General features: G+C 64.0%; 52 protein-coding genes and 1 riboswitch (1 of these 53 running past the window's edge). Of the genes, 19 read left to right on the forward strand and 33 right to left on the reverse strand.

Annotation, left to right across the window (positions count from 1 at the left end):
• From G552_RS0101975 to guaB, 5 genes are all read left to right on the forward strand, one after another.
• On the forward strand, positions 1 to 645 hold a 645-nt coding region (locus G552_RS0101975), incomplete at its 5' end, for a precorrin-2 dehydrogenase/sirohydrochlorin ferrochelatase family protein (protein ID WP_245575082.1).
• Complete coding sequence (gene cobA, locus G552_RS0101980) at positions 642 to 1,397, forward strand: uroporphyrinogen-III C-methyltransferase (protein ID WP_027881489.1); 756 nt, start codon at positions 642 to 644, stop codon at positions 1,395 to 1,397. The genes G552_RS0101975 and cobA, both read left to right, overlap by 4 nt.
• A 69-nt stretch (positions 1,398 to 1,466) precedes the next feature.
• Positions 1,467 to 3,170, forward strand: coding sequence for an FAD-dependent oxidoreductase (locus G552_RS14590; protein WP_084640351.1), 1,704 nt, complete (start codon positions 1,467 to 1,469; stop codon positions 3,168 to 3,170).
• Between the two features lie 96 nt (positions 3,171 to 3,266).
• Entirely contained in the window at positions 3,267 to 4,079 is an 813-nt protein-coding gene (locus G552_RS0101990) for an ABC transporter ATP-binding protein (RefSeq protein WP_027881490.1), read from the forward strand.
• Positions 4,080 to 4,253: 174 nt separating this feature from the next.
• Positions 4,254 to 5,768 carry an IMP dehydrogenase gene (guaB, locus tag G552_RS0101995; protein ID WP_051195641.1) on the forward strand — a complete coding sequence of 505 codons (1,515 nt, stop codon included), beginning with the start codon at positions 4,254 to 4,256 and terminating at the stop codon, positions 5,766 to 5,768.
• Positions 5,769 to 5,843: 75 nt separating this feature from the next.
• Here guaB and G552_RS0102000 read toward each other — a convergent pair whose 3' ends face one another.
• From G552_RS0102000 to G552_RS14595, 8 genes are all read right to left on the reverse strand, one after another.
• Complete coding sequence (locus G552_RS0102000; protein WP_027881492.1) at positions 5,844 to 8,453, reverse strand: valine--tRNA ligase; 2,610 nt, start codon at positions 8,451 to 8,453, stop codon at positions 5,844 to 5,846.
• Between the two features lie 300 nt (positions 8,454 to 8,753).
• Positions 8,754 to 11,819, reverse strand: a complete 3,066-nt coding sequence (locus G552_RS0102005; RefSeq protein WP_027881493.1) for an ATP-binding protein — start codon at positions 11,817 to 11,819, stop codon at positions 8,754 to 8,756.
• A 60-nt stretch (positions 11,820 to 11,879) separates the two neighbouring features.
• Positions 11,880 to 12,011, reverse strand: coding sequence for a hypothetical protein (locus tag G552_RS16910; protein ID WP_281167329.1), 132 nt, complete (start codon positions 12,009 to 12,011; stop codon positions 11,880 to 11,882).
• A 14-nt stretch (positions 12,012 to 12,025) separates the two neighbouring features.
• Positions 12,026 to 12,679 (reverse strand): GGDEF domain-containing protein, encoded by a 654-nt coding sequence (locus G552_RS0102015; RefSeq protein WP_027881494.1) that lies wholly within the window; start codon positions 12,677 to 12,679, stop codon positions 12,026 to 12,028.
• Positions 12,680 to 12,757: 78 nt separating this feature from the next.
• The gene (locus tag G552_RS0102020) at positions 12,758 to 13,651 is read right to left on the reverse strand and encodes a ferritin-like domain-containing protein (protein ID WP_027881495.1); all 894 of its coding nucleotides are present in this window, start codon (positions 13,649 to 13,651) and stop codon (positions 12,758 to 12,760) included.
• Positions 13,652 to 13,663: 12 nt separating this feature from the next.
• Positions 13,664 to 14,164 carry a CHRD domain-containing protein gene (locus tag G552_RS0102025; RefSeq protein ID WP_027881496.1) on the reverse strand — a complete coding sequence of 167 codons (501 nt, stop codon included), beginning with the start codon at positions 14,162 to 14,164 and terminating at the stop codon, positions 13,664 to 13,666.
• A 75-nt stretch (positions 14,165 to 14,239) separates the two neighbouring features.
• Positions 14,240 to 14,881 (reverse strand): ferritin-like domain-containing protein, encoded by a 642-nt coding sequence (locus tag G552_RS0102030; RefSeq protein WP_245575083.1) that lies wholly within the window; start codon positions 14,879 to 14,881, stop codon positions 14,240 to 14,242.
• 27 nt (positions 14,882 to 14,908) lie between these two features.
• Positions 14,909 to 15,358, reverse strand: coding sequence for an ester cyclase (locus G552_RS14595; RefSeq protein ID WP_051195642.1), 450 nt, complete (start codon positions 15,356 to 15,358; stop codon positions 14,909 to 14,911).
• A 134-nt stretch (positions 15,359 to 15,492) separates the two neighbouring features.
• On the opposite strand from G552_RS14595, the gene G552_RS0102040 reads away from it, so the two are divergent.
• Positions 15,493 to 16,542 carry an Mrp/NBP35 family ATP-binding protein gene (locus G552_RS0102040; RefSeq protein ID WP_027881498.1) on the forward strand — a complete coding sequence of 350 codons (1,050 nt, stop codon included), beginning with the start codon at positions 15,493 to 15,495 and terminating at the stop codon, positions 16,540 to 16,542.
• A gap of 11 nt (positions 16,543 to 16,553) precedes the next feature.
• The gene (locus tag G552_RS14600) at positions 16,554 to 17,192 is read left to right on the forward strand and encodes a helix-turn-helix transcriptional regulator (RefSeq protein WP_051195643.1); all 639 of its coding nucleotides are present in this window, start codon (positions 16,554 to 16,556) and stop codon (positions 17,190 to 17,192) included.
• Positions 17,193 to 17,195: 3 nt separating this feature from the next.
• On the opposite strand, the gene G552_RS0102050 is transcribed toward G552_RS14600, so the two are convergent.
• The 4 genes from G552_RS0102050 to G552_RS0102065 form a co-directional block, all read right to left on the reverse strand.
• Positions 17,196 to 17,957, reverse strand: coding sequence for a sulfite exporter TauE/SafE family protein (locus G552_RS0102050; protein WP_027881499.1), 762 nt, complete (start codon positions 17,955 to 17,957; stop codon positions 17,196 to 17,198).
• A gap of 35 nt (positions 17,958 to 17,992) precedes the next feature.
• Positions 17,993 to 18,985, reverse strand: a complete 993-nt coding sequence (locus G552_RS0102055; RefSeq protein ID WP_027881500.1) for a dipeptidase — start codon at positions 18,983 to 18,985, stop codon at positions 17,993 to 17,995.
• 34 nt (positions 18,986 to 19,019) lie between these two features.
• The gene (locus G552_RS0102060; protein WP_027881501.1) at positions 19,020 to 20,072 is read right to left on the reverse strand and encodes an acyltransferase; all 1,053 of its coding nucleotides are present in this window, start codon (positions 20,070 to 20,072) and stop codon (positions 19,020 to 19,022) included.
• Between the two features lie 250 nt (positions 20,073 to 20,322).
• On the reverse strand, positions 20,323 to 21,312 hold the full coding sequence (locus G552_RS0102065; protein WP_027881502.1) for an alpha/beta hydrolase family protein: 990 nt from the start codon (positions 21,310 to 21,312) through the stop codon (positions 20,323 to 20,325).
• 95 nt (positions 21,313 to 21,407) lie between these two features.
• Between G552_RS0102065 and G552_RS0102070 the strand changes: the two genes are divergently transcribed.
• Positions 21,408 to 22,718, forward strand: a complete 1,311-nt coding sequence (locus tag G552_RS0102070) for a cryptochrome/photolyase family protein (protein ID WP_027881503.1) — start codon at positions 21,408 to 21,410, stop codon at positions 22,716 to 22,718.
• 31 nt (positions 22,719 to 22,749) lie between these two features.
• On the opposite strand, the gene G552_RS0102075 is transcribed toward G552_RS0102070, so the two are convergent.
• The gene (locus tag G552_RS0102075) at positions 22,750 to 23,499 is read right to left on the reverse strand and encodes a glycosyltransferase family 2 protein (protein WP_027881504.1); all 750 of its coding nucleotides are present in this window, start codon (positions 23,497 to 23,499) and stop codon (positions 22,750 to 22,752) included.
• Between the two features lie 103 nt (positions 23,500 to 23,602).
• Here G552_RS0102075 and surE point away from each other — a divergent pair, with 103 nt between their 5' ends.
• A complete protein-coding gene (gene surE / locus G552_RS0102080) occupies positions 23,603 to 24,337 on the forward strand; it encodes a 5'/3'-nucleotidase SurE (protein WP_027881505.1) in 735 nt (244 codons plus the stop codon).
• Here surE and G552_RS0102085 read toward each other — a convergent pair.
• The 8 genes from G552_RS0102085 to G552_RS0102120 all read right to left on the reverse strand — a co-directional run bounded on the left by G552_RS0102085 (position 24,313) and on the right by G552_RS0102120 (position 31,975).
• Positions 24,313 to 25,137: an NADH-quinone oxidoreductase subunit B family protein gene (locus G552_RS0102085; protein WP_027881506.1), complete on the reverse strand. Its 825-nt coding sequence runs from the start codon at positions 25,135 to 25,137 to the stop codon at positions 24,313 to 24,315. The genes surE and G552_RS0102085 overlap by 25 nt on opposite strands.
• Entirely contained in the window at positions 25,134 to 26,471 is a 1,338-nt protein-coding gene (locus G552_RS0102090) for a hydrogenase large subunit (protein WP_027881507.1), read from the reverse strand. The genes G552_RS0102085 and G552_RS0102090 overlap by 4 nt, the downstream gene beginning before the upstream one ends.
• Complete coding sequence (locus tag G552_RS0102095; RefSeq protein ID WP_027881508.1) at positions 26,459 to 27,826, reverse strand: proton-conducting transporter transmembrane domain-containing protein; 1,368 nt, start codon at positions 27,824 to 27,826, stop codon at positions 26,459 to 26,461. Before G552_RS0102095 ends, G552_RS0102090 begins: the two co-directional genes overlap by 13 nt.
• 2 nt (positions 27,827 to 27,828) lie before the next feature.
• Complete coding sequence (locus tag G552_RS0102100; RefSeq protein ID WP_027881509.1) at positions 27,829 to 28,410, reverse strand: NADH-quinone oxidoreductase subunit K; 582 nt, start codon at positions 28,408 to 28,410, stop codon at positions 27,829 to 27,831.
• A 41-nt stretch (positions 28,411 to 28,451) separates the two neighbouring features.
• A complete protein-coding gene (locus G552_RS0102105) occupies positions 28,452 to 29,309 on the reverse strand; it encodes a respiratory chain complex I subunit 1 family protein (RefSeq protein WP_027881510.1) in 858 nt (285 codons plus the stop codon).
• Entirely contained in the window at positions 29,306 to 31,081 is a 1,776-nt protein-coding gene (locus G552_RS14605) for a proton-conducting transporter transmembrane domain-containing protein (RefSeq protein ID WP_051195644.1), read from the reverse strand. The genes G552_RS0102105 and G552_RS14605 overlap by 4 nt, the downstream gene beginning before the upstream one ends.
• A complete protein-coding gene (locus G552_RS0102115) occupies positions 31,078 to 31,416 on the reverse strand; it encodes an ArsR/SmtB family transcription factor (RefSeq protein WP_027881511.1) in 339 nt (112 codons plus the stop codon). The genes G552_RS14605 and G552_RS0102115 overlap by 4 nt, the downstream gene beginning before the upstream one ends.
• 97 nt (positions 31,417 to 31,513) lie before the next feature.
• Positions 31,514 to 31,975, reverse strand: coding sequence for a hypothetical protein (locus G552_RS0102120; protein ID WP_027881512.1), 462 nt, complete (start codon positions 31,973 to 31,975; stop codon positions 31,514 to 31,516).
• A gap of 130 nt (positions 31,976 to 32,105) precedes the next feature.
• Here G552_RS0102120 and G552_RS0102125 point away from each other — a divergent pair, with 130 nt between their 5' ends.
• Genes G552_RS0102125 through G552_RS0102135 form a run of 3 tightly spaced genes read left to right on the forward strand, consistent with a single transcriptional unit; the run spans position 32,106 to position 34,448 of the window.
• Entirely contained in the window at positions 32,106 to 33,398 is a 1,293-nt protein-coding gene (locus tag G552_RS0102125; protein ID WP_027881513.1) for a sensor histidine kinase, read from the forward strand.
• The gene (locus tag G552_RS0102130) at positions 33,395 to 34,033 is read left to right on the forward strand and encodes a response regulator (RefSeq protein WP_036270148.1); all 639 of its coding nucleotides are present in this window, start codon (positions 33,395 to 33,397) and stop codon (positions 34,031 to 34,033) included. Before G552_RS0102125 ends, G552_RS0102130 begins: the two co-directional genes overlap by 4 nt.
• Before the next feature lie 13 nt (positions 34,034 to 34,046).
• Positions 34,047 to 34,448 carry a hypothetical protein gene (locus G552_RS0102135; protein WP_027881515.1) on the forward strand — a complete coding sequence of 134 codons (402 nt, stop codon included), beginning with the start codon at positions 34,047 to 34,049 and terminating at the stop codon, positions 34,446 to 34,448.
• A gap of 4 nt (positions 34,449 to 34,452) precedes the next feature.
• On the opposite strand, the gene G552_RS14610 is transcribed toward G552_RS0102135, so the two are convergent.
• Together G552_RS14610 and leuS are read right to left on the reverse strand one after the other, a co-directional pair.
• A complete protein-coding gene (locus tag G552_RS14610; RefSeq protein WP_051195645.1) occupies positions 34,453 to 34,794 on the reverse strand; it encodes a hypothetical protein in 342 nt (113 codons plus the stop codon).
• A gap of 72 nt (positions 34,795 to 34,866) precedes the next feature.
• On the reverse strand, positions 34,867 to 37,500 hold the full coding sequence (gene leuS / locus G552_RS0102145) for a leucine--tRNA ligase (RefSeq protein WP_027881516.1): 2,634 nt from the start codon (positions 37,498 to 37,500) through the stop codon (positions 34,867 to 34,869).
• A 133-nt stretch (positions 37,501 to 37,633) separates the two neighbouring features.
• On the opposite strand from leuS, the gene G552_RS0102150 reads away from it, so the two are divergent.
• Complete coding sequence (locus G552_RS0102150) at positions 37,634 to 38,473, forward strand: NAD(P)-dependent oxidoreductase (RefSeq protein WP_027881517.1); 840 nt, start codon at positions 37,634 to 37,636, stop codon at positions 38,471 to 38,473.
• Here the strand turns inward: G552_RS0102150 and G552_RS0102155 are convergent.
• From G552_RS0102155 to G552_RS0102195, 9 genes are all read right to left on the reverse strand, one after another.
• Positions 38,470 to 39,453, reverse strand: coding sequence for an ABC transporter substrate-binding protein (locus tag G552_RS0102155; protein ID WP_027881518.1), 984 nt, complete (start codon positions 39,451 to 39,453; stop codon positions 38,470 to 38,472). The two genes, G552_RS0102150 and G552_RS0102155, sit on opposite strands and share 4 nt — an antisense overlap.
• A gap of 145 nt (positions 39,454 to 39,598) precedes the next feature.
• A riboswitch (FMN riboswitch) is annotated at positions 39,599 to 39,747 on the reverse strand.
• A gap of 72 nt (positions 39,748 to 39,819) precedes the next feature.
• On the reverse strand, positions 39,820 to 41,301 hold the full coding sequence (locus G552_RS0102160) for an ABC transporter permease subunit (protein ID WP_051195646.1): 1,482 nt from the start codon (positions 41,299 to 41,301) through the stop codon (positions 39,820 to 39,822).
• A 64-nt stretch (positions 41,302 to 41,365) separates the two neighbouring features.
• A complete protein-coding gene (locus G552_RS0102165) occupies positions 41,366 to 42,259 on the reverse strand; it encodes a YhjD/YihY/BrkB family envelope integrity protein (protein ID WP_027881520.1) in 894 nt (297 codons plus the stop codon).
• Positions 42,260 to 42,268: 9 nt separating this feature from the next.
• Positions 42,269 to 42,580 (reverse strand): hypothetical protein, encoded by a 312-nt coding sequence (locus G552_RS16685; protein ID WP_245575084.1) that lies wholly within the window; start codon positions 42,578 to 42,580, stop codon positions 42,269 to 42,271.
• Between the two features lie 210 nt (positions 42,581 to 42,790).
• Complete coding sequence (locus tag G552_RS0102175; RefSeq protein WP_027881521.1) at positions 42,791 to 44,044, reverse strand: glutamate-5-semialdehyde dehydrogenase; 1,254 nt, start codon at positions 44,042 to 44,044, stop codon at positions 42,791 to 42,793.
• A gap of 12 nt (positions 44,045 to 44,056) precedes the next feature.
• Positions 44,057 to 45,196 carry a glutamate 5-kinase gene (gene proB, locus G552_RS0102180; RefSeq protein WP_027881522.1) on the reverse strand — a complete coding sequence of 380 codons (1,140 nt, stop codon included), beginning with the start codon at positions 45,194 to 45,196 and terminating at the stop codon, positions 44,057 to 44,059.
• A gap of 46 nt (positions 45,197 to 45,242) precedes the next feature.
• Entirely contained in the window at positions 45,243 to 47,063 is a 1,821-nt protein-coding gene (gene pepF, locus G552_RS0102185; RefSeq protein WP_027881523.1) for an oligoendopeptidase F, read from the reverse strand.
• A 33-nt stretch (positions 47,064 to 47,096) separates the two neighbouring features.
• Positions 47,097 to 48,464: a GH1 family beta-glucosidase gene (locus G552_RS0102190; RefSeq protein WP_027881524.1), complete on the reverse strand. Its 1,368-nt coding sequence runs from the start codon at positions 48,462 to 48,464 to the stop codon at positions 47,097 to 47,099.
• Between the two features lie 12 nt (positions 48,465 to 48,476).
• Entirely contained in the window at positions 48,477 to 49,256 is a 780-nt protein-coding gene (locus tag G552_RS0102195; RefSeq protein WP_027881525.1) for a VOC family protein, read from the reverse strand.
• A 115-nt stretch (positions 49,257 to 49,371) separates the two neighbouring features.
• On the opposite strand from G552_RS0102195, the gene G552_RS0102200 reads away from it, so the two are divergent.
• The 3 genes from G552_RS0102200 to G552_RS0102210 are packed head-to-tail and all read left to right on the forward strand — an operon-like array spanning position 49,372 to position 51,465.
• Entirely contained in the window at positions 49,372 to 50,211 is an 840-nt protein-coding gene (locus G552_RS0102200) for an SDR family oxidoreductase (protein ID WP_027881526.1), read from the forward strand.
• 23 nt (positions 50,212 to 50,234) lie between these two features.
• The gene (locus tag G552_RS0102205; protein WP_027881527.1) at positions 50,235 to 51,050 is read left to right on the forward strand and encodes an acetate and sugar kinases/Hsc70/actin family protein; all 816 of its coding nucleotides are present in this window, start codon (positions 50,235 to 50,237) and stop codon (positions 51,048 to 51,050) included.
• Between the two features lie 37 nt (positions 51,051 to 51,087).
• Positions 51,088 to 51,465, forward strand: a complete 378-nt coding sequence (locus tag G552_RS0102210) for a hypothetical protein (RefSeq protein WP_027881528.1) — start codon at positions 51,088 to 51,090, stop codon at positions 51,463 to 51,465.
• 42 nt (positions 51,466 to 51,507) lie between these two features.
• Here G552_RS0102210 and G552_RS0102215 read toward each other — a convergent pair whose 3' ends face one another.
• Positions 51,508 to 52,341, reverse strand: coding sequence for a S1 family peptidase (locus G552_RS0102215; RefSeq protein ID WP_211224800.1), 834 nt, complete (start codon positions 52,339 to 52,341; stop codon positions 51,508 to 51,510).
• A gap of 120 nt (positions 52,342 to 52,461) precedes the next feature.
• Here G552_RS0102215 and G552_RS0102220 point away from each other — a divergent pair, with 120 nt between their 5' ends.
• From G552_RS0102220 to groL, 3 genes are all read left to right on the forward strand, one after another.
• On the forward strand, positions 52,462 to 53,271 hold the full coding sequence (locus G552_RS0102220) for a TrmH family RNA methyltransferase (RefSeq protein WP_027881530.1): 810 nt from the start codon (positions 52,462 to 52,464) through the stop codon (positions 53,269 to 53,271).
• Positions 53,272 to 53,406: 135 nt separating this feature from the next.
• Positions 53,407 to 53,703: a co-chaperone GroES gene (gene groES, locus G552_RS0102225; protein WP_027881531.1), complete on the forward strand. Its 297-nt coding sequence runs from the start codon at positions 53,407 to 53,409 to the stop codon at positions 53,701 to 53,703.
• 30 nt (positions 53,704 to 53,733) lie between these two features.
• Positions 53,734 to 54,932, forward strand: the 5' portion of a protein-coding gene (gene groL, locus G552_RS0102230) for a chaperonin GroEL (protein ID WP_027881532.1). It continues 436 nt past the right edge of the window; 1,199 of the gene's 1,635 nt are visible here — the first part of the coding sequence; the start codon lies at positions 53,734 to 53,736; the stop codon falls past the right edge of the window.

Genomic DNA, 54,932 nt, shown 5'->3' on the forward strand with positions numbered 1-54,932 from the left:
CCCATAATGCTCGACCTGCACGACAAGAAGGTGCTCTTCATAGGCGGGGGCTTTGAAACGGAGAGCAAGGTACTTCGGCTGCTGGAAGCGGGGGCCCTAGTGACGTTGCTCTCCCCTCTGGCCCACCCTGCCCTAGAAGCCCCCCCCGCCCCGGAGCGGCTGACCTGGCTGCGGCGAGGCTACCAGCAAGGCGACCTGGCGGGCTTCCAGCTCTGCTTCGCCCACCCCCCCGACCGTTCGCTCAACACGCTCATCGCCCAGGAGGCTCGTGAACGGGAGGTGTGGCTCAACGCGGTGGATGACCCAGCCCACTGCGACTTCATCCTGCCCGCCGTGCATCAGCAAGGCGATCTGCTTATCGCCATCTCCACCAGCGGGGTAGCCCCGGCCCTAGGGGTGCGCATCCGGCAAAGGCTGGCCCAGGAGTATGGCCCGGCCTACGCCGAGTACCTCCGGCTCCTGCGAACCTTCCGCCCCCTGGTGCAGCAAACCTACCCCCACGACTTCGAGGCCCGCAAGGCCGCCTGGTACCGCCTGGTGGACAGCCCAGCCCTGGAGCACCTAGCCCAGGGGGAGGTGGAAACTGCCCGACAGCGGCTGCTCGAGGCCCTCCATAACCAGGCTACGCCGGAGGTGGCCTTGTGAAACGGGGCAGGGTGTACCTGGTAGGGGCCGGCCCAGGTGACCCTGAGCTGCTAACCCTCCGGGCCCTACAGGTGTTGCAGGAAGCCGAGGTGGTGCTCTACGACCGCCTGGTCAGCCCCGCAGTGCTGGAGCTAATCCACCCCCTGGCCGAACGGGTCTACGTGGGCAAGGAACCCGGTGAGCAAAGCGGAGTGCAGCAGCGCATCTTCCAGCTACTGCTCCACTACGCCCACTCCGGGCACAGGGTGGTTCGGCTCAAAGGGGGCGATCCCATGGTCTACGGCCGTGGGGGGGAGGAGTGGCTGTTTCTGGCCCAGCAAGGCATCGAGGTTGAGTTAGTGCCTGGCCTCAGCGCTGCCCTGGCCCTACCCGGCCTAGCCGGCATCCCCCTCACCTTGCGCGGGGTAGCCAGAGGGTTTGCGGTGATCTCGGGGCATACCCAAGACGGGGTTCTGCCCGATCTCACCGCATACGCCCGGGTGGACACCCTGGTGGTGCTGATGGGGGTGGCGGGGCGGGCCCAGATCGCCCAAAATCTCATCAAGGTCGGGCGAAACCCCGAAGAACCGAGCGCCTTCATCGAAAAGGGGGCCACCCCTGAAGAACGGGTGGTGCTGTCCTCCCTAGATGCGGTGGCCAGAGGGCAAGTCAGAGTGCAGGCCCCCGCCGTCTGGGTTATTGGCGAGGTGGTGCGGCAGCGGGCAGGTTTGCTTGGTGTCCGGCAGGCCAGGATTCCCCGGGAGGTAGCGTGAACCTCCGTTTTCCGAACAGCAGGGTTCCGCTTCGTTCCCAAAGCGGCTGGTTTGGTTGAGGGGGTGAGTATGACAGAGCGAATCGTAGTAGTGGGCAATGGCATGGTAGGGCACAAGTTCCTCGAGGTTCTAAGGTCGAGAACCCAAGACTTTGCCCTTACGGTGGTTACTGAGGAGCCCTGCCTGGCTTACGACCGGGTTCGCCTGAGCGAGTTTTTCAACGAGCCACGCCCCAACCTCTCGTTGGGAAGTTACGAGCAGTACGCCGGGTGGGGCGTGCGCATCATCAACGCCAGGGCCATCGCGATCGACCGCGAGCGAAAGCGGGTGATCAGCGCCCAGCAGGAAGTTCCCTACGACATCTTGGTGCTGGCTACAGGTTCTTATCCCTTCGTGCCGACCGTCGAGGGGCACGACCTCGAGGGTTGCTTCACCTACCGCACCCTCGAGGATCTCACCCGTATTGAGGCCTGGGCCAAGCACAGCCGGAAGGGCGTGGTGATTGGGGGCGGCCTGCTGGGGCTGGAGGCCGCCGGGGCGCTCTTGAAGCTGGGCTTGCAGGCCCACGTGGTGGAGCTGGCTCCCTGCCTGATGCCCCTGCAACTCGATGAGCTGGGCGGCCAGATGCTGAAGAGGAAGCTCGAGGCCTTGGGGATCGGGGTGCACCTCTCCAAGGCCACGCAACGGATCGAGGCCAGGGGCAGCTGCGTGGCTGCGCTGCACTTCGCGGATGGGAGCAGCCTCGAGACCGATTTGGTGATCTTCTCGGCGGGGATTCGCCCCCGCGACGAGCTGGCGCGGCAAAGCGGCTTGGAAGTGGGCGAGCGTGGTGGCATCGTCATCGACGAGCACTGCCGCACCTCCGACCCCCACATCTACGCCATCGGGGAGTGCGCGCTCTACCAGGGCCGCGTCTACGGACTGGTGGCCCCCGGCTACGAGATGGCCCGTGTCCTGGCTGAGCGCCTCACCGGCGGCGAGCGGAGCTTCAGCGGTGCGGACTTGTCCACCAAGCTCAAGCTGCTGGGCGTGGAGGTAGGCAGCTTTGGCGACGCCTTCGCCCGGACGCTCGGTGCGCAGGAAATCCACTACACCAACTTTGGTAAGGGTATCTACAAAAAATTGGTGCTCAGTGAGGATGGCAAACGGCTTCTGGGCGGCATCCTGGTGGGCGATACCTCCGATTATGCCAACCTGCATAGCTTGGTCGCCAACGCCGTCGAGCTCGACAACCCCGAGCACCTGCTCGTCCCCCCCGCCGCAGGGAGCCCCACCTCCAAAACCAGCCTGCCCATGACGGCGCGGGTGTGCTCGTGCGAGAACGTGACTAAAGGGGCCATCTGCGAGGCGATTGGCTCGGGTTGCCGCGACATCGCCTCGCTGAAGAAGGCCACGATTTTCGTCATTGCTATTTGCTCGTTGTGGCCCACTCTTATCAACACTTCACTGGGGGTGAGTTCGATTCCGCAGGATTACCGCAACGTAGCCCGGGTCTACGCCTTTTCTCCCTGGATTTACCTCACCCGTGTAGTGCTGCCCCACAGCCTGCTCTACGTCTTAACCGGATTCCGGCTGGGTATGGGTATTGCTTGGATGGTGATTGTGGTTGCCGAAATGCTCGCTGGCGGTTCAGGTGTGGGCTTCTTTGTATGGGACAGCTACAACTCGGGGCAGCTCGAGTACGTCATGGCTGCCATCCTCTTTATTGGATTGGTAGGCTGGCTTCTCGATGCTGTACTAGAACAGCTAATCAGGCGCTTCCGCTATAGCTGATACCACCCCGGGTGGGGGCCCCGGCAATGCCCCTGGTAAAGAGCAGAGGGTTCAACGGGAAAAGGACTCAAGCCGACCTAAGGAGGGAGCAACGCTATGGCCTTTTTGACCATCTCGGGTGTCCACAAGTGTTTTGGCAGTTATACCGCCCTAGAGAACGTCAACCTGAATGTCCAGCAGGGAGAGGTCGTCGCGCTTATCGGCCATTCGGGCTGCGGTAAATCTACTCTGCTGTCTATGATTGCCGGGTTGAGCCGGCCTACCCAGGGAGAAATCCTGCTCGAGGGGCGTCCTCTAAAGGGTCCCGGCCCTGACCGGGGGGTGGTGTTCCAGAACTACTCACTCCTGCCATGGCTTTCGGTTTACCAGAACGTTAAAGTCGCGGTGGACTCGGTGCACCGTGAGCTTCCTGAGGGTGACAGAACCCGCCTCATTGAGAAGTTCCTCCAGATCGTGGGGCTGTGGGAGCACCGGTACAAGAGACCGGGCGAGATTTCCGGGGGGATGAAGCAACGCACGGCTCTGGCCCGCGCGCTGGCCACCAACCCTAAAGTTTTGCTGCTGGACGAGCCCTTCGGCGCACTCGACGCTCTGACACGGGCTACCTTGCAGGATGAACTTTTGAAGCTGTGGGACTCCACCCTGGGCGATAGTTACCTTAGGGCCATCTGGGGAGAAGAGCGCAAGACTATTCTCTTGGTTACCCACGATATCGAAGAGGCCATTTATCTCTGCGACCGTATAGCGGTAATGAGCAACGGTCCCGCCGCCACCATCGGCAAGGTGGTAGAAGTAACCCTACCCCGCCCCCGCGACCGGCGGCAAATGTTGGAAAAGCGTGCCTACGTGGAAATCAAGGAGGAACTCCTCCACCTACTGACTGTGGTCTACGCCAAGAGAGCTGCCTGAGCAAGTCGGAAATAAAGGTAAAGGCTGGGACACTTTACCTCTTGGTGGGGTGATGCTCCCTGGGGCTTGCTGCGAAGTATCCGTTAGGGGCAGATACCCTGAGCTTGGAAGCAGCCTCACTTTGCTTCGGAGTGTCGTCACCTTCGGGGGGCAGGCTGCTATACTACTTGGAATATGCTCGAGGCCCCTAGCAAACCCTGCCCTAGAACAGAAAAAATCCAACAGGAAGGCCTGACCTTCGACGATGTCCTCCTGATACCGGCCTACTCCGAGGTTCTGCCCCGCGAGGTGGACACCCGCACCCGTCTGACCCGGAAGCTTTGGCTTAACATCCCGATTCTCTCGGCGGCTATGGATACCGTGACTGAGGCTGAGATGGCCATTGCCGTAGCCCGCGAGGGGGGCCTGGGGGTGATTCACAAGAACCTGAGCCCCGAGGAACAGGCGGCCATGGTGCGCAAGGTCAAGCGCAGCGAGGCCGGGATGATCCAAGACCCGGTGACCCTGGCCCCCAACGCCACCCTCGAGGACGCCGAGCGCCTGATGCGCGAGTTCAAGATCGGGGGCTTGCCGGTGGTGGACCTCTACGGCAAGTTGTTGGGTCTGGTCACCAACCGCGACCTGCGCTTCGAGCGGGATATGCGCCGTCTGGTCTCCGAGGTGATGACCCCGGTCGAGCGCCTCGTCACCGCGCCACCGGGCACCATCCTGGAGGAGGCCGAGGAGATTCTACGTCAACACAAGATCGAAAAACTACCTCTGGTGGATCACGAGGGGCGCCTGCGCGGCCTCTTGACCCTCAAAGACCTCACCAAGCGGCAGAAGTTTCCCTTCGCCGCCAAGGACGCCCAGGGCCGGTTGCTGGTGGGGGCTGCGGTAGGCGTCGCCAAGGATTTGCTGGACAGGGCTGCGGCACTGGTGGAAGCCGGGGTGGATGTGCTGGTGTTGGACAGTGCCCACGGCCACAGCCGGGGTATTCTGCAAGCCTTGCGTACCCTCAAGCAATCCTTTGGCGATGCCGTGCAGATTATTGCGGGCAATGTGGCCACCGCTGAGGGAGCCCGGGCGCTGGCCGAGGCCGGGGCCGATGCCGTCAAGGTAGGCATTGGGCCGGGTTCCATTTGTACGACCAGGGTAGTGACCGGCGTGGGGGTGCCGCAGATTACCGCCATCATGGAGGCGGTGGCCGGGCTCGAGGGGTTCGACGTACCGGTGATTGCCGATGGCGGCATCAAGTACTCCGGCGATGTGGCCAAGGCTCTGGCCGCGGGGGCCCACAGCGTAATGTTGGGATCTATGCTGGCCGGTACGCAGGAGTCGCCCGGTGAGGAGGTGCTCAAGGATGGGCGCCGCTACAAGCTCTACCGCGGCATGGGCAGCCTGGGGGCCATGCGCCAGGGCTCAGCCGACCGCTACTTCCAGGACTCTGGCAAAGCCACCGGATCGGTCGAGGCCAAAAAACTGGTGCCCGAGGGCATCGAGGGCATGGTGCCCTTTAAGGGGCCGGTGGGCGATGTGCTTTACCAGGTGGTGGGGGGGCTGCGGGCGGCCATGGGCTACTGCGGTGCTCCCGACATCGAAACCTTCCGCACCCAGACCCGCTTTACCCGCATATCCCACGCCGCTTTGATCGAGAGCCACCCCCACGGGATCATCATCACCAAGGAAGCCCCCAACTACAGCCGCTAGAGGGCCGTCCCGGCCCGAATCCTGTCTGGGCCGGGGCTACCCTCGACGCTGAGCGTCATGGGGGAGGTTTGGCCTTCAGTGGCTTTCCAGGCGGGCCAGGTTTTGCTGGATGCGCTCGAGCTGGGCCTGGTTTTCCGCCAACCGCTCCCGCTCGGCCTGTACGATGGCCGGGTCGGCCCGCTCCACAAAGCCGGGATTGGCCAGCTTTTTCTGGCTCTGCTCCACCAGCCGGCGAAGCTCCGCCAGGCGCTTGCGTTGCCGCTCGAGGAAGGCTTGCAGGTCGCCCTCGGGCTGGAGGTAGACAGTGGTGCTAGGGGTGACCTGGGCCAAAGCCCGCTCCAGCCGGCCTAGGCGGGCCTCGGCCCGGCTAAGGAAGCGGAAAAGGGCTAGGTTTTCCATAACCAGCCCCGCCCCAGGCCCCTCCAGGGCTACCTGGATGGTGGTTTGGGGAGAAAGACCCAGCTCGGCCCGTAGGTTGCGGGTGGCACTGATGGTGGCCTGTAAGGTTTCGAAAGCTTTTTCCGCCTCGAGGTCGCGCGCGCCAGCCTGGGGCCAGTCCTGCAGGGCGAGCTGTAGCGGGTCGCCAGAGAGGGCCTGGTAGAGTTCCGAGGTGAGGAAGGGCATGATGGGGTGCAGCAGCTTAAGCAAAGTGGCCAGGCTGGCCTCGAGGGTGCGCAGGGTGGCCTGGTTGCCCTCCCGCAGGGCGGGCTTGGCCGCTTCCAGGTACCAGTCGCAGAACTCGCTCCAGACCAGCTCGTAGACCAGCCGGGCCGCCCGTCCGAAATCGAAGGCCTCGTAGGCCTCGCTGATCTCGCCGATGCCCCGCTGCAGCCTCGAGGTAATCCAGCGGTCGGCCAGGGTGGGGGTGTCCTGCTTCGGTTGGAAGTCCTGCCGGCTTAGCAGCACGAAGCGGGCCGCGTTGTACAGCTTGTTGGCGAAGTTGCGCCCTTGCTCGTAGCGCCGAGGGTCGTGGCGGATGTCCTGCCCACCGGTAGCCAGGTAGGCCCAGGCGAAGCGGCAGGCGTCGGCCCCATACTGCTCGACCAGCTCGAGGGGGTCGATACCGTTGCCCTTGCTTTTGGACATCTTCTGGCCCTTGGCATCCAGATAGAGGCCGTGCAGCACTACGGTATGAAAGGGGGCCCGTCCGGTGAACTGGTAGCCCGACATCTGCATGCGGGCCACCCAGAAGAACAGAATGTCGTAGCCGGTCACCAGTACGTCGGTGGGGTAGAACGTTTGCAAATCCTCGGTCTCGTCTGGCCAGCCCAGGGTGGAAAAGGGCCACAAGGCCGAGGAGAACCAGGTGTCGAAGACGTCGGGGTCGCGCCGTAGCTTGAGGTGGGCATAGCGGGGGTCTTGGTCGCAGTCCAGATCGGGGTTGGAGGGATCGGGTACGTAGACGTTGCCCTCCTCGTCGTACCAGGCGGGAATCTGGTGGCCCCACCAGAGCTGGCGGGCGATGGCCCAGTCCTTGATGTTTTCCAGCCAGTCGCGGTTGACCTTTTCCCAACGCTGGGGCACCAGCCGCATCTCGCCTTTGTCCAGGCCCCGCAGCACCTTTTCCGCCACCGGCTTCATCCGCACGAACCACTGCTCCAGCAAAAGGGGCTCTATGGGGGCCTTGGTGCGGTCAGAGTAGCCCAGGGCGATGGTGTAGTCCTGTACCTGGCGCAGATAGCCCTCTTCCTCCAGTGCGGCCACCACTTTTTGTCGGGCCTCGAAGCGCTCCAGCCCGCGGAAGCGCTCGGGCACCCGTTCACCCGTCAGGCAGCCGTTTAGGTCGATCACGCTGGGCATCTCCAGGCCATGCCGCTGACCTATCTCGAAGTCGGTGGGGTCGTGCGCTGGGGTGATCTTTAGGGCTCCGGTGCCGAAATCCATCAGCACCGCTTCGTCGGCGAGGATGGGGATATAGCGCTGGGTGAGGGGGATGCGGGCCCGCTGGCCCACCAGGTGGCGGTAGCGCTCATCGGCGGGGTTCACCGCGATGGCCACATCGGCAAAGATGGTCTCGGGGCGAACGGTGGCCACCTGAATCTCGCCACCTCCCTCCAGCGGGTAGGCCAGGGTGTAGAGCTGGCCGGGGGTGGGTTCTACGTTGACCTCGAGGTCGCTGACCACGGTCTGGGCTATGGGGTCCCAGTTCACGATGCGCTTACCCCGATAGGCCAGCCCCTGGTGGTAGTACTCAATGAAGGCCCGGCGCACTGCCCGGGAGAGGCCCGGATCCATGGTGAAGCGCTCCCGGCTCCAGTCACAGCTCGCTCCCAGGCGCTTGAGCTGGTGAAGGATGGTACCCCCATTTTTTTCCTTGAAGGCCCAGACCCGCTCTAAGAACCTCTCCCGCCCCAGGTCGTGGCGGGAAAGCCCCTCCTGGGCCAGTTCCCGCTCTACCAGCACCTGGGTGGTGATGCCGGCGTGGTCGGTGCCGGGTAGATACAAGGCTTGGTAGCCCTGCATGCGCTTGAAGCGGATCAGGATGTCAATCAGGGTATTGTCCAAAGCATGCCCCAGGTGTAGGCTGCCCGTCACATTGGGAGGAGGAATCACAATGGTGAAGGGCCCCTTGCCCTTGTGGGCGTTGAGTTCGGGCCGGAGGGGGTTTTGGGCCCACTCCTTGGCCCAACGCGGCTCCACCGAGGCTGGGTCGTAGGTTTTGGGTAGCTCTTTGTGCTGTATCATCGCGGCTCCTTTGCTCAGATAGGGGATATGCGGGCTTTTGCATCAGGATTCGATTTGGGGCGAACCTTAAACAAAAACGCCCCTGCAGGCTTGACTGCACGGACGAGGTAAATCCCCGCGGTACCACCGCGCTTCCTGGAAGGGGCTTCCAGGCCCTCTTTTGTGCTATAACGGGCACACCCGGCAGGCTCTACTGCCCTTTAGGGGTTCTGCCTGCAGGCTCGCGGGCGACCTTCGATGAGCCGGGGTTCCCAGAGGCCCTTTCAGCCGAGGGGCCTCCTCTCTTTGGGTTCGGCCCACCTACTCCTCCCGGTCGGCGCCTGAGGGATAGTATACAGCCTCGAGGGGCTTCCTTAGCAACACGGCCCCTTCCATCTTTTGCAGCACCTGCTGGGCCAGCTTTTCCAACGGAACCCGGCTGGGCAGCAGCGGCTCACCACTTCGCCGGCGCAGCTCCTCGCGCACCCAGGCATCGGCGCTAGGGTGGTGCGCGGCCAGCCGCCAGACCTGGGAGGCCAGGGCAGCCGGCAGGTGGGGCGTGAGACCGATTAGGGCCCGCAGCGCAAGCGGTATGGCCCCCAGCCGCAGGGCTTGCTCTAAGGCCAGACGGTAACAGGCTTTGCTCTGGGCGATCTCCTCCAGGGCAAAGTAGGTGCGGCCTAGGTGGTTGTAGGCCAAGGCCTCACCCCAGGGGTAATGACTTTGAACAAAACGCTCCAAGGCCTGGCGTTGCAGTTTGAGGGCCCGTTCGTAGGCCCCGTCGCGCATGGCCAGGCGGCCCAGCCCTACCAAGGCCCGGCCAATGGTGATCTGGTCACCCGTCTGATAAGCCGCTTCCAGGCTACCTTGCAAGCGCTCGTTGCACTCCTCGTTTTGGTACTCGATGCCCGCCACAGTGCCCAGGCCCAGCAGGGCAGCAGACTGGGTAAAGGGGTCACCGAGTTGGTTAGCAAAGGATAGGCTTTGTCGGTACATTTCCCGAGCCACGGCGTACTCGCCCAGCGAGGTGTAAAGCTGCCCCAGTCCAGCGAGCACCAGCCCCAGCCCCCTGGCATCCGATAAGGCCCGGTAGACCTCGAGGGCTTCCTGCAAGTAGCGCTGGGCTTGGGTGAAGTCGCCTTGCAGAAGGGCCAGAGAGCCCAGGTTGTATAGCGCGCTGCCCAGGCCCCAGGGCCATTTTTGTTGCCGGCGCATCTCCAGGCTTTGTACAAACAGTCCCCGGGCCTCTTGGGCCAGACCTAGCCCCATGGCCGCCATCCCCAGGTTGTTGAGGGCGTAGGCGGTTTCGGAAGGGTCTATATGCCCCTGCCCTAGCGCCAGGCTCTGCTGGAGTACCCGGTAGGCTGCCGCGTTCTGTCCCTGGAGATACAGAAAGCGGCCCCAGCGGCCCAGGGCTAGGCTTCGTAGCAAGGGGTGGCTGCTTTGGGCTGCCCTGGACATCAAGGCTTCGCCTTCCCTAAACCAGCCCCGCAGTTCGAGCAACAAACACAACCCCTCTATCATCTGTAAGGCTAGCCGGTGATCTTCCCGTTGGAGGGTAAACTGCCAGGCCGCCCGCAGGTCGGCGTACTGCCGTGAGAGCAAAGGCAAAGCCCCCACCTGGTTGCCCCCGCGCAACTCCTGCTCGTGGTTGTGTAGCAGCAGAGCGTAGTAGGCTGCATGGGCTTGGCGTGTCGCCAGGGGGATTCCAGGCGCGAGGTGCTGGCGGATAACCGTTAGCATGCGGTATCCTTCGGGCTGCTTTTGCAAAAGAGCCCGGTCGAGCAGGGCGGACAAAAGCCCAGGAGAGCTGGCAGCAATGGTTTGGGCGGCGATGAGGTCAAAGGTTTCCTCAAAAACGGCTAGCTTTTGCAGGGTTTCCCGCTCTGCCGGGCTGAGCTGGGCCAGGCTGCTTTCCAGGACTTTCTGCAGGCTGCTGTGACGATCCGGCAGGTTGCTCAGACCACCCTCCAGCAGCTCCAGGCCTTGCTGCAGATTTTGCGCAATTTCCTGGCAAGACATCACCCGTAGGAGGGCTGCAGCCAGCTCGAGGCCCAGGGGGAGCCCTGAGAGTAGGCGGCATATCTGGCCGATGGCGCTCCAGTCCTCGGCGCTGGGGATAAAGTGGGGCTGCACCCGTTGGGCCAGCAGGCAGAACAGCTCCGCGGCGGGGCTGCGCTGTGGGGGCTGATCCGGGGGAGGGTAGCGCAGGCCGCGAACCTCGTAAACCCATTCGCTGCGCAGGCGAAAGCGTACCCTCGAGGTCAAAACCAGCTTGACCTGGGGGCTATGGCGCAGTAGGTCTTCTAGGGCCTTAGGGTCGGAAAGTTCCTCAGCCTCGTCCAGAAAAAGATAGGCCGGTCGGTGGCTGAGATGGTGCCGGAGGGCCTCCTGTAGGTCGCCCTTTCCCGAAACAGCTAATCCCAGGGCCTCGGCTAGGCTTTCGTAGAGTGGACGGCCCTGCACCGGTACCCAGTAAACCGTGGCCTTCTGGGTAGCTAGCCTTTCCGCCAGAGCCAGGGCCAGCCGGGTCTTACCCACCCCTCCAGGTCCTATCAGGTTGAGCAAGCGACAGTCGGGCCGCTGTAAAAGGGTCCACACCTCGGCCTGTTCGGCCTCCCGTCCCACCAGCGGAGTGGGAGGGCTGGGCAGGCTGGGAATGGCCGGGTCTGGGTTGAGGCGGGCTGCCCGGGCCTGCGCTTCCGGGCTGGGTTGAAGGCCCAGCTCATCCCAGAGGCTCTGCTCCAAGCCGCGGTAGATGCGCAGGGCAGCAGCCCGGTCGCCCTGGGCTTCACATAGCCGCATGGCCTCGAGGTAAGGCCGTTCGCTCAGGGGATCGGCAGCGATGGCCAGCCGCCATAAGGCTAGGGCCTCAGCAGGGCGGCCTTGCGCTTCTTCCTGCCGGGCCAGCGTGTGCAACCCTTCCAGGTAGCTTTGTTGCAGACTCGAGCGAACCTGTTCCAACCAGTGTTCAAAGCTGGCGGTCTCGCGGGGTTGTAGGCCTTGCAAAAATGGACCTCGGTATAGCTGCAAAGCCGTGCGGTACCGACCGGTAGCCAAGGCCTCCTGGAAGGCCCACAGGTCTACCTCTATCCAGCAGGGGTCGAGCCGCAGAAGTTGCTGGCCCTCTTTGCGTAGGGCAGGCCCCAGCAGCTTGCTCAGGCGCGAGACCTCCTGCCGCAAACTAGCCCGGGCCAGCGCTTCCGGGTTTTCCGGCCAGAGCAGCGCCACCACCTGGCTACGCGTGGCCCCGGCCCGCTCGACCGCCAAAAAGGCCAGCAGGGCCAGGGCCTTACGGGTGGCCAGGCGCTGAGGCTGGCCATTCTTTTCTAGCCCCGGCGGCCCCAGGAGCCGGAGTTTGAGGGACGGGCCGGGTACGGCAGGCATCATGCAGCATGCTAGGACGGTTTGGCCCCCGCACAGCGTGGCCTAGTGCCCAGTTAAGCCCTATAGGTTTTGCAGCAGCACCACTACCAGCCAGACTAGAAAGATCACCGCTGCACCCAGGGCAAGGCCATAGCGGAAAGCAGGGGGAATCCTCGGTTCTGGCATATACGAACTGCGCGTGCGGTTGGTCATGGCTCCTCCTTGCCTCAGTAGTAAAGACCGGGGAAGGTCTGGTTGCCTCCAGCGCTTTGGGCTTCTGCTAAGAAGCGCTTAGCCCGTTCCAAAACCTGTTGGGCCGAGGCTGCCTCTTCAGATCCGGCAAACCCCAGGCTGATGGTGGGCTTTAGGTTGGGATGAAGCTGGTTCCAGGGGTATTTGGCCACGGTCAGGCGGAGCCGCTCGCAGACCCCGAAGGTTCGGTCGCCGCTAATACCTCGCAGGAGAAGGCCAAAGCCTTGCTCGCCGATTCGACCGGCAAGATCCGAGGCCCGCAGGGCCTTGCGCACCATCAGACCCAGTCGGCGCAGGACTTCCTGATGCACCTCGGTGCCGAAGCCTTGCCGGAGGGCCTCGAGGCCATCGGGCTCGAGGTAAACCAGGCTGAAGGCCTCCCCTTTTTGGAAGACCTGCTCCAGAGCGCTGGTAAAGGCGGATGGATTAAGGAGGCCGGTGAGGGGGTCTTCTTCCAGGGTAAAGTTCCGGCTGCTGAGTAGGCTCTGCTGGCGGGCCTCGAGCAGGCGTAGGGCTTCTTCCAGCGAGGCTTTGAGCGTGGACAGGTTGGGGTGGGGTTGCTCAAGCTGGTGGCGCATCTGTTGCAGTGCTTCGGCCAGCCTCAGGTCTTCTTCGCGCATGGGATTCATTTAGGCGGATTATAGGCAGGCCATAAGGGCCTGCCTGTGAAGAATAAACATAACCTAAAGGCCGCTGGCCCCTAGGGTTCAGGTGCGCTTGATGTTGCCGTTGAGGCCATTGGGGAAGAAGCCCCCCATCGTTTTGTTTGCATCACCGGTCAGGTAGACGATTTTCAAGACCTCGCTGGTGTCGCGACCAAAGGCGATGCCATCATTGTCGGCTAGCACCAGGTTGGCCCGGTTATCTTTGACGATACCCTCATCCTTGCCGCCCCCCACGCTGCCGCGCAGGTTGCTGATGGCCTGAACCACGTCCTTGACCGTGAGGCTAGAGGTCACCATCACGTCCTTGCGCTCGTGCAGCAGCAGCCGGATAACCCCGGCGTGGTAGGCCTCTACGGCCAGGATACCGGCGGCGGAGTCGAGCACGGTGTTTTTGTCGGTGATCAGCTTGGCTGCGCCTTTGTAGGCGCTGACCCCTACATCCTCGAAGATAAAGGCCCCGTGGATGAAGAAAAGCTCGTTGGCGAAGGGGTTGAAGTTGGTGATGGCCCCATTGCTGGCGGCGTTGCCAGCATCCCGGAAGGCCTGGTCGAGGTCGATGACCGGGCGATCTACGGCAGCGTTGCCCAGGGCCAGGCGGATGAACTTGACGTGGGCCAGCTCGTCCTCAGCGATCTCCTGGGCATACTCCAGCACATCTGGGCTCAGACCGGGGATAGGGCTGGTGCCGGTAAAGCCGCTGGGCAGGCGAATCTCGGCGTTGCCCCCCAGGGTGGCGATCTCGTTGATGCGCCCCACTGCGGCCAGGTAGAAAGCCGCCTCGAGGTACTCCAGGTTGAGGGCAAAGTTCAGCACGTCCACGTCGATGTTGGGGCTTTGGCTCATGCCGGGGGTAGTGGCGCAGGCCCCCACCACCCCGCCCAACACCAACCCGGTGCCAATCAGACCAGCCTGCCTAAGCATTTCCCTGCGGTTCATAGCTTTCCTCCTCTAGAACACGATTTGTCCCCGAATCTCGCCAGCCCGGAAGGCGGTGGTGTGGATGTCGAAGTACAGCTCGCCTTGGCGCAGCCGGGTGAGGTCTTCCACGCTGAGCTCGAGGCGATCCACAAAGGTAGCGCTCCTGCCATCGGGAGCAGCCATCACCTTGAGGGCTTGCAATAAGGGGCCGTTCTGTCCTTTGGCGCCACGGTGAATGTGCACCGCGCTGGTCAGGCGGGCGTTGAGGGCGGGGTCGTCCACCGGGTCACGGGTGTAGTCGCGGAAGGCCCCGGCCAGGTTGGCCACGACCCCTTGCAGGCTCAGCACGTTGCCCATCAGCTCCAGGCGCACCACCGCCAAAGCCGGGGTGTTGACCGGGTTGGGCACGATCTCCGCTCCGCTCAGCACCACCGCCCGCACCTGGCCCATGCCCTGCCCCAGGGCTACCGAACCCAGGCCCAGGGCAGCCAGGCTGCTGCCTAGACCTTTAAGAAAGAACCGGCGTTGCATACAAACCTCCTTTCCTAGCTCCCGCGGGAAGCCGCTGGGGTTTCCCGCGGGGAAGATGCGCAATCCTTCCAGCGCCTAACGACGGATAAAGCCCTGCACCGCCCGGGTGGCCTGTTCGGGGGTGATGGCCGCAGCGAAGGCCCGGCCTACTGGGGTCTGAGGCCCCTCTACCCGCCCGCCCAGGCTGATCACTGCGTCGCGCAGGATGGCCAGGTGGGCTTCCTCGTTCATACCGATACTGGCTGCAGCGGAGAGCACGGCCTTGTTCTGGATCAGGGGGATGGCCCCCAGGTAGGCCCCGGTGAAGGCGGTCTCCAGGGCCACCAGGGTCTCCAGCACCTTGAGGCGGTTGGCGGCGTTGAACTGCAGGTCGCCGTAGGTGAACTGGGGCCGGGCTACCGGGGTGGCCCGGAAGGGGCCGCTGATGGTGTCCTGTAGGGCCTTGACGTGAGCCTCCTCGTGCTTGAGAGCCTCGGCCAGGTAGTCGCGGATGTTGCTGGGGAAGGCCACGGTCAGGGCCCGGGTGTAGGCGTCGGTGGCCAGGTATTCCGCGGTGAGGGCCAGGTTGAGCACATCCAGATCGCTCACCCCCTGGGACTGGGCCAGGGCCAGGTGGCCGAGCTGGGTGGCCAGGGCCGCGCTCAGGCCCCCGGCGGTCAGCACCTTAACAAACTGACGGCGGTTGGCTTTTTTCTGGCTTTCCAAGATTTCTAGCATGGTCTTCTCCTTTTGCAACAAGAGGGCTTAGAGCCGCGGAGCCGAAGGAGGTTGAGGGGCTGCGGCGGGCTGGAGGTGCAGGTAGAGCAGAAGCTGGGGGTAGCCCAGCAGGCTCCAGTGCTCCACGATCAGCCCCTGCCGCAGGCGCAAAAGCTCGAGGTTCTCGAAAGCCAGGCGGCATCCACTGGGGGCCAGGCCAGCAAACACCCCACGGTGGGTACCCTGCCAGTGGCTGTGCAGGGCGACCTGCTCGCCCTCGGCCACCAGGTGCAGGATGCGGACCTCGAGGTCGGGAAAGCCGGCGTGCAGCAAGGCGTACAGCCGCTTGGCGTCTTCTCGCCCGCCCGATAGGCCGGACATCAGCGGGGCGTGGTGGTGGTACTGGGGGGAGAGCAGCTCATCTACCGCGCCCAGGTTGCCCCGGTTCACCACCTCCTCCACAAAGCGCCGCACGATGCTTTTGTTAACCTCGAACACCTTTTCAACCTCCGCCGCCAGTGTGCCAAAGCCGGCGTAAAAAAAACGTCAAAGGGGAAATTGTGCTGTAAAACCGGGTAATGTGACGCTAGCCCCGTTCATCGGAGGATTTCCAGGCATAATCTGAATACGAGATGAGTTTGCCCACCGAAGCCCAGGTGCTGGAGGCCCTTAAAACCGTTCACGACCCCGAGCTGCACAAGGATTTGGTCTCGCTGGGGATGGTGGAGAAAGTCGCGGTGGAAGGGGCCAAAGTAGCGGTCAAGATCAACCTGACTACCCCGGCCTGCCCCCTCAAAGAGCAGATTGCCCAGGAAGTACGCCAGGCCCTTCGCCAGATTGGCGCTAGCGAGGTGGAGGTGCAGTTTGGCGCCCAGGTGCGGCCGCCGCACAACCTGCCTTTGCCCGGAATCAAGCACATTGTGGCCATTGCCTCGGGTAAGGGAGGGGTGGGGAAGAGCACGGTGGCGGCCAACCTGGCCATTGCTCTGGCCCAGGAGGGGGCCAGCGTGGGCTTGCTGGATGCCGACATCTACGGCCCCAGCCAGGCCCAGATGCTGGGGGCCCAGGCCTTGCGTTTGCGGGTGGATGAACAGAAGCGGATGCTCCCCCTGGAGCGCTATGGTATTAAGTTCATCAGCATTGCCAACATCGTGCCACCGGGGCAGGCTATGGTCTGGCGGGGGCCCATTTTGCACGGTACGCTCAAGCAGTTTTTGCAGGAGGTGGCCTGGGGCGAGCTCGACTACCTGATCATCGACCTGCCTCCGGGTACCGGGGATGTCCAGCTTTCCCTAGCCCAGCTCACCCGGCTTTCCGGTGGGGTGATTGTGACCACCCCGCAGGATGTGGCCCGTATTGACGCGGAGCGGGCGCTGGATATGTTCCGCCGCGTACAGGTGGAGGTGCTGGGCGTTTTGGAAAACATGTCCTACTACGAGCAAAACGGCCAGCGGGTCTATATCTTTGGACAGGGTGGGGGCCGTCGGATGGCCGAGCAGTACCAGACCGCTTTCCTGGGGGAGATTCCCTTGGCGCTTTCGGTGCGTGAAGGGGGGGATGCTGGGGTGCCGGTGGTGCTGGGCCACCCCGACTCGCCCGAGGCCGAGGCCTTTCGCCAGGCCGCGCGCAATCTGGCTGGGCGTCTTTCGGTGCAGTCGTACCTGATGCTGCCAATGGCCTAGGGGTAGTAGGTATGGCCTTGGGACTGGGAGAGACTAAACTGCGCATCCTCGAGACCCTGCGTGCAGGGCCGCGTTGCGCAGGGGCTTTGGCCGAGTCCCTGGGCATCTCCAAGGTTGCGGTGCACCGCCATCTGGAAGACCTCGAGCGCGAAGGGCTGGTGCGGGCGCACCTAGAAAAAAGTGAGGGCCGGGGCCGGCCCAAGCAGGTCTACCAGGCCATAGACGAACAGGCCCCCTATGCCCGCATGTGCGCCGATGTGCTCACCCACCTCAAAGAGCTTTTCGGGGCCGGGTTGGTGCTGGAGGTGCTGGCCAGGCGCAATGCCAAGCTCCTGGAGGAGCTGGCCCCCCATATGCAGGGGTTGGCCCTCGAGCAAAAGCTCTATCGCTTGGCCGAGTTCCTCACCGAGCAGGGCTATCAGGCTAGCTTCTACTTTGAAGAAGGGGCCTGGTACCTGGAGCAAGCCCGCTGCCCCAAGCTGGCCCTATCCATCGAGCACAGTGAGTTTTGCCAGAGTGAGCTGGAGATGTACCAGAAACTGCTGGGGCTGCCGGTAGTGCGCGAGGAGCGCATCGCTGCGGGGGGACGCTGTTGCCGTTACCGCATCGCGGCCCCCAGCGCTAGCCCAGAGAAACGACCATCAGGGTAGCGGCTAGTTGGTTTGCGCCTTAGGCTTGACCCCGGTGTACCGGCTGGCTGTCCAAAGCAGCACCCCGGCAAAAAGGACCCGTAGCCAAAGCTCCGGTAGCTGGTTGGCTACCAAACCGCCTGCCGAGGCTCCCAGCAGAATGCCCACCACCAGCCCCGGTACGTGGGCCTGGGCCAGGTTGCCGTAGCGGTAGTGGGTGTACGAACCGACCAGGGCCGAAGGGATCATGGCCAGTAGGGAAGTGCCCTGGGCGGTGTGTTGCTCGAGGCCTACCAGCAGAACCATGATGGGCACAGTGATGGTGCCTCCACCCACGCCCAGCAGGCCGGAGGCAAACCCCGAGGCTACACCGGTAAATAGCAGGGGCAGAACCCGTACCCAGCCTTCTAGGGGCTCGCTTGCGTGAGGGATATAGGGTTTGAGCACCAGCATCAGGGCCACGAAAACCAGGTACCAGCCAAAGACCCGCTTGAGCTTCCACTCGGGTAGCCGGTTGGCAAAGCGCGCACCTAGGTTGGCGCTGAACATAGCGGTAGGGATGATCAGAAGGGCGGCTAGCCAGTCCACCGTGCCCTGGGCGGCATAGGTTAGCGCCCCAGCCAGCCCGGTGAAGACCACCATCACCAGGCTGGTGGCCACGGCCTCGTGCTGGCTGAGTTTGAGGAAACTGACCATCAGGGGTACCGCAATAACCCCTCCCCCCAGGCCTACCAACCCCCCAAAGGCCCCTGCAGCGAGGCCAATCCACAGACTGAGAAGATTCACAGCCCTGGTTATACCACACAGGTTAGATTTTTGATTCAAAATAGAGTTTGCAGCCAGCGCAGCCAGTTTTCACCCAGCACGTGGTTTTGCCAGGGGGTTGGCACCAGTGCGGCGATCTTGTGCAGGTCGGCGGGCTGATCCAGGCCCTGGGGGTTTTCGTATAGGCCAAAGCCCCCGTCGAAGTCGGAGCCTAGGCCCACCTTGTCCCAGCCCACCAGGCGGGCGGTATGGGCCAGGTGCCGGCCCACCACCTCCAGCCCCACCCGCTTCTGGCCACGCTGCCAGGTGTGGTCGAGGAAAAAGTTATAGAGCACCGTGCCGATCACCCCCCCGCGCTGGCCGATGGCCTGGATCATGGCATCGCTCAGGTGGCGGTTGGCGTAAGGCTCTCCCTCGCCGCCCAGTAGGGCTCGAGGGTTGCTGTGGGTAGCACACAAGGGGCCCGGGAAAACCTCTAAAGCCTGCCAGAAAGCCTCTTCATCCATGTGGGAGAGGTCTAGGGCTAGACGGTGCTGGTGCATGGCCTGCAAAAGCTCGAGGCCCAGCGGGGTCAGCCCACCAGGCTCACGGGTGCCCCCTGCGTAGCGGGTGCGCTGCCAGGCGGGCCCGATGAGCCGTACACCCTGGTCGAACCAGAAGGCCACTTCCTCTGGCTGGCGGATGCACTCAGCCCCCTCGATGAGGATCACCAGGGCTGGGGTATGGTCCTGTGGCCATAAGGCCCGGTGAGCCTGCAGGCTGGCCTGGTCGCGCAGGATGCGTACCAGGCCCTGCTCCTCCCAGCGCAGGTATACCGCTAGCTGACGTAGGGCTTGGGTATGCGCCATCTGAGGGTCGGGGTACTGGTGCGGGTTGACCCATATAGTGGCAAAACAAACCCCCACGCCGCCTTCGCGCAAAGCCGGTAAGGTGACCACCGGCACTTCGGGGTGCCGGTCGCGCTGGCGTAGCTCGGCCAGGGGGAGAGTTAGGTCGCGCCCCAGGTCAAGGACGTTGTGGGCTAGGTCGAGGTGGGCGTCTACAATCACGTCCCCAATCCTACGCGCCTGGCCCGCTTGGGGGCTAGGCCCGGCCAAACAGGAGCCTCGAGGCCCGCAGCCACCGGGCTAGGATGGCCACAGCTAGCGGAATCGATAGGGAGAGGGCCACATAGATGGCAAAAGCCGGCGATACACCCAAGGGTTCGGGGAAGTGTGGCGTGCGCTCAAGCAGCCGGATCACCAAGGGGTGAATCAGGTAGATCTGCAGTGAGTAGCGGCCCAGCAACTGCAAGGCTGGGCTCAGGGGGGTCCGGGCCAGCCCCAGCGCCAAGGAGACCAACACCAAGGAGGCCGCGCTGCTGTATATCCAGTAGCCCACCTGATACTGGAAGGTGTTGACCGGGATGTTGCGGATGGCATCGTAGGCCAGGGGTAGGTATAGGGCCATACCCAGGCCCACGAATACCAACCCCCACACCCGGTAGCGTGGCATGAGCGCTTCCAGGCGGGGCATATGGTGGACTAGGGTCAAGCCCACGGCCAGGGTGGGCAGGTACCAGATCAGGGTACTTCCAGGGAAAGGAATCTGCCAATATAGCCGGTTGGCCCAGTAAAAGGCTAAGGTCAGGCCGAAACTGGGCAACAGGATGGCCCAGGCTGGAACCTTGCGCCGTAGCACCGGCAACAGCAGGGGCATGAGCAGCACCAGCTGTATGGCCAGCACCATGTAGTAAAGGTGGAAGTAGCTCTTGCCCCACAGCAAATAGAGACTGATCCGCTCCGGGGTGAGGGGGGGCAGGGTGCCCTCGTAGAAGCGGAACAGCAGGTAAATACCAGTCCAGACTAGGTAGGGCACTACCACCGGGCGCAGGCGGCTCCAGGAGTAAGGGGGGCCACTCCGCAATAGGCTCATGCCAATCAGCAGGGTAGAGAGAAAAAGGAAGGCTGGCACCACAAAGGCCAGCAGCCGATTGAAGGTGGCGATGAACCACCAGTACTCGGAGTCCTGGGGTACCTCGCGTAAAAAGCGCCCACCTACGTGGGCTACTAAAACCCCTAGGATAGCCAGACCCCGGTACACATCCACCCAGGGCAGCGAATTGTGGACGACGGTTGCGGCAAGGGATGCGCCCATAGCCCTATGTGTAACCGGGTTTTATTAGAGCAACCCCTGGAGTTGCATGTGAAAATGGGCCTGGGGTCTGGTGGGTTGGGGAAAAGGTTTCAAAAAAGCGCAATATTTCCGCTATAGCAGAAAAATTTGCATCTTAATCTTCATCAGGATGGGGCTTGAGATCAAAGGCTTCAACCGAACTGGCTCGAGGGGGAACAACCCCGGGTTTTCCTCTGGACTATGCCATTGCCGGATGATTTTTCCCAATCCATCAGGGTTTGCCCGAGGTCGCGGACGGCCTAAGCCAGGCTGCCAGGGCCTGCTCCACCAGGGCCCAGATGGCAGGGGTGGTGTGGTGCTCCAGGTCGGGGTAGAGCACCAGCTGATCCCGGGTGAAGGGGCCCAGAGGGGCAAAACCTCCCAAGCAGGCGCGCTCTTTGATGAGCGGGCTGCGCCATAACTGGCCTTCGCGGGTCAGGGCCACCCGTCGGACGGGGTGCCCGGCCTCTTCCCGCGCTTGGGCCAGGGCGCAGTACTGCAAGGGCGAGACGATGGGGTCGTTGCCAGCGGCTACCATCAGGAGAGGAGCCTGCACCTCCTGGGCCCAGGTGAGGGGGCTGCGCTGGCGGTAGCACGCGGGGCATGCCTCGGGCGAGGCCCCCACCAGGGCCTGCCAGCGCTGGTAGGCCTCGGTGCGGCCATAACGCTTGAGGCGTTCCATCATGGCTAAAAAATCGGTAGCGCCCAGCAGAAAGACCACCCCTTTGGCCTGGGGGTCGTGGCGGGCAGCGCGCAAGGCCACACAAGCCCCCAGCGAGATGCCCACATAGGCCCGTTGGGTGGTGCCCCCCAGGCGGGGTAGGCCATCGGCCAGCAGGCGCACATCGGGGCCTTCACTTTGGCAAATCTCGCTTCTGCCTTGGCTTTTTCCCTGGCCTCGCAGGTGGGGCAGGGCTACCAGGTAGCCAGCCTGGGCCCAGCTTCGGCACAGCTCGAGGGTGCTGGCGTTGGGACCAACGAACCCCCCATGTACCAGAACCACGCTGGGAAAGGGGCCAGGGCCTTTGGGTTTGCAGATTTCAGCATACAGCTCTACATCGCTTTGGTAGCGCACCGCCAGGCGCTGTAGGTTGGGATCGGGTAGGGGCTGAATCTGCCATGCTTCCGGGGCTTTCCCAAGTTGAGGCCGGAGCAATACCCAACCCCCCAAGCTAAGAATGAGCAGCAAAAAGGCAAGGAGAACCACCCACAGGCCGCGCACCCCCTCAGTATGCCCACCTTGCCTGAGAAATCGGCCAGGGTCAATTTGAAGCCATCCCCTACTTTTGTGGCCCGCTTTTGGGCAGTATGACTCCCATGAACCTGGTCTGGCATCGTGCTGATTTGCGCCTGCACGACCACCCGGCCCTGGATGCGGCTTTGCGTGCGGGTCCGGTTTTGGGCCTGGTGGTGCTCGACCCCAACATCCTGCAAAACACCACCCTCCGCCGCCGGGCCTGGTTTTACCGGAATGTGACCGCTTTGCGCCAGGCCTATGCCCGACGAGGTGGGGTACTGCTGGTGCGGGCTGGCCTGCCCTGGGAGGTGGTGTCGCGGGTGGTGGCCGAGCTGGGGGTGCAGCAGGTTTATGCTGTGCGCAACAGCACGCCCTACGCCCGCTTCCGGGATGCCAAAGTGGAGCAGGCCCTGGGGAGGGCGGTGCGCTGGCTGCCGGGGCAGTACATCCTCGAGCCCGGCACCCTGCGCAAGCCCGATGGAAGCCCCTACACGGTTTTTACCCCCTTTTCCAAGCGCTGGTGGGCGGCCCTCGAGCCCACTTTGCTTGAGGCTCCCCAGCGCTTTTTGCCGCTGAACCTGCCCCCAGGCTACGAGCTGGGCTCCATTCCACAGGAGCAGTCGGATGTGCCCCTGCCTCCGGCGGGGGAGGAGGCGGCTTTGGGGCGGCTCGAGGCCTTTGTACAGGCGAAGCTCCCCGCCTACCACCAGACCCGCGACGGCCTGGCTGGGGAAGGAGTCTCGCGGCTTTCCTACTACTTCACCCTGGGGGTGCTTTCGCCCCGGCTGGCGGCCCAGCGGGCCTTGCGGCGGGGGGGCGAAGGGGCACAGAAATGGGTGAACGAGCTGTGTTGGCGCGACTTTAGCGGCGACCTGCTGTACCACCGTCCCGGGATGCTGACCCAAGCCTTCGACCCCCGCTGGGAGGCGTTGCCCTGGAACGATGATGCCGAGTTGTTCGAAGCCTGGCTTTCCGGCCAGACCGGTATTCCGGTGGTGGATGCTGGGATGCGCGAGCTGCGGGCTACCGGGTTTCTGTCCAACCGGGCCCGCATGGTGGTGGCCCAGTTTGCGGTTAAGCTCGCCCTCCTGCCCTGGCCAAAGTGCGAGCGGGCTTTCCGCGACCTTCTGCTGGATGGCGACAATGCCTCCAACCTGCAGGGTTGGCACTGGGCTGGGGGTCTGGGGGTGGATGCGGCCCCGTATTTCCGGGTCTTCAACCTGGTGGCCCAGGCCGAGGCCCACGACCCCGGTGGGGCCTGGCTTCGTCGCTGGGTGCCGGAGTCGGGGGGGCGGCCCCAGCCCTACCGACGGCCATGGCTAGACCTCGAGCAAGCCCGCCGCCGCTACCTGGCGGCAGCGGAAAAGGTAGCTAAACAGAAACGTTCCTAGACTAAAGCTTTTCCGCAGAGCGCCTCGCCCTTCAAGAAGCTATGCGCTTGCGAGGCCGGTATCCGGCAGCCCCGGCGATGATGCGGTGGTCTTTGAGCTCGAGCTGGCCCAGCCCGTGCTTCTGGGCTAGCTTTTCCAGGTTGCGCCGGCGCTCCTCGAGCCGGGCCGCGTAGGACATATTGGCCCCGTGCACAGAGACCGCCACCCCCCGGCCCGGTAGCTGGATCAGGGGATACCCGGCGCGGCTTACCCGCAGGTACCAGTCCCAGTCCCAGTAGTCGGCCATCTCGGGGTCGAAGGGGCCCAGCTGGTCGTGCAGAGCGCGGGGGTAGGCCGCCCCGGTGGCCAGCAGGTGGTTGTCGCGCAGGAGGGAGTGCGGGGTGGCCTGGTGGTCGAAGGGGATGCGTTCTAGCTCGAGGCCGTCCCGCTCCAGTAGCAAATAGCCCCCCCGGTAGACCAGGCCAGCCCGGGCCTTGAGGGCCCGCACCACCCGGTGCAGATGGGTGGGGTCGAGCCACCAGTCGTCGTCGTCCAAAAGAGCGATGATCTGCCCTGAGGCCTGGGCCAGCCCGGTGTTGCGGGCCTCCACCTGGCCTTGGCCCTGGTTGCGCACCCCGATGATCCGGGGGTCGCGCAGGCTGTGGGCCGCCAGGATGCCCGAGCCGTTGCCATCGTCCACCACTAGGGCTTCCCAGTCGGGGTAGAGCTGGCGCTGGAGCGAGCGCAGGGCCCGCAGAAGCAACTGGGGGCGGTTATAGGTCGGGATGATTACGCTGACCATTCGGCTTTAGATTAAAAGCCCTTTGTCAGGCTAGCTTGGTACCTACCCTGACATTTGCCTGACCCTACCCTGACGCTGGGCCTCCAGGATGGGGCTAACGACGATGCGAATCCTGGTCACCAACGACGACGGTATCTATAGCCCCGGTCTTTTGGCCCAGGCCCAGGTGGCCACCGCCTTTGGCCAGGTGCGGGTGGTGGCCTCCGATGTGGAGCAGTCGGCTATGGGGCATGCCATCACCATCCTGCGCCCCCTGCACTACCGCGCCACCCCGCTGGGGGGCCTCGAGGCCTACCGGGTCAACGGCACCCCTGCCGACTGCGTGGCCCTGGGCACCCACCACTGGGAGCAGGTCGACCTGGTGCTTTCAGGTATCAACCTGGGAGCCAACCTGGGCCACGAAATCTGGCACTCCGGCACCGTAGCCGCGGCCAAACAGGCCGCCCTTCTGGGCATTCCGGCCATCGCCTTCAGCACCCCCGTCAATGGCCGCGAGCCCGACTTTGAAGGCCTCAAGCCCTGGGTGGGAAAGGTGCTGGAAGCCCTCCTGCGCGAGCCCAAGCCCTTTTTGATCAACGTCAACCTGCCGCCCAAACCCAAGGGGCTGCTGTGGGCCCGCCAGTCGGTGCGGCGCTACCTGGGCCGGGTGGTGCCCGGCACCGACCCCATGGGCCGGGAGCACTTCTGGTTTGCCCCCCACCCCGATCACGAGCCGGAGGAGGGCACCGACCGCTGGGCGCTGGAGCACAACTTTATCGCCCTCACCCCCCTGCGCCTCGACCTGACCGACGAGGCCCGCCTGGGCCAGGCCTTTCAGCGGGCGACCCTGGCCGACTGAGGCCCGGCTTCCTGCAACCGCCCGCCCACCAGGCGCTGCCGTACCCGCCCGCTGAGGAGCAAAAGGCCATGCAGAATGGCGGGGGGGCGGGCCGGGCTGCCCGGCACGTACACGTCGACCGGCAAAAGCCGGTCAACCCCGCCGACCACCTGGGGGCTGCCCTTGAACACCTCACCATCGATGGCCTCGTTGCCCACGGCCACCACGCCCTTGGGCTCAGGGGTGGCCTGGTAGGTGCGCAGCAGGGCCTCGCGCATGTTCTGGCTCACCGGGCCGGTGACCAGCAAAGCGTCGGCATGGCGGGGCGAGGCCACCACGCTGAAGCCAAAGCGGGCCATGTCGTGGAAGGGGTTGCCCGCCAGAGCGATCTCGCTGTCGTCCTGGCCGGTGTTGCCTGCGGAGACCTCGCGGAAGGCCAGGGTGGGCAGGTGCAGCTCGCTGCGGGTGGGCAGCGGGGGGGTGGCCTCCACAAAGGCCCCCTTTTCCAGGTCGACCCGCTGGATCAGGTCGCTGCGCCGGGTGACCGCAACCTCGAGGCTGCGCATCTCCTCGATGGCCTGGGGAAAGGCCCTGCGGCAGCGGCCACAGAGCACGCAGTGGGCCAGATCCAGCCGGAACTCCCCCGGCTCCTCCTGGAAGGCTCCGCTGGGGCAGAGGGCCTGTAGGGCCTGCCGCACCTGAGGGGATAGCCCCTGGGGTTGCAACAGTGGCCAGCCGGGGGCCCAGGCCGGAAGGCGGAAGAGCTTGTCCAGGCTTCGGGTCAGAAGACCGGTGCGTAGGGTTTGCCAGAGGGCATTCATAGGTCGCACCCCGCGTAGGAAAGGTCGAAGGACTTATTTATGAGAGGGAAATCGGGCAGGCCCATGCCCCGCACCGCGATTTCCAAAGCCCGCCAGTTCTTAAAGCTGGGGTCTACCAGCCGCGCCCGGGCCACCCGGGCCCCTTCCAGCCGCACCCAGTAGAACACCTCGCCCCGCCCGGCCTCCACCCGGCTGTACCCCTCGGCGGCGGGCGGGGGAGCGGCTTCTTTGGCCCAGACCGGCCCGGAGGGCAGCTCGGCCAGGAAGCGCTCGAGGTAGGCGAAGCTTTGCCGTACCTCCTCGCTGTAGACCTGGGCGCGGGCCAACACGTCGCCCCCAGAGCGCACCACCGGGCTGAAGGGTTGGTAGAGGGGGTCTTCCTGGCGCAGGTCGCGGGCGATACCGCTGGCGCGGGCTGCCGGCCCCACCAGACCCAGCAGGCGGGCCTGGGCCTCGCTTACAGGCCCCACATAGCGCATGCGGTCCAGCACCATGGGGTGCTTCAGGGCGGCTTGCAGATGGGCGCCGACCTCGCGCCCTAGGTCGTGCAGGGCGTCCTGGAGCTCGTCCTGGGTGCCCCGGTCGGGGTCGAAGTAGACCCCGCCTGGGCCGATGGCATTGCGGCCATAGCGGTGGCCAGTCAGGCGCTCGAGCTGCCCCTGGAGCAAGGCCCGCACCTTGCCTACCTGGGTTGCGGCATAGGCGTAGCCGATGTCGGTAAAGAGGCCAGCCAGGTGGCCCAGGTGGCCGAAGATGCGCTCGAGCTCCAGAACCACCCGGCGCAAGACCTGGGCCCTGGGGGGCACCGCCACCCCCCAGGCGGCCTCCACCGCCTGGGCCAGGGCCAGGGCATGGGCCACGCTCTCTCCCCCGGCCCGCTCGGCCAGCAGGAGGGCTTGGGCCAGCCCCTGCCCCTGCATCTGGGCCTCGAGGCCACGGTGTTGGTACCCCAGGCGTACCTCCATGTGCAGAATCTGCTCACCCAGCACGCTAAAGCGAAAATGCCCGGGCTCGATGATGCCGGCGTGCACCGGGCCTACCGGCACCTCGTGCAGGCCTTCGATCGGGTCGAAGGGGTAAGGTTTTTGGTGGTCGCGCAAGGGTTTGAGGGCGGGGTGGCCCTCGGGGTGGAGGCCGTGGGCCTCCCACAGGGCCCGCTCGAACCAGTCCAGGGCGGGGAAGTCGCGGGCCAGGCTGGGGAAGGTGGTGGTGGCCTCTAGCTCCAGCACCTCGAGGCCTTTTTCCGCTCTTTCCACAAAGTAGCGAAGCGTTGGGGCCTGGTAGTCCAGGGCTACTAGCCGGCCTTGGCTCAGGGCTTCGATCAGCGCGTCCATGCCAGTACCTCCGCCCAGGTCTTAACCAGCTCCACCGGGGGCAACAGCCCCAGGAAGAGGCCCACAGCCAGCAGAACCCCCGGCACCAGCACCAGGCTTTGGCCCTGGGGCCGGTGGGGCAGGGTCCCCGGGCCATAGATCATCTGGGAAAGGGGCCAGAGTAGCCCGGCAAAGGCACTCACCAGCCCCAGCAGGTAAAGTCCCATGGCCCAGGGCGCAGAGGCGAGCAAAGCCTGGAACTCGGCGAAGAACAGCCCGAAAGGGGGCAGCCCGGCCAGGCCCAGAAGGGCCAGCAGGAAGACCCAGGCCCCAGCGGGCCAGGCCTGGTAGACCCCCCCTACCCGGGCGATGAGCTTGCTGCGGTAGGCCAGCAACAGGTTTCCGGCCCCCAGGAAGGCCGCGGTTTTGAGCAGGGAGTGGAACAGGGTGTGCAACATAGCCAGCCAGGGCAGGCCCAGGCCCAAGGCATAGACCGCCAGCCCCATGTGCTCCATGCTGGAATAGGCCAGCAGCCGCTTAAAGTCCTTTTGTGCAAAAAGGAAAAGCCCTGCCGCCAGAAGCGAGATAAGGCCGAAGCTCTGTAGCAAAAGCGCAGCTTTCTCGAAAAGCCCCGCGCTGCCCAGCAGGGCGGTATAGCGCAGAAGGGCGTAGAAGGCGACGTTGAGTAGGGTGCCCGAGAGCAGGGCCGAGGCCGGGCTGGGGGCCTCGGAGTGGGCGTCGGGCAGCCAGGCGTGCAGGGGGAAGAGCCCTACCTTGGTGCCAAACCCCACCAGCAAAAAGGCGAAAGCCAGGCCTAGCTGGGCCGCGCTGGCCGTGCGGGCCCATTCGCGGGCCTCCTGCCAGTCCAGGGTGGTCCCGCCCAGCAGGGCGTAGACCAGAATCACCCCGATAAGCCCCAGGGCGATCCCCACGCTGCCCAGCATGAGGTACTTCCAGGTGGCCTCGAGGGCCCGCGCCCCGCCCTTGTGGTAGACCAGCAGGGCTGAGGCCAGGGTGCTCCCCTCCACAAAAATCCATAAAAGACCCAGGTTGTGGGCCAGGAAGGCCCCGTGCATGGCAAAGAGGAAGAGGTTGCCCGCGGCGAAAAAGCGCCAGGCTTCCTGGTCCTGGCTCTCCTGGAAATAGGCCCGGGCATACAGGGCCACCAGGCCGAAGATGAAATCGGTAAGCAGCAGGTAGAAAAGCCCCACCCCGTCCAGCCGCAAGGGGCCACTGGCCTGGTTCTGGGCCAAAAGCCCCAGTGCCAGCGAAAACCAGGCTGCCCCCAGGCTGAGGCTGGCCAACCGCGCAGGCGTCCGCTCGCGCAGGGCATAGAGGGCGGGGAGCAAGGGGAGTAGCAGCAGCAGGTACAGCATAGTTATCCCTTCAGTTCGCGCATACGGGCGGTGTCGATGTGTTGGAAGGTTTCCTTAATCCGAAAAATCAGCACCCCGGCCAGCACCACCGCGGCGAAGGCGTCCAGCGCCACCCCGATCTCGATAAAGAGGGGCAGGCCGTGGGTTTCGGCCAGGGCCAGCAGAAAGACCCCGTTTTCCAGGGCTAAAAAGCCCAATACCTGGGTTACGGCCTTTTTGCGGCTGACCATAAAGAGCATGCCTAGCAGAATCAGGCCGATGGCCACCGGCACCGCCTCGGGCAGCCGGGCCCCCTCCAGCACGAAGCTGCGGCCCACCCAGAAGCCCACCCCGGCCAGCAGGCCGCCTAAAAGCAGCGAGAGCGGGATGGAAAGGTACGACTCCACCTCGTGGCTGATGCCCAGGCGTTCCAGAAGCCGGAAGAGGTACAGCGGAATCAGCACCCCTTTGATGAGCAGCAGGCCCAGCCCGGCCAGGATGAAGTGCAGCTCACCCTCGGCCAGCACAAAGGCTAAGAGCCCCAGTAAAACGTTTTGTAAGGCATATAGCCGGATCAGGGCATCCAGGCTCTTGCGCCCTACCATCAAAAATCCCGTGGCCAGGATGGCCAGGGCCAGGCTAGAGGCTAAATCCGAAAACGTAACACCACCCCCAGTACGGCCAGCACGCCGCTCAGCGTGCTGTAGCTCATCAGGTCGGGAAGCCTGAGGTAGCGAAGCTTAACCCCGTAGGTCTCCAGGTAGCCCAAAGCCAGCCAGCCCAAGAGCAGCACCAGAGGGAAAGACCAGGCGCCCAGGGGCATGAGCAGGGCGATGAGGCCCAGGTAGACCAGCATCTTTAGCCCGGCGGCCAGCTCGTACAGGGCCAGCAAGGGGCCGCTGTGATCCAGGAGCTGGGCCTCGTGGATCATGGTGAGCTCGAGGTGGGTGGTAGGGTCGTCGACGGGCATGCGGGCCCCCTCGGCCACCAGGGCCAGGGCCAGGGCCACCAGGGCCAGAGTATAGACCAGCAGGTTTTCCGCCGAGAGGGGGGCCAGGCCCGCCAGGGAGAGCTGGCTCGAGGCCAGCGCCGCTGCCCCCAGCGCCAGCAGGGTGCCGGGCTCGGCCAGCACCGCCACCAGGCTTTCCCGGTAGCTGCCCTGGCCGCCAAAGGCGCTGCCGGTGTCCAAAGCGGCTAGCACCTGGAAGAAACGCCCCAGGTTGAGTAGGTAGGCCAGCACCAGGAAGTCTCCCGCAAACGAAAACCCAGGCAGCAACGGCAGAAAGAGGGCGGCTAGAAAGGCCCCCAGCAGGGCCATCACCGGGGCCCACACGAAGATGGGGCTGCTGGGACTGGGGCGAATCCAGGCCTTGTGCCAGAGCTTGTACAGGTTGCGGTAGTCGTAGAGTGGGTCGGGGCCCAGGCGGTTTTGCAGGCGGGCCTTGAGCCACTTCAGGCTGCCGGTGAAAAGCGGAGCGATAAGCAAGAACAGCAAAGCGGTCATTGCCAGCTCACCCCCAGTACGAAAAGCAGGGCTAGAAACTGCAACAGCAGGTAAAGGTGCAGGCTCCCCGACTGGAGCCTTTGGGCCTGGCGGGCCAGGAAAAGATAGCCCCGCGCAAAGAGGGCCTCGAGGGTGCCCCACCAGTCCCCTCCCTGCCAGCGCAGCGTGGGCGGGTGCAATAGCCCCTCCCTCGAGGCTTCGATTTTTACTTCCACAAAGGGAAAGAGCCGCAGGAGCTGTTCACTATACCCCAGGGCGTTGGGTTGCATGCGGGGGCTAAGGGCCGATCCGGGCTGACCCGGCTGGTTGTAGCCGCAATCCCAGGGGGTGTAGCTGCGCCAGGGTTTGCGCTGCAACAGGTAGACCAGCCCACCCCCCAGGCCCAGCAGCCCCAGGGCAAGCAGGGCCACCGGGTACAGCGGCGGGTTCAAGGGGGCCAAAAGCGCCCCAGGGAAGAGGGAAAGCCCCACCAGCCCCAGGGCTAAAAGCCCCAGGCCCACCTGGCCGTATAGCCCCACCTCGTGCACCTCCAGGGCCTGGGAGCTGCGGGGTAGGCCCAGGAAGGCCAGGCCCAGCAGGCGCACGTACAGCGCCGCGGCCAGGGCCCCTACCAGGGCCAGCACCCCCACCCCCAGGGCTAAAAGCGAGACCACGCCCCCCTTGGGTACCGAGAGGAAGCCCTGGTAGAGGTACCACTCACCCAAAAAGCCCGCCAGAGGGGGCAGGCCGGCCCCCACAGCGGCTGCCAGCAGGCTGTAGGCGGCGGTTTGGGGTAGCTTTGGGAAAAGCCCCCCCAAGGCCGAAAGCCCCCGCTCCTTTAGCGCCCCCGACCCCAGGAAGAGGAGGCCCTTAAAGAGGGCGTGGGCCGCCTGGTGGAAGAAGAAGGCCAGCAGGAAAAAGGGGTGTTGCAGCAGGAAATACCCTCCCAGAGCGGCCAGCAGCAGGTTGAGGTTTTCCACGCTGGAGTAGGCCAGCACCCCTTTGTAGTCGTTTTCGGCCAGGCCCAGCACCAGGGCATACACCGCTCCGGCCAGCCCCAGGCCCAGCAAAAGCCAGCCCACCCAGGCCGGAGCTGGCCCGGCCCAGTCCAAAGCCCGGTACAGGCCGTAGAGCCCTAGCTTGACCATCCCTCCAGAAAGCAGGGCCGAAAGCGGGCTCATGGCGACCGGGTGGGCTTTGGGCAGCCAGGCATGCAGGGGGAAGAGGGCTGCCTTGGTGCCGAAGCCCAGCACCAGCCCGGCCCAGACCAGGTGAACCAACCCCTCCCGCGGCCCGCCCTGGATGAGCAGCAAAAGGGCCAGGAAGAGCCCGGCCCCCGAGACCCGGCTGGCCAGGAAGAAGGCCCGGCTGCCGGCCAGGGCCGCGGGCCCCTCGAGGGCGATCAGCAGATAGCCCAGTAGGGCCATTCCCTCCCACAGGAAAAGGAAGCTGTAGCCCAAAGGGGCCAGTACCACCCCGGCCATGCTGCCGGCAAAAAGGGGCAGCAGGAGGGTTTCCAGGCGGGCTCGAGGCCCCGGATGGTGGGCCAGGTAGTCGCGCAGGTAAAAGCCCACCCCCAGGTACAAGGCACCCAAAAGGGCCAGGTAAAACCCAGCGGTGGCGTCCAGCGGTAGGGCAGAAGACTGGCCCAGCCAGGCGGGTAGGCCTGCCAGCGCCAGCAACAGGCCGCTGCCCCCTAAGCCCAGGGGCAGGTAGCGGTAGGCGGCGGGTGCCAACAGGGCCAACAGGCTTTGCCCACCCAGCAAGCCGAAAGCGATGTAGATTAGCGTCATGACCGGGATAGCCCCTCCTGCAAGGCGGAAAGCTGGTTGCTCTGGCTTTTGAGGTGCCGTTCGAAGATGGCCCGCCCCAGGTCGAGGAAAACATAGACCTGAGGATCGGCGATGCGGTAGTGCACGGTGGTTCCCTCCTTGCGTGCGATGACCAGGCCCCGCTGGCGCAGCACCGCGAGCTGCTGGGAGACGCTGGGCTGCTCGAGGCCCAGCTCCTCGGCCAGCCGGCTCACGCTCTGCTCGCCCTGCCGCAGCGCATCCAGAATGGCCAGACGCACCGGGTGGCCCAGGGCTTTGAAGAACTCGGCTTTAAACTGATGTAGGGCAGAGATCACTAGATGATTATATTCAGAATATCTTATATTGCAATATGCCAATGTCTTTGATATATAGCTACTGCGGCAGAATGAGGTTGTTCTCCCCTGGAGGGGGTTAGGGTTGTGGGCCGCGTAGGGTCTGCAAGGAGTTCCAGAGGTTCTCTTCCATAGCCTCGAGGCCCTTTTGGCTACCCACCACCGCGAGAGGGCTGGCGCTGCCGTCGTAGAGGTAGAGCACCCGGATGGGGAAGAACAGGTAGACCGCCAGGGCCACCAGGGCTAGGGCCAAGGCCCCATACTCCAGAGCTGCCGGGCTCAGCCGCAGCAGCTGGGGGAGGTTTAGCCAGCCCAGCGAACGCAGCAGCAGGCTAACCAGGCCCACAAAGAAGCCCACAAAGGCTACGGCCAGCAACCCGTCGCGCATCTGGTAGGTGCGCTCGAGGCGCGCCAGCTTTAGCAGATGGAGGCGTACCGAGACCGTGCCACTGCGAAAGCAAAGCCAGCCCGCTTCGATAAAAGCTTCCCGAAATCGCTTGCCGAGGACGGTGTACCGGTGAGGCAGGGTGATCTTTCCCATTTTGACTCCTGGGGGCATTGCGCCCACTGGCTGTCCCCCACTTTAATCCAGAGAATCATGGCTCGCGCGAGAGGGCCGATTGAATTAGCCTTCGCAAACCACTTTTTGCCTTTGAGCTACAATTTGCACGATGTGGCTTGGTCTGCACCGCTTCTTTGCCGGTAGGCCGGTAGCCCGGGTGGTGGCTTTGCTGACCGGGCTGAACCTGCTAACGGTGCTGGGGTTTACCTTGTTGGTGCCGGCCCGCCCCATAGAGCTGCCGCTGGTGCTGCCCTGGCAGAACCCCGCCCAGGCTGCCTGGCGGGTCGGGGCTGCTCTGGCTTTGATGGGGGTGGTGCTGTGGGCCTTGCGCCCGGGGAAGCGGCGGGCCTGGGAGCTGGTTTTGCTGGCCTTGGTAGGGGTAGGAGTGGTGGCTTGGTTAACCCAGAACTATCTGCCCTTCCTGGCTTTGGGCTTGGTTCCAGTCGTGGCCCGCTACTGGTTACCGCTCTGGGCGGTGCTGCTGGGGGTGGCGGGGTTGGGTGGGCTTTCGCTCTGGTGGGCCCAGCGTGAGCCTTTGCAGATAACCTTTGAAATACTGATGACCCAAGGGCCCCAGGGGAGCACGGCCTGGAGCGCGTTGCCCAACCCTGCTGAGTATCCTAACCTGGCCTTGGCCTTTTTCGTATTTATCGCTTTTTTGTACTCGGGCTATGCCCTCTTTACCCTCGAGCTATTGGTGCGGGAAAGCCGGGCCCGAGAGGAGCTCGAGCGCACCCGCCGCGAGCTGGAAGAGGCCTCGCGTCAGGCTGGCATGCTGGAGGAGCGCCAGCGCTTGGCCCGCGAGATTCACGATACCCTGGCCCAGGGCTTTGCTAGCATTGCGGTGCAGCTCGAGGTCGCCGAGATGGTGAGCAAAAACCAGGCTCTGTTGGGTTGCTACCTGGAACAGGCCCGCACGGTGGCCCGCGAGGGACTTACCGAGGCCCGCCGCATGGTCTGGGCTTTGCGCCCGGAAATCCTGGAGCACACCTCACTGCCCGAGGCCCTAGGGCACCTGTTGCAGCGCTGGCAGAAGGAGTCTGGCATTGCTGCGCAGTTTGTTCTGGCGGGGGAGCCCCGCTCCCTGCCAGGGGCCCTCGAGGTCGAGCTTTTGCGCATTGCTCAGGAGGCTTTGGCCAATGTGCGCAAACACGCCCAGGCCCGCAACGTTACCCTGACCCTCTCGTACCTGGACGACATGGTGCTCATGGATGTCCAAGACGATGGGGTAGGGTTGCAACCCTCCCTTTCGGGAAGCTTTGGTTTACGTTCCATGCGTGAGCGGATAGCCTCGTTGGGAGGGCAGATGACTGTGGAGAGCGAAGCGGGGCAGGGTACTACCCTGGCTTTCAGCCTACCCCTAAGGACCCACGAGGCCCCAGCCAAGGCAGGCTGCCCATGACGGACCCGATTCGGATTTTGCTGGTAGATGATCACCCGGTAGTCCGGGCCGGGCTTTCGGGTCTGCTTTCCTCCCAGACAGATTTTGTCGTGCTGGGGGAGGCTTCTAACGGCCAGGAGGCCTTGGCTTTCTTACAGCAGCACCCCGCTGATGTGGTTCTGATGGACCTGCGTATGCCGCAGATGGACGGGGTCAGCGCCACCCGGCAGATTAGGGCCCACTTTCCTGGGGTTCGGGTGCTGGTGCTGACCACCTATGATAGCGACAGCGACATTGTTCGGGCGGTGGAGGCAGGGGCGACGGGGTATCTGCTTAAGGATGTGCCGCGGGAGGAACTATTTCGTGCGGTGCGGCTGTGCGCCCAGGGAGAGGCTGTGCTCTCCCCACCGGTTGCGGCACGGCTTTTGGGCCGGATGCGGGGGCCTGGGGAAGTAAGCCTTTCCGTGCGCGAACTCGAGGTGCTTTCCTTGGTAGCCAAGGGCCTTTCCAACAAGGAAATTGCCCGTAAGCTCAAGATTAGCGAGGCTACCGTCAAAACCCATCTGTTGCACACCTTCGGCAAGCTAGGCGTGGACGACCGCACCGCTGCCGTGACTGCGGCGCTCGAGCGGGGTATCCTTCGCTTGGAGGGATAAGTCCAAAGCGGGTATGGTGGAGGTTGTGCGAGCGGGCCTGCGCTATTTGGTTCCGGCCAGCATTGGCCTGGTGGTGGCTTTGGCCGACTTGGGCAATGTGGATCTGCTGTTTGCCGGCACTTTTCTTTTGCTGATGGGCTTCGTGGTGGGTTGGTGGTGGCCGGGACAGTGGTGGCTGAGCGGCTTGCTGATGGGAGGGGTTTTACCGCTGGTGCAGCTATGGGCGCTCTTGGTGCGCTTTCCTATGCCCTACGTACCCGATCCCCTTCAGGGGCTGTTCTTGCTGGGGCCAGCTTTGCTGATGGCTGGCTTTGGGGCTGTTGTTCATCGGAAAACCCCCTACGCACCCACCGCCCTGCGCTCCCGCTTGCGCCGGGCCAAGCAGGCCGATGACCCCAACTATGAAGAGCCCTGAGCTTTTAGCTCGAGGGTTTAGACTGTGCCTCTCGGATACCCTCGCGCACCTCGCGGATGAAGGCCTGGGTTTTTTCCTCGAGGTCGTGCACCGCCCAGGGGATACGCTGGGCTCCCGGCCAGCGCTGGAAGAGGGTCTCCAGCCACTGCAGGAGTAGGTTGGCCTCCATCGAACCGGAAGACTGATAGCTAACGCTGGCGTTGGCCAGCACGATCTTGCCCAAAGCCTCGTAATGGCTGGGGGAGGTGTGCAGGATGAGGAAGCGGAAGTTTTCGCCCCCATCCTGCCCTACGCATTCCAACACCTGCCCTTCGGCGAGGGCATTGATTTTATGTAGGCTAACCATAGCCTAATGCTACGGGGCCTTGAGCGGGACCGCTAGGGGCAATTGCCCAAACTGGGCGGCGTACATTTTTCCCTAGCCCCGAACCACAATGTTCAAAAGCTTCTTGGGTACGTAGATTTCCTTGACCACCTCCTTGCCCTCGAGGTGCTGCTGCACGTTGGGTAAGGCTTTGGCCAGGCGCCGAATCTCCTCCTCGCTGGCGTTGCTGCTTACCGTAGTTCGGCCCCGCACCCTGCCGTTGACCTGTACCACCAGCTCGAAATGGTCAGCCTTCAGTGCTTCTTCATCCAGGGTTGGCCAGGGCGCATGGAAAACCGAGGTGGTGTGGAAGTGGTGCCAGAGTTCCTCGGCCAGGTGAGGGGCAAAGGGAGCCAGCATCTGCACGTAGCGCAGCACCGCGTGGCGGAAGACCGGGCTAACCCCCTGCTCCTTGCGGTAGTCACTTAGGGCGTTGAGCAGCTCCATCAGCGCGGCAATGGCGGTGTTGAAGCGCAGGGCCTCGAGGTCGTCGGTAACCTTTTTGATGGTCTGGTGCAGCTTCTGATAGAGGGCTTTGTGGGCCCCTTCCAGCTCGGCGGGTTCGAAGGTTTCACTCTGGGCCTTGAGCTCGGTTAGGTTTTCGCTGACCAGGCGGTACACCCGGTTGAGGTAACGCCAGGCGCCCTGCACACCTTCCTCGGTCCAGACCATCTCGTTTTCCGGTGGAGCAGCAAACAAAATGGTGATGCGGGCAATATCAGCCCCCTGCTCCCGAACAAAGGGCCCCACCATCACCCCGTTGCCCAGGCTCTTGGACATGGTGGCCGGCTTCCAGAAGTGCAAGGTGCCGTCCTCGTGGGTGCGCAGCTCGGCTCCGCTCTTCTGGGCCTCTTCCAGGGTGAGGGTCTCCGGCAGTTCCAGCTTGGCCCGGCGCTCGGGATTTTTGAAGCGGAGGGTCTGGCCTTCTAGCACCACCTCGCCCACATCGGTCCAGCCTTGCACCATGCCTTGGGTGAAGAGGCCCTCGAAGGGTTCCTCGGCCTCCACCAAGCCCAGGTCGTGCAGGAACTTGGTGAAGAAGCGGGCGTACAGCAGGTGCAAAATGGCGTGCTCAATCCCGCCGATGTACTGATCTACCGGCATCCAAAAGTTGGCCTTGGTCGGGTCGAAGGGCAGGTTCTCGTTGTGCGCATCGGTATAGCGCAGGAAGTACCAGGACGAATCGAAGAAAGTGTCCATGGTATCGGTGTCGCGCTGGGCTATCCCGCCGCACTTTGGGCAGGTGCACTGGTAGAACTCAGGATGGGCGGCCAGGGGACTTTTGCCCTTGGGGCGGATATCCTCCACGTCCTTGAGCGTGGGCAGCACCACGGGTAGGTCTTCGTAGGGTACCGGCACGATGCCGCAGCTATCGCAGTGGATCATGGGGATGGGGGTGCCCCAGTAGCGCTGGCGGCTGATGAGCCAGTCGCGCAGGCGGTAATTGACCTTGGCCTGGCCGATGCCTTTTTCCTCCATCCAGGCAATGATTTTTTGTTTGGCCTCTTCCACATAGAGGCCGTTGAGGAAACCGGAGTTAATGGCCGGGCCGTCCTCGGTGTAAGCCTGGCCCTGCCAACCGGCGGGGGGCTCTACGGTGCGGATGATCTCGAGGCCGAACTTTTCGGCGAACTCCCAGTCGCGCTGATCCTGTCCCGGCACGGCCATGATGGCCCCGGTACCATAGCCCGCGAGCACGTAGTCGGCAATCCAGATGGGGATTTCCTTGCCGTTGGCCGGGTTAATGGCGTAGGCCCCGGTCCAGACCCCGGTCTTCTCGCGGTCCTCGCGCTGCCGCTCGACCTCGCTCTTCATGCGGGTGGCCGCGACGTAGGCCTCCACGGCCTCCTTCTGCTCGGGAGTGGTGATCCGGGCGACGAGCTCGTGCTCGGGGGCCAGCACCATGAAGGTGGCGCCGAAAATGGTATCGGGACGGGTGGAGAAGACCCGAATCTTATGCGCGTGGCCCTTTACCGGGAAGTCGAACTCGGCGCCTACGCTCTTGCCAATCCAGGCCCGCTGCATGGCCTTGACTTTCTCGGGCCAGCGGGGCAGTTTATCCAGGTCGGCCAGCAGGCGCTCGGCGTAGTCGGTAATCTTGAGGTACCACTGCTCCAGCTCGCGCTTTTCTACCAGCGCCCCCGAGCGCCAGCCCCGCCCGTCGATGACCTGCTCGTTGGCCAGCACGCTCTGCTCGACCGGGTCCCAGTTGACGTAGCTCTTCTTGCGGTAGGCCAGCCCCTTCTCGTACATCTTGAGGAAGATCCACTGGTTCCACTTGTAGTATGCAGGGGTGCAGGTGGTGACCTCGCGGCTCCAGTCGTACTGGATGCCCATCAAGGCCAGCGATTCCTTGGACTGCTGGATATTACCGAAGGTCCAGTCGGCAGGGCTAATCCCGAACTTTAAGGCGGCGTTCTCGGCGGGCAGGCCGAAGGCGTCCCAACCGAAGGGGTGCAAGACCGAGTAGCCCTGCTGGGTGCGCCAGCGGGCCAGCACATCGCCCATGGTGTAGTTCTTGAGGTGGCCCATGTGCAGGTCGCCTGAGGGGTAAGGGAACATCACCAGAATGTAGGCCTTTTTGCCTCTGCCGCTGTCCTCGCTGGCCCGCAGCAACCCGATCTGTTCCCAGTATTTCTGCCATTTGGGCTCGATCTCGTGGGGGTTGTATCTGTCGGTTGTGACCATGGTTCGCTACTCCACTTCTCACTAGGCATTGTATTGCCTGAAAGGCCAAAAGCGGAAATAGAGCGCTGTGTGCCGGGGGAGCCGCCCCACTGCTTAGCGGGAAGCCGGCCTGGGTATGGCCTATGCTTTAGGCATGCAGGTGAGTGTGTTGGGTCTTGGATTGATGGGCCGCCCGATGGCCCGGGTGCTGCGGGCCAAAGGTTGGAGGGTCAAGGGCTGGAACCGCAGCACCCTCAGCCCTGAGCTTCTGGAAGGTATTCCTTGCTTGGCCTCGCTGGAGGAGGCCGCCCAGGCCGAGGTGCTGCTGCTGATGCTTTCCGACTCAGCGGCGGTAGATGCTGTGCTGGAGCGCCTCGAGCCCTACTTGCGGGCGGGCCAGGTGGTGCTGGACATGGGAACCTCCGACCCGGCCCATTCCCGGCGTCACGCCCAGCGTTTGAAGGCCCGGGGCATCGGCTGGGTGGATGCCCCCGTCTCGGGGGGGCCTGAAGGGGCCCAGAGCGCCACCTTGGCCATTATGGCGGGGGGCGAGCCAGCCGACTACGAGCGGGTTCGGCCCATCCTGGAGGCCCTGGGCCGGCCCGTCCACTTGGGTGGGCCGGGGGCAGGCCATACCGCGAAGGTCATCAACCAGCTCATCGTGGGCCTGACCATCGAGGCGGTGGCCGAGGCCATTGCTCTGGCCGAGCGGCAGGGTTTGGACCCTCGCAAGCTCCAGCTAGCCTTGCAGGGTGGGTTTGCCGACTCCAAGATTTTGCAGATACACGGCACCCGCATGATTGAGCGCCGCTTTGTGCCGGGGGCGCGGGTGCGCACCCAGCTCAAAGACCTGCGCCTGGCCCAGGCACTAGCCGAACAGGCGGGCCTCGAGCTGCCCCATCTGCAAAGTGCCCTGCGCTTCTACGCCGAGCTCGAGGCCGCCCAAAAGGGCGACCTCGACCACTCGGCTTTGTTTCTCAGGCTGGTGCCCTAAGGTGTGCTGGGCCGGGCCTGCACCCCGGGCTTTAGGAACTCGTTGGTGTAGAAGGCCATAGGGGGCAGGTCGGTCTTGACCCGGCCAGTCTGTTGCAAGAGCAGCAAGGCGCTTTGCCAGGCCTGGGGATTGGAGAAGCCCAGCCCGTTCTGGCGGGTGTAAGGCGACTCGTACAACCGAATGGAAGCCTTGAGTACCTCCATGCGCTCCTGGCCCAGATTGGGCACGAAGCGCCGGGCCGCGGCAAAGGCCCGCTCAGGCTCGCGCAGGGTGAGGGCCATGCCTGCCTGGGACGCAGCCAGAAAGCGCCGCACCAGCTCGGGATTTTGTAGCACCCGGTCGGTGGTGATAACCCCGTTGCCGGGGCTGCGGTTGTAGGGGCCGGCGGGAATCACGTTGAGGGCTACGCCCCTTTGCCGCAGGAAGACCGGCTCGTTGTTGATGAAGCCCATGGCCACATCCACCCGGCCCGAGACCACCGCCTCGGCCTGGGTGAAGCCGATTTGTAGGATACGCACATCGCTTTCCTTAAGCCCAGCAGCTCTTAGGATGGCTTGCAAAGAGGTCAGGGAGACCCCAAACATCCCCGGCATCCCAATGGTCTTGCCCTTGAGGTCGCGCACCGAGCGGATGTTTTTCTCGGCCAGCGAGAACAGGGCATTGGGCACCGACTGGTACAGGGCCATCACGTACTTGAAGGGGGTGGCCTGGGGGTTTTGCGCCCGCAGGGCGATGACGTCCTCGGCGTCCCCCACCACGAAATCCAGCCGCCCCTGGGCCAGAAGCGGGTACAGCTCGCTCACGAAGCCGTGCTGAAACTCCACCTCGAGGCCCTCTTGCGGGTACAGCCCCTCCACCACACCCAGGTAGAAGGGAGCGAACTGCACGTCGGGCAGGTAGCCCAGCCCAACCCGAACCTTCTGGCCTTGCGCCAGCGCCAACGACAGTAGAAGCACCAATCCAATCAACCAACGCTGCATTTTCCCTCCACGAAGCTATGCAAACCCACGCCGAGCAGAACGCGACTGCTGCGGCAGACCGAGTGCCTATGAACCTGGTTTGTGGGAGGGTTTTTTTAGGAAGTATCGCTCACCTTTCGCGCCCGGGCACAGGGGCACCCAGGCTTCACTCCTTCTCCCATCCGGACTGTTACCGTCGGCTTCGGATTTGCACCGAATCGGGCCTGGAGGTGTGCTGGATTTCCAGGCTTCGCGGGCTTGCGAATAGACTCGCTCACCGCCGGTGGGGAATTCCACCCCGCCCTGAAGGAATTGGGCCTGCCGGCCCAGGGTTAGCATAATCCCCCGGCTGCTCTTCGGTAAAGTGGGGCGGGCTAGTTTTGTGATTTACTTGCGCCGGTAGCGCAACACATAGCCCTCGAGGCCGGCCACCAGGGCATAGAGGCTGATGCCCAGAATGACCATCATGCCGACCGCAGCGAAGGCGTTGGCGTAGCGGAAGTTGAGGCGCTCGCTGTTGGCCAGATAGCCCAGCCCGGCCCCACCGAAAACGAACTCGGCAACCACTGCGCCAATCAGCGCCAGCGAGACCGCCAGGCGCAGCCCACCCAGCACCACCGGCAAGGCCCCAGGAAACTCCAGCTTGCTAAACACCCCCCAGGCGCTAGCCCCCATGGTCTGGAAGACCTCGCGGTAGGTTTTGTCCACCTCCCGCACCCCTACCATGGTGCTGACCAGCACGGGAAAAATGGAGATGAGGCATACGGTGATGACCTTGGAGGTCAGGCCGTAGCCAAACCAGATCACCAGCAAGGGCGCGATGATGATGGTGGGGATGGCCTGTAAGGCCACGATGAAAGGGGAGAATAATCGTTCTAAAGCGCGGCTACGCCCCATGGCATAGCCAATGGGGAGCCCCAGCAAAAGCGAGGTCAAGACGCCCCAGAAGGCGGCCTCGAGGGTGGCCCCAGCTTGCTGTAGCAGCAGGCCAAAGTTCTGGGCAAAGGCTGTGGCTACCTGGGCCGGCGAGGGGACGAACAGGGGAATGCGCGCGGCCAGAAGACTCCAGACCAGGATGAACAGCCCCGAAAGGCCCGCTACCCCTAGTAGCTCCCAGGGGGGGCGGGCGGGTGGGGGGGAGGGCTCAATAAAGGTGGAGTCGGCCACACCCAGGCGCTGCCGCAGCTCGGCCTCGAGGCCATCGGTGAAGGCGGTGATGCGCCCTTCGTCTTTGGTTTCCAGGATGGCCTCGACCCGGCCCCCGGTCAGCACCACCACCCGGTCAGCTAGGTAGACTGCCTCGCGGATACTGTGGGTGACGAAGAGGATGGTTTTGCCGGTACGCTGGTGGAGCTGTTTGAGCTCGAGGTTGAAACGTTCGCGCACCAAAGCGTCCAGGGCCGCGAAAGGCTCGTCCATCAGCAAGACCTCGGCCTCCTGGGCCAGAGCCCGGGCGATGGCCACGCGGGCCTTCATCCCACCGGAAAGCTGATGGGGATAGTACTGGCGGTAGGGTTTCATCCCCAGGTAGGTTTCGACCTGGCCCCGCCCGGTAAGCTCGATGGGCAGCCGGATGTTCTGCTCCACCGTGCGCCAGGGCAGAAGCCGGTAGTCCTGAAAGACCATGGCTGGCTGGCCCAGCACCTCTACCGTGCCTCGCTGGGCCTTGAGCAGCCCGGCCACTACCCGCAGCAGGGTGCTTTTACCCCCTCCCGAAGGCCCAATAATGGCGATGAACTCGCCCTTGCGTACCTCGAGGTCGACCCCCTTGAGCACCTCGTGTCCCCCGAAGGCTACCGAGACCCCTGAGAGCCGGATGACCGGGGTGGCCGGCGTGGCCTGAGGTGGGGCGGGTATGGTTTGGCTCATGGTCTTAGCATATCCTCCCTGCTGAGCCCCACTGCATGTGAAAGCCCAAGGGGTCTGCTGCAGACTAGAGGGCCTCGCTCGAGTGGTCACTCCAAATTTTGGCCAGAATGGCCCCAGCCAGCAGAATCCACATGGTTAGGTAAAAGCCCACCAAGCCCAGCAAAAAGCCGGCGATGGGGCCATAGATGAGCTCATACTGGGTGCGGGGCAAAAGCAGAGGCAGGCCCAGTCGCATGCCCTCCCAGGCCAGGGCGGCACTCAGCGCGGCGGCAAAGGCGGGCAGCAGCCGGGGGGTATGGGCGGGTAGCAGCACATAGGTCAGGAAAAAGAGCCAAAGGGCCCCCAAGACGGGCAGCACCCCTTCCATACCCCCGCGCAGGAAGCCCAGCTCTGCCGGTAGGTAGCGTAGCAAGAAGCCCAGGGCTAGCCCCAGGAGGGACAGGAGGATCAGGGCCAGCCCTAACAGCAGGGGGGCCAGCAGACCGGCGATGCGCCCACGCATGGCCCCCAGCCAGCGCTGCCCCCGCTCGAACAGGCGGGGAAGGGCAGCAGAAGGTAGGGGAGGAATAGGGGCCTGGGGGCTGGGGGGTAAGGAGGGGGCTGCTTGGCCAAAGATAAGGCCCAGGGCATAGGCCAGGGCGGCGAAGAAGTTGCTGCTGGCCCAGAGCAGCACCAGCAGGCTCAGAAAGGTTAGGGGGAATGCGCTGCGGGTGAGAAAGCCCACCACGGTTTGGGCCAGGTCGGGCTGGGTGGGAAAAAGCAGCACCACCAGCTCGATCAGGCGCACCAACACCGCCTCGCGCAAGGCGGTGTTGCCCGAGAGCACAAAGCCGAAGAGGCCGGCCAGGAGGATCAGCAGGGGCATCAGGCTGAAGAGGGCGTAGTAGGCTAAGGCGGCGGCGAAAAAGGGGATGTGGGCCTTTTGGTATAGGCGGGAAGCCTGCAGGAGGAGGGCCATCCCTCCAAATTACCCTTGGGGGAGAAGCCTTTCCACCTCTTCTGCTCCCTTGGGCTCCTGGGCCTCTTGGAAAAGCCTCAGGGCCTCGCGCCGGTGGGCCCGGGCTGCCTCGAGGTGCCACTCCATCAAGCCCCGGTGGGCTACGGCCTCGGCCAGGGCTAAGGCAGCCTCCAAGTGTTGGCGGCTTTCCTCTTTTTCCCCAAGGAGAAAGAGGACGTAGCCCTGCTCATAGTGGTTCGCCGAGCGGGCCAGAGGGTCTTCTGACAGAAGCCCCGCCCCCTCCTGAAAGACCCCAAGGGCCCCTTCCAGCCGACCTGCCATCCTCAGAACCATCCCCACCTGGGGGAGAGCGCGGTGGCTTCCGGTCTTTTGCTAAAGCGCCCGGTAGAGGGCCAAGGCCTCGGCCTACCTGTCCTGGAAGGCCAGGGCCATGCGCGCCTCCGGGGCAGCCTCCCCCCTTAGCAGGGCTTCGGCCTCTGGGTAGCGGCCCTCCTCTATAAGGGCGTTTTTGGCTCCGGCAGGCTCACCCGGCTACTCCCGCACCTGTCCCTGCCCCAGGGCCACAAACTTGGTGGTGGTGAGCTCTTTGACCCCCATAGGGCCGTAGGCCTGCAGCTTGCGGGTAGAGATGCCAATCTCGGCCCCCAGGCCCAGCTGAAAGCCGTCGTTGAAGCGGGGCGAGGCGTTCACCAGCACCAGTGAGGCGTCTACCTCGCGCAAAAAGCGCATGGCATGGGGGTAGTGCTGGGTGCAGATGGCCTCGGTATGGTGGGAGCCGTAGCGGGCGATATGGGTCAGGGCTTCCTCCAGCGAGTCCACTACCTTTATCGTCAGAATCAGGTCGAGGTACTCGGTCTGCCAGTCCTCCGGGGAGGCAGGCTTGGCCGGGATCAGTGCGCAGGTGCGCTCGTCGCCGCGCAGCTCCACCCCGGCCTCCTGCATGGCCTGGGCCAGCCGGGGCAGGAAGGCCGGGGCGATGGCCTGGTGAACCAGGACTTTTTCCAGGCTGTTGCAGGTGCTGGGGCGCTGGGCTTTGCCGTTTAGGGCGATTTGCACCGCCATCTCGAGGTCGGCGCTCTGGTCTACGTAGAGGTGGTTGACCCCCTCGGCGTGGGCCAGCACCGGCATGCGGGCCTCGCGCTCGACCAGCTCGATTAGCTCCTTGCCCCCACGGGGGATGATCAGGTCGAGCAACCCGCCTAGATGGCACATGGCCAGGACGGCCTGGCGGTCGGTGGTGGGTACCAGCTGGATGGCCTCGGGAGGCAGGCTGGCCTCGGCCAAAGCCTGTTGCAGGAGGTGCACCAGAGCCTGGTTGGAGTGCCAGGCCTCCTTGCCGCCCCGCAGCAGGATGGCGTTACCCGCTTTGAGGCTGATGGCGCTGGCCTCTACGGTGGCGTTGGGGCGCGACTCGTAAATGAAGCCGATCACCCCCAAAGGTACCCGCATCCGCCCTACTAAAAGCCCATTGGGCCGCACCTGGACTTCCTCCAGGGCGCCTACCGGGTCGGGCATGGCCGCGAGCTGTTCCAGGCCGGTAATCAGGTCGGCCAGCACCTTTGGACTGAGGCGCAGCCGGTCGAGCTTGGCTGGGGAGAGGCCAGCGGCTTGGGCGGCCTCGAGGTCTTTTTGGTTGGCTTGAAAAAGCGCTTCTTGCTGGGCCCCAAGCCGGGCGGCCATGCTTAGGAGGGCCTGGTTTTTGGCCGCGGGTGAGGCCGCTTGCAGCTGCCGCGCGGCGGCTTGGGCAGCGTGGGCTAAGGGTTTTAGGTCAGTGGTGACGGCCATCCTTTTCTAAGTTTAGCGAGAAGCCATCTCCGAGGCCAGGGCGAAGTAGTCGCGGTGAATGACCTCATCGGTGTTCTTGTAGCCCAATAGGGCCTCGATTTCCCGGGTCTTGCGCCCCCGGATGCGTTCGATCTCGGCGGCGCTGTAGTTGACCAGGCCGATGCCGATGAGCTGGCCCTGGGGGTCTAAGCAGCGTACTGCCTCGCCTACCCCGAAGCGGCCCCGCACCTCGAGAATGCCCGCCGGCAGCAGCGAGGCCCCTCCCTGGCGTAGGGCCTGGGCTGCCCCGGCATCCACCACGATCGCCCCTCGCGGTTTGGGTAGCTGATACAACCAGAGCCGCTGCCCGCTGTAGCGGCGGGGCCCTCCGGCGAACAGGGTGCCCACCGGCACCCCGCGCAGGGCCTCGAGGAGGCTCTCCGCCCGGGTGCCAGGCAAAAGCAAGGTAGGAATCCCAGCGGCTTGGGCTTTCTCGGCGGCCAATAGCTTGCTGCGCATCCCTCCGGTGCCCACCTGGTTGGGGCTTTCCCCGGCCATGTCCAGCACCTTGGCATCGATGCGCGCTACATAGGGGATGGGTTGGGCCTCGGGGTGGGTGCGAGGGTCAGCCTCGTATAGTGCCTCGATGTCGGAGAAGAGCACCAGCAGGTCGGCGCCGACCAAAGTGGCGATCAGGGCCGAGAGCTGGTCGTTGTCGCCGAACTTAATCTCCTCCACCATCACCGTGTCGTTTTCGTTGACCACCGGCACGATGCCCCAGCGCAGAAGGGTCTCGAGGGTCTGGCGGGCGTTGAGGTAGCGGTGGCGGTGGGCTAGGTCCTCAGCGGTGAGCAAAATCTGGGCTACCTGAAGGTTGTACCAGCTAAAGGCCTGTTCCCACAGGTACATCAGGGTGGGTTGTCCCACCGCAGCGATGGCCTGTTTGGCGGGCATGGTCTGAGGCCGCTCGCGTAGGCCCAGCTTACCTAAGCCCGTGGCCATGGCCCCGGAGGAGACCAGCACCACTTCGCGCCCCTCGGCTCGCAAAGCGGCGATTTGCGCCGCGATAGTAAGCTGGTGCTGCCGGCCTGCTGGCCCGCTCAGCACGGCGCTGCCCACCTTGACCACCAGGCGGCGGTAGGTTTGCGCAGGGAGGGGAGGACGGTTCTGCACAGCCCTTAGCTTACCGCCCTCCGCTTAGCCCGCCAAAGTGCCGGGGCTATCCCAGCAGTTTTTCCAGTTCGTTCACCATGCTGGCCAGTACCGCGAACCCTCGCTCGAGGGGTTCGGGGCGGGTCATGTCGATGCCAGCAATTTGCAGGGCTTCCAAAGGATAGACGGAATCCCCCGCCTTGAGGAAGTCCAGATAGCGCTGGGCTGCGGGCTCACCCTCTTCCAGCACCTGCTGGGCTAGGGCGTTGGCCGCGGCGATGCCGGTGGCGTACTGGTAGACGTAGAAGGGGTTGTAGAGGTGGGAGAAATGCATCCAACCTGCACCCAGGCGCTCTTTGTCCAGTTCCACCTCACCGCCGTAGCCCTCAGCGAAGAGTTCGCATAGCCGCTCGATCAGGAAGGGAGCGGTTAGGGCCCCCCCGGCCTCCACGCGCTGGTAGAGCTCGAGCTCGAAGCGGGCCAGGGTGGGCATCACGAATAAGTAGCGGTGGAAGTTGGCGAAGGCCTCCTCCAGCACCGCCAGCTTTTGCTCCGGGGTCTGGGCCTCGCGCAGCAGCAAGGAGCGCACCATGGCCTGGTTGAAGTTGGAGGCCACCTCGGCTACGAAGAGGCTGTAGTTGGTGTAGATCACCGGCTGGGTTTGGCGGGCAAAGTAGCTGTGCATGGAGTGGCCCAGCTCGTGGGCCAGGGTGGAAAGCGAGTAGAGGTCGTCCGACCAGCTCATGAAGATGTAGGGAAAGGTACCCTTGAGTCCGGAGGAGAAGGCCCCGGCCCGTTTGCCCTGGTTCTGCCCCCAGTCCACCCAACGCTCCTCAAAAAGCCCTCGCCGCATGGGCTCCACATAGGTCTTCCCCAAAGGCTCCATGCCGCGGCAGATAATCTCGGCGGCCTCCCAGAAACCCACCTTGGGGCTGGGCACCAGCGGGGCAGGAGCGTCGTAGATGGGTACGTCGTGGCTGTAGAGCCGGCCCCCTAGGGCTTTTTTGCGCAGGCGCCAGAAACGGTGCCAGATGGGCAGGTGGGCCTGGAAGGTCTGCAGCAGGTTTTCAAAGACCACCCGGGGGATGCGGTTGCCGCAGCCCCGACCCTCGGCTAGGGCCATATCCAGGCTGCTGGGGTAGCCACGCACCCGGGCCTGGAAGGCAAAGCTTTTGATGCTTCCTTGCAGGGTGGCGGCCAGGGTGTTTTTGAAGGCTAGGTGCCCATCGGCATAGGACTCCCAGGCAGCCTTGCGCACCTCTGGGCTGGGGTGCACCAGAAGCTCACCGATGCTGCTATGGGAGACGGGGAGGCTCTCGCCTTGGAAGGCCACTGGCCTGAACTGCATATCGGCGTTGGTGGCCGCGCTGGCGGTGGCGCTGTGGGCGCCTAGGGGGTCGGAGACCTCGGCCAGCACCGCCTCCACCTCGGGGCTGCGCACATGGGGTTTGCGGGCTAAGAGCCCATCGAAGTAGTGCCGGTAGAGGGCTAGGGCCGGTTCAGCCTCCATGAAGGCCTCGAGCTGTTCTGGCTTTAGACACAAAAGCTCGGGCTCGAGGTAGGCCCCGGCAGCAGCCAGGCGGGCCAGCATGCCCCGGGCCTCGGCCACCATGCGGATGAACTCGGGGTTGGTACCCTCGGTGGCCAGCTGTAGCGAGGCGTACTGAAAGACCTTCATGGCCGCCAGTAGGCGGCTTTGGTAGGTTTCCAAAGCGGCCAGTAGGGTTTGGGGCGACTCAGCCAGCCGCCCAGCGAAGGCTTCTATTTCTTTTGTGCTGTGGGCGGCTTCCTCCAAAGCGGCTTGCCAGGCGGCAGGGGAGGGGAAAAGGGCCTCGAGGTTCCAGGTTTGCTCTTGGGGTAGCTCGGCGCGCTTGGGAAGGTTTTTCATCCAGCCCATTCTATCCCGAAACTGACCAATGGGTCAGTCCTCCGCCAGGAACTCCTGGAACCAGCGGCCCGAGTCCTTGAGGATGCGCCTTTGGCTGGGGTAGTCCACATACACCAGGCCGAAGCGGGGCCGGTAGCCCTCGGCCCACTCGAAGTTATCCAACAGGCTCCAGACCAAGTAGCCCTCCACCGGTACCCCCTCCCGCTGGGCCCGCAGTACCTGGGCTAAGTGATCCTGGATGTATTTGAGCCGCTTGGCATCGTGTACCTGTCCGTCCTCTACCACGTCGGGAAAGGCGGCCCCGTTTTCCGTGATGATGATTCGCCGCACCCGGGGTGTACCGTCTGGGTAGGGGGGGTAGGCGGCAAACTGTTTGAGCAGGAGGTAGATGTTTTCCGGCCAGACCTCCCAGCCCATCTCGGTAAGCTCCTGGCTGCCCCGCTCGGCGTGGGGTATTTCCTGGGCCCAGGTGCCCAGGGTAAAAGGGTCGAAGCGTACCAAGGAGCGGAAGTAGGTCTGCAGGCCCACGAAGTCAAAGTCGAAGGCTAGCCGCTCCAGGTCGCCTGGCCGGAGGTAGCGCCTGAGCAAGTGCAGGAAGGGGGCCCGCCGCCAGGGGTAGCCCAGGCCCAGGGCTGGCTCGAGGAAAAGCCGATTAGCCACGGCATCGTAGGCCATGGCGGCCATCCGGCTGAGCCAGGTGGGGCCAGCGGACTCTACATAGGAGGCCGAGAAGGTGGTGCCTATCTGGGCCCCCGCTACATTGGCCCGCAGGATGCGCCCGCCCTCGGCCTGGGCCAGCGCAGCGTGGTGCACTGCGGGCAGGAAGTGGGCCAAGCCCCTGCGTCCTGGAGCATGCCGGCCCTGTAGATAACCCAGTACGGTGAACACCGTGGGTTCATTGAGCACCATCCAGTGTTTGACCCTATCCCCGAAGGCCCGGCTGCATACCTCCACGTATTCGCCGAACCAGGCCACAATCTCGCGGTTGGTCCAGCCTCCCTTGTCCTCGAGGGCCTGGGGCAGGTCCCAGTGGTAGAGGGTAACCCAGGGCTCCAGGCCCAGCTCCAGAGTGCGGTCGATCACCCGGTGGTAGAAGTCCAACCCCTTAGGGTTGACCCTTCCCCGTCCCTCAGGCAGGATGCGCGGCCAGGCCAGCGAGAAGCGGTGAACCCGCATGTTCATCTGGCGGATGTAGGCGATATCCTCTGGGTAGCGGTGGTAGAAATCGCAGGCCACGTCGCCGTTTTCAGCGGTTTTGATTTTGCCTGGGGTATGGGTGAAGGTATCCCAGATCGAGACCCCCCGGCCATCCTCCCGCACCGCCCCTTCGATCTGGTAGGCGGCGGTGGCGGTGCCCCAGAGGAAATGGGGGCCGAAGTCGCGTTTGTGGAAAGGCGTCACGGGCCTAATCTACTACAAGGGCTCGAGGGCCACCCAGGCCCCATTGGGGTCGGTGAGGTGTTGGGCCGAGCGGCCCCGCAGGGCCAGGCGGTAGCCCAACAGGCCGGTAGCCTGGGCTGAGGCGGTACGGCCCTGGGCCCAGCGGTTGATGCCGATATGGTGGTGGTAGCCATCGGCGGCCAAGAAACGGGCCCCGGGGTAGTCGCCTTGCGTCAGCGTCAGGCCCAGGCCCTCAAAAAAAGCCTGCGCCTCATCCAGGTCGCCCACATGGAGGTGCAGGTGGCCCAGGGTGGTCTGGGCCTCGAGGCCCGTGCCTTTGGGGGCCTCGGCCAACAGGGCCTGCAGGTCTAAGGGCTGGGAGACCATGGCCAGCCGCCCTTCCCGCATGGGCCACGCTTCCCGCGGACGGTCGCGGTATAGCTCGATGCCGTTGCCTTCGGGGTCACTCAGGTAAAGGGCCTCCGAGACGCCGTGGTCGGCGGCCCCCTGAAAATAGGGGTAGCGGGCCTCCAGGAGCCGGCGGAAGACCGCGGCCAGATGCCCCCGATTGGAGAGCAGCAGGGCGAAGTGGTATAGCCCCAGGGTGGGCTGGGGTCGCAGGGGGGCCTGGGGGTCGTGTTCCAAGGTGAGGGTGAAGCCGCCACCGGCGGGAGCCAGGTCGGTGTGCGCCCCTTCTTGCCGGATCATCTCGAGGCCCAGTAGGTCGCGGTAGAAGGCCAACTGACCCTCGAGGTTCTGCACCCGTAGGGTAAGCCCCCGCAGAACCAGGCTGGGGTTTGGGGTAAAGGCCATGCTTTCAGGTTACTCAAAGTGCTTTACAAAATAAAGCCTCTGAGGAGTTCCGACCAAAACTGCTTTGATGTTACTAGTGCTGGATTCTCGCCTCAAACCGCCCTAAGCTGGGGCTATGCGGGTTTTCATTACCGGTGGAACCGGCTACTTAGGGCGCGCCTTGCTGCGCTTGGGGCCTACGGAGGCTGTAGGGGCCAGCTATTTCCGCCAGCCCCCCGGTGAACCGAAGGTAGCGTGGATGTGGATGGACATCTGCGATGCAAAGGGGGTGGCCCAAGCCCTGGAGCGCTTTAGCCCGGATGTGGTCATCCATACCGCCTACGGCAAGGACAGCCCGGAGGACCTCGAGGCCATCATCGCGCAGGGTACCGCGCATGTGGCCAGGGCCTGCCGGGCTCTGGGCGCGCGGCTGATCCATCTCTCCACCGATCAGGTTTTCGATGGGGAAGCCCCCCCCTACGCTGAATCGGCCCCGCCGCACCCGATCACCCCCTATGGTCAGGCCAAACTACGGGCCGAAGAGCAGGTGCAAGAAATCCTGCCCAGCGCTACCATTGTCCGCACCTCGCTTATTTGGGGTCTGAGCCCCCTCGACCCCACCAGCCGGATGGTGTTGGAGATGGCCGATGGCCAGCGCAAAGGCGGGCTGTTTTGCGACGAGTATCGCTCCTTCATCTACGTGGAGGACCTGGCCCGGGCCCTGTGGGAGCTGGTGGAGCGACCTTTGGCCGGTGTGCTGCACATAGGAGGACCCCAGGCCCTGAGCCGGCTGGAGTTTGGCCAACGCATCGCCGCTTTCCATGGGCGCGACCCCCGAGCCCTGCCGGTGCAGCGCCGGGCCGACTTTCCTGAACCCCGCCCAGGCAACTGTGCCCTGGATAGCTCAAGGGCAGCCGCCCTACTGCGCACGCGGCTGCGTGGAGTAGAGGAGGTGCTGCGCCAGCAGGGCCGATAGCTCTTTGGTTTATTCTGAGATCCATGCTTAGGCTGGGCGTAGACTTCGGGCTTTCCAATACCGATGTGGTGTTGGTGGAGGGTCGGCGTATCCTGGCCCACCAGATCGTGCAGACCGGTCCGGCCAGCCTTGAGGCGTTGGCCAAGGTGTTAAAGACCCTGGGGGTGAACGCCGCCGATCTGGAGGTCATCGCGTGCAGTGGAGGCTTGTCGCGGGGTCTGCCTGAGGCCTTCCAGGGCAGGCCCATCCAGAAAATCGGCGAGGCCGAGGCCGTGGGGCGAGGGGGGCTGGCTTTGAGCGGCCTGCCGGAGGCGCTGGTGGTTTCGGCGGGTACCGGTACGGCCGTGATTGCTGCCCGAGGGGAAGCGTTCCAGCACTTCACCGGCTCGGCGGTGGGGGGAGGAACCTTGCTGGGGCTGGCCAGGCTGCTGCTGGGTACCACTGACCCCCTCGAGGTGGCCCACCTGGCTGCGCAGGGTGACCCCAGCCGGGTCGATTCCACCTTGATTGATGTGATTGGTGGAGGCATTGGTCACCTGCCCCCCGATGCCACCGCGGTCAACTTTGGCCGGTTGGTGGGGGGAAAAGAGCCCAGCCGCGAGGACTTAGCCGCGGGCCTGGTGACCCTGGTGGGCCAGGTGATCGCCGTGATTGCCCTCAATGCCTTGAGGGCTGCCGGTCTGCCTCGGATGGTTATCGTGGGCCATCTGCCCGACCTGCCTCCCCTGCGGCAGGCCCTCGAGCGGGTCTGGTACTTCTACCAGCTCGAGCCTCGTCCCCTCATCCCCGCCTTAGGGGGCTGGGCTACCGCCTACGGTGCGGCCTTGAGCGTTGGCTAGGGACGTTTGCCTTGGCCGGATGGCCTAAGCTAAAACCATGAAACCGCCCGAAGGGCTCTGGGCCCATCTGGAAGAAAACAACAACTTCGACAACCTCAAGCTGGTCCTGTCGGATGGAACCACAGAGGAGACCCTGTGGCTTTCCGCTTTGGAACTGGCCGAGGCTTTGGGGCACCTAGAAGAGGGGGAACTGCTTTCGACCTGGGAACGCGAGGCAGCGGAGGCTTCCGAGGCCCAGGGAGGGGCCTATCGGGCAGCTCAGGCGGAACTGTATAACCCCCCTGGCCTCTTGCTGTTGCGGCGGGTGGTGCAAGAAGGGGGCGACCTGCTCGAGATCACTACGCCCAACGGCTCGGTTTACATTTTCGACTACACCCAGGCCAGGGTTTATCTGCGCCCTTTTCTACCGCACTAAAAACCGACCGATAGGGTTACCGGTCGGTTTGGCCGAAAAGCCCTAGGGTTGGGGGTAGAGGCCAAAGGTGGCCAGCCAGTCCAGGTTGTGCTTCCGATCCAAGCGGTAGACACCACCGGTACCGGCACAATTCCCGTTTAGGCCAAACGAGGTGACCCCACCCACCACATTGCTGTCCCCGATGAAGTTGGGCCCACCCGAGTCGCCAAAACAGGTGCCACCGGTGCTGGCGTTATTGGAGAGCAGGATGGAGTAGTCGCCGGTAAGGCCCGGTACATTAATCTGCACCAGGTGTGGGGTGGCCAGCATGCGTACACGTGCCGCTTCCACAAAGACCGGGTTGATTCTTTGCAGGCCATAACCCACCGCAGTAAAGGTGGTGTTCTTCAGGCCGCGACGCCGGGCTAGCTCGTCCAGCACGTCCTGTTTGGGCAGGGCGCCGTACTGGCTCATATACATGGGTCGGTCGAGCACCACCACACCTAGGTCATAGAGAAAGAAGGCATTGGGGTTGTACTGCGGGTGGGTGTAGGGTGTACCGCCGGTCTGGCCGGTAAAGGGGTAGCCGTTGCCGGGTCGGCCTGCGTCGACGTCGGCATCAAACCAGATCTCCACCCTGGCGGCTGGGGGTTCGGTACAGTGGCCTGCGGTTAGGAAAAGGGTGGGGGACATCAGGGTTCCGCTGCAACGCCACAGGGGGTTTCCGTTGGCATCCTGGGCCACCATCAGACCTACGTAGGGGTGCCGGTCGCCGTCGAGCTCGCCGTAGGTGATTTGCGCTAGAACTCCTTCGCTCGAGGTCTGGGGAACCGTGCTGCCACAGGCGGCAACGGCTAGGGTTAGGCCTGTCAAAAGTGCACCTCTAGCTCGCCACATAAAACCTCCTAATATGCTTCCCACGCGGTGAGATTTACAGCGTAAATCCAGCCTTGCCGAATTAACAAGAAATTACAGCGTAATCTAACGTTACAGCCTGCCTAAGACTAAGATGATCCCATGCAGATTACCTCAACTGCCAACCCCCGCGTCAAGGCGGCGGCCAGCCTCAAGGAGCGCAAAGGTCGGGAGCAGGCGGGGCGTTTTCTAATTGAAGGGGCAAGGGAGATAGAGCGGGCCTTGGTGGCAGGCCTCGAGATAGTGGAGGTTTTCTGCAGCGAGCGCCTTGACCCAGACGAAGCACGCGTGGTGGTGAAGCTGGGCAGGCTCGAGCGCCTGCAGATCGTCGAGGTTTCTGAGCCGGTACTCAAAAAGCTCAGCAGCCGCGAGAATCCGGCGGGGGTCGTGGCGGTGGCCAGAATGCCCAAACCTTCCCTGCGGGATTTCGTACCCCCCCATAACGCCTTGTTGCTGGTCTCGGTGGGGCTGGAAAAACCCGGTAACCTGGGGGCTTTGTTGCGCTCGGCGGACGCAGCCGGGGCCCACGCGGTGCTGGTGGCGGGGGGGGTAGACCTTTACAGCCCGCAGGTCATTCGCAACTCCACAGGAACGCTCTTTTCCCTACCGGTTTTCGCCGCCTCGGAACAGGAGGTGCTGGACTGGTTGGCCCACCACCAACTCCCCCTGGTCGCCACCACCCCTCACGCCGACACCCTCTACTGGGAGGTGAACCTGCGGGGGCCGGTGGCCGTTGTTTTGGGGCCCGAGCACACCGGGCTGAACGAGCGGTGGCTGGGCAAGGCCAGCCAGAAGGCCAGGATTCCCATGCAGGGCCAGGCCGATAGCCTTAACGTGGCGGTGACCGCAGCCCTGATGCTGTTCGAGGCCCTGCGGCAGCGCCGCTTTCCCAACACTGGGGGACAGACTTGACACATAAAGACTCAACTGTCTTAGGTCTTGTGCCCTAGCCCTCTTGACATTCTCATGGATAGGTCGGAATAATATAAAGCCGGGTTGACACTCTAAACCCAAGACTGTCAAAAGCAGGCACAAGGAGGATCGAAAATGGCTACAGCAACTGTGCTCCGACCCCTAGGCGACCGTGTGGTGGTCAAGCGCATTGAAGAAGAGCCCAAGACCAAAGGGGGCATCGTGCTGCCCGACACCGCCAAGGAGAAGCCCCAAAAGGGCAAGGTGATCGCTGTAGGCAGCGGGCGGATTCTGGACAACGGCACTAAGGTACCCCTCGAGGTCAAGGAGGGCGATACCGTGGTGTTCGCCAAGTACGGTGGTACTGAGATTGAGATCGACGGCGAGGAGTACATCATCCTCTCCGAGCGCGATCTGCTGGCTGTGCTGTAAGCGCGTTGTTTTGCACGGAGGAGTTGAACTATGGCAAAAATGCTGGTTTTCGATGAAGCAGCTCGTCGCAGCCTAGAGCGCGGCATGAACGCTGTGGCCAATGCGGTCAAGGTGACCCTGGGGCCCCGCGGGCGCAACGTAGTTCTGGAGAAGAAGTTTGGTAGCCCCACCATCACCAAGGACGGGGTAAGCGTGGCCAAAGAGGTGGAGCTAGAAGACCACCTGGAGAACATCGGCGCCAAGCTGATGATCGAGATCGCCTCCAAGACCAACGACATCACCGGTGACGGCACCACCACCGCTACGGTGCTGGGTCAGGCCATCGTACGCGAGGGCCTGCGTAACGTGGCTGCCGGGGCCAACCCCCTGGCCCTCAAGCGGGGTATCGAGAAGGCTGTGGAGGTGGCGGTCAAGGGCATCCAAGAGCTGGCCGTTCCGGTCAACGACCGCAAGGCCATCTTCGAGGTGGCCAGCGTCTCGGCCAACAACGACGAGGAGATCGGCAACCTGATTGCCGATGCCATGGAGAAGGTGGGCCGTGAGGGGGTCATCACCGTTGAGGAGTCCAAGAGCCTCGAGACCGAGCTCAACTTCGTGGAGGGGTACCAGTTTGACAAGGGCTACATCTCGCCCTACTTCGTCAACAACCCCGACACCATGGAGGCCCAGCTCGACGACCCCTATATCCTGATCACCGAGAAGAAAATCTCCAACGTGCGCGAGCTTCTGCCGGTGCTCGAGCAGGTGGCCCAGACCGGTAAGCCCCTCTTGATCATCGCTGAGGATGTGGAAGGCGAGGCTCTGGCTACCCTGGTGGTCAACCGCTTGCGCGGCACCCTGAACATCGCCGCGGTCAAGGCTCCGGGCTTCGGTGATCGCCGCAAGGAGATGCTCAAGGACCTGGCGGCCATTACCGGTGGCACTGTGATCAGCGAGGAGCTGGGCTTCAAGCTGGAGAATGCCACCCTCTCCATGCTGGGCCGCGCCGAGCGGGTGCGCATCAGCAAGGATGAGACCACCGTGGTGGGCGGTAAGGGTAAGAAGGAAGACATCGAAGCCCGCATCAACGGCATTAAGAAGGAGCTCGAGACCACCGACAGCGAGTACGCCAAGGAGAAGCTGCAAGAGCGCCTGGCCAAGCTGGCCGGTGGGGTGGCGGTGATCCGGGTGGGCGCCGCGACCGAGACCGAGCTCAAGGAGAAGAAGCACCGCTACGAGGACGCCCTCTC

It is taken from the genome of Meiothermus rufus DSM 22234 (assembly GCF_000423425.1).
Classification (GTDB): domain Bacteria; phylum Deinococcota; class Deinococci; order Deinococcales; family Thermaceae; genus Meiothermus; species Meiothermus rufus.

What these genes read in the sequence shown, in the direction of transcription:
- G552_RS0102020 (WP_027881495.1), bottom strand. Translation starts at nt 13,651, where the DNA reads ATGAACCGCAGGGAAATGCTTAGGCAGGCTGGTCTGATTGGCACCGGG.
- G552_RS16910 (WP_281167329.1), bottom strand. Translation starts at nt 12,011, where the DNA reads ATGACCAACCGCACGCGCAGTTCGTATATGCCAGAACCGAGGATTCCC.
- guaB (WP_051195641.1), top strand. Translation starts at nt 4,254, where the DNA reads ATGCTCGAGGCCCCTAGCAAACCCTGCCCTAGAACAGAAAAAATCCAA.
- leuS (WP_027881516.1), bottom strand. Translation starts at nt 37,500, where the DNA reads ATGGTCACAACCGACAGATACAACCCCCACGAGATCGAGCCCAAATGG.
- G552_RS0102090 (WP_027881507.1), bottom strand. Translation starts at nt 26,471, where the DNA reads ATGGACGCGCTGATCGAAGCCCTGAGCCAAGGCCGGCTAGTAGCCCTG.
- G552_RS0102215 (WP_211224800.1), bottom strand. Translation starts at nt 52,341, where the DNA reads ATGTGGCGAGCTAGAGGTGCACTTTTGACAGGCCTAACCCTAGCCGTT.
- G552_RS0102085 (WP_027881506.1), bottom strand. Translation starts at nt 25,137, where the DNA reads ATGAATGCCCTCTGGCAAACCCTACGCACCGGTCTTCTGACCCGAAGC.
- G552_RS0102165 (WP_027881520.1), bottom strand. Translation starts at nt 42,259, where the DNA reads ATGGCCCTCCTCCTGCAGGCTTCCCGCCTATACCAAAAGGCCCACATC.
- G552_RS16685 (WP_245575084.1), bottom strand. Translation starts at nt 42,580, where the DNA reads ATGGCAGGTCGGCTGGAAGGGGCCCTTGGGGTCTTTCAGGAGGGGGCG.
- G552_RS0102195 (WP_027881525.1), bottom strand. Translation starts at nt 49,256, where the DNA reads ATGGCCTTTACCCCAAACCCCAGCCTGGTTCTGCGGGGGCTTACCCTA.
- G552_RS0102150 (WP_027881517.1), top strand. Translation starts at nt 37,634, where the DNA reads ATGCAGGTGAGTGTGTTGGGTCTTGGATTGATGGGCCGCCCGATGGCC.
- G552_RS0101990 (WP_027881490.1), top strand. Translation starts at nt 3,267, where the DNA reads ATGGCCTTTTTGACCATCTCGGGTGTCCACAAGTGTTTTGGCAGTTAT.
- G552_RS14610 (WP_051195645.1), bottom strand. Translation starts at nt 34,794, where the DNA reads ATGGTTAGCCTACATAAAATCAATGCCCTCGCCGAAGGGCAGGTGTTG.
- G552_RS0102070 (WP_027881503.1), top strand. Translation starts at nt 21,408, where the DNA reads ATGAACCTGGTCTGGCATCGTGCTGATTTGCGCCTGCACGACCACCCG.
- G552_RS0102155 (WP_027881518.1), bottom strand. Translation starts at nt 39,453, where the DNA reads ATGCAGCGTTGGTTGATTGGATTGGTGCTTCTACTGTCGTTGGCGCTG.
- G552_RS0102125 (WP_027881513.1), top strand. Translation starts at nt 32,106, where the DNA reads ATGTGGCTTGGTCTGCACCGCTTCTTTGCCGGTAGGCCGGTAGCCCGG.
- pepF (WP_027881523.1), bottom strand. Translation starts at nt 47,063, where the DNA reads ATGAAAAACCTTCCCAAGCGCGCCGAGCTACCCCAAGAGCAAACCTGG.
- G552_RS0102000 (WP_027881492.1), bottom strand. Translation starts at nt 8,453, where the DNA reads ATGATACAGCACAAAGAGCTACCCAAAACCTACGACCCAGCCTCGGTG.
- G552_RS0102135 (WP_027881515.1), top strand. Translation starts at nt 34,047, where the DNA reads ATGGTGGAGGTTGTGCGAGCGGGCCTGCGCTATTTGGTTCCGGCCAGC.
- G552_RS0102030 (WP_245575083.1), bottom strand. Translation starts at nt 14,881, where the DNA reads ATGCTAGAAATCTTGGAAAGCCAGAAAAAAGCCAACCGCCGTCAGTTT.
- G552_RS0102005 (WP_027881493.1), bottom strand. Translation starts at nt 11,819, where the DNA reads ATGCCTGCCGTACCCGGCCCGTCCCTCAAACTCCGGCTCCTGGGGCCG.
- G552_RS0102210 (WP_027881528.1), top strand. Translation starts at nt 51,088, where the DNA reads ATGAAACCGCCCGAAGGGCTCTGGGCCCATCTGGAAGAAAACAACAAC.
- G552_RS0102100 (WP_027881509.1), bottom strand. Translation starts at nt 28,410, where the DNA reads ATGGTAGGGCGCAAGAGCCTGGATGCCCTGATCCGGCTATATGCCTTA.
- G552_RS0102220 (WP_027881530.1), top strand. Translation starts at nt 52,462, where the DNA reads ATGCAGATTACCTCAACTGCCAACCCCCGCGTCAAGGCGGCGGCCAGC.
- G552_RS0102075 (WP_027881504.1), bottom strand. Translation starts at nt 23,499, where the DNA reads ATGGTCAGCGTAATCATCCCGACCTATAACCGCCCCCAGTTGCTTCTG.
- G552_RS14600 (WP_051195643.1), top strand. Translation starts at nt 16,554, where the DNA reads ATGGCCTTGGGACTGGGAGAGACTAAACTGCGCATCCTCGAGACCCTG.
- G552_RS0102160 (WP_051195646.1), bottom strand. Translation starts at nt 41,301, where the DNA reads ATGAGCCAAACCATACCCGCCCCACCTCAGGCCACGCCGGCCACCCCG.
- G552_RS0102095 (WP_027881508.1), bottom strand. Translation starts at nt 27,826, where the DNA reads ATGCTGTACCTGCTGCTGCTACTCCCCTTGCTCCCCGCCCTCTATGCC.
- G552_RS14590 (WP_084640351.1), top strand. Translation starts at nt 1,467, where the DNA reads ATGACAGAGCGAATCGTAGTAGTGGGCAATGGCATGGTAGGGCACAAG.
- G552_RS0102015 (WP_027881494.1), bottom strand. Translation starts at nt 12,679, where the DNA reads ATGAATCCCATGCGCGAAGAAGACCTGAGGCTGGCCGAAGCACTGCAA.
- G552_RS0102120 (WP_027881512.1), bottom strand. Translation starts at nt 31,975, where the DNA reads ATGGGAAAGATCACCCTGCCTCACCGGTACACCGTCCTCGGCAAGCGA.
- surE (WP_027881505.1), top strand. Translation starts at nt 23,603, where the DNA reads ATGCGAATCCTGGTCACCAACGACGACGGTATCTATAGCCCCGGTCTT.
- groES (WP_027881531.1), top strand. Translation starts at nt 53,407, where the DNA reads ATGGCTACAGCAACTGTGCTCCGACCCCTAGGCGACCGTGTGGTGGTC.
- G552_RS0102060 (WP_027881501.1), bottom strand. Translation starts at nt 20,072, where the DNA reads ATGGGCGCATCCCTTGCCGCAACCGTCGTCCACAATTCGCTGCCCTGG.
- G552_RS0102200 (WP_027881526.1), top strand. Translation starts at nt 49,372, where the DNA reads ATGCGGGTTTTCATTACCGGTGGAACCGGCTACTTAGGGCGCGCCTTG.
- G552_RS14605 (WP_051195644.1), bottom strand. Translation starts at nt 31,081, where the DNA reads ATGACGCTAATCTACATCGCTTTCGGCTTGCTGGGTGGGCAAAGCCTG.
- G552_RS0102025 (WP_027881496.1), bottom strand. Translation starts at nt 14,164, where the DNA reads ATGCAACGCCGGTTCTTTCTTAAAGGTCTAGGCAGCAGCCTGGCTGCC.
- G552_RS0102205 (WP_027881527.1), top strand. Translation starts at nt 50,235, where the DNA reads ATGCTTAGGCTGGGCGTAGACTTCGGGCTTTCCAATACCGATGTGGTG.
- G552_RS0102175 (WP_027881521.1), bottom strand. Translation starts at nt 44,044, where the DNA reads ATGGCCGTCACCACTGACCTAAAACCCTTAGCCCACGCTGCCCAAGCC.
- G552_RS0102130 (WP_036270148.1), top strand. Translation starts at nt 33,395, where the DNA reads ATGACGGACCCGATTCGGATTTTGCTGGTAGATGATCACCCGGTAGTC.
- G552_RS0102040 (WP_027881498.1), top strand. Translation starts at nt 15,493, where the DNA reads ATGAGTTTGCCCACCGAAGCCCAGGTGCTGGAGGCCCTTAAAACCGTT.
- G552_RS0102105 (WP_027881510.1), bottom strand. Translation starts at nt 29,309, where the DNA reads ATGACCGCTTTGCTGTTCTTGCTTATCGCTCCGCTTTTCACCGGCAGC.